Annotated in this window: 48 protein-coding genes and 8 tRNA genes (2 of these 56 running past the window's edge); 22 read left to right on the top strand and 34 right to left on the bottom strand. The window is 38.8% G+C overall.

What is annotated here, in order from left to right:
- From ruvA to E2H97_RS08150, 5 genes are all read right to left on the bottom strand, one after another.
- On the bottom strand, positions 1–565 hold the 5' portion of the coding sequence (gene ruvA / locus E2H97_RS08170) for a Holliday junction branch migration protein RuvA (protein ID WP_133406687.1). Its footprint begins 53 nt before the window's first position; the window shows 565 of its 618 coding nt (coding positions 1–565); it begins with the start codon at positions 563–565; the stop codon falls past the left edge of the window.
- The gene (ruvC, locus tag E2H97_RS08165; RefSeq protein WP_133406686.1) at positions 562–1083 is read right to left on the bottom strand and encodes a crossover junction endodeoxyribonuclease RuvC; all 522 of its coding nucleotides are present in this window, start codon (positions 1081–1083) and stop codon (positions 562–564) included. The genes ruvA and ruvC overlap by 4 nt, the downstream gene beginning before the upstream one ends.
- 246 nt (positions 1084–1329) lie before the next feature.
- Positions 1330–2076 carry a YebC/PmpR family DNA-binding transcriptional regulator gene (locus E2H97_RS08160; protein WP_133406685.1) on the bottom strand — a complete coding sequence of 249 codons (747 nt, stop codon included), beginning with the start codon at positions 2074–2076 and terminating at the stop codon, positions 1330–1332.
- Between the two features lie 74 nt (positions 2077–2150).
- Positions 2151–3932, bottom strand: coding sequence for an aspartate--tRNA ligase (aspS, locus tag E2H97_RS08155; protein WP_133406684.1), 1782 nt, complete (start codon positions 3930–3932; stop codon positions 2151–2153).
- Between the two features lie 125 nt (positions 3933–4057).
- Positions 4058–6844: a transporter substrate-binding domain-containing protein gene (locus E2H97_RS08150; RefSeq protein WP_170308265.1), complete on the bottom strand. Its 2787-nt coding sequence runs from the start codon at positions 6842–6844 to the stop codon at positions 4058–4060.
- A gap of 129 nt (positions 6845–6973) precedes the next feature.
- Between E2H97_RS08150 and cmoA the strand changes: the two genes are divergently transcribed.
- From cmoA to E2H97_RS08135, 3 genes are all read left to right on the top strand, one after another.
- On the top strand, positions 6974–7705 hold the full coding sequence (gene cmoA / locus E2H97_RS08145) for a carboxy-S-adenosyl-L-methionine synthase CmoA (RefSeq protein WP_133406682.1): 732 nt from the start codon (positions 6974–6976) through the stop codon (positions 7703–7705).
- Complete coding sequence (gene cmoB, locus E2H97_RS08140; protein ID WP_133406681.1) at positions 7702–8694, top strand: tRNA 5-methoxyuridine(34)/uridine 5-oxyacetic acid(34) synthase CmoB; 993 nt, start codon at positions 7702–7704, stop codon at positions 8692–8694. Before cmoA ends, cmoB begins: the two co-directional genes overlap by 4 nt.
- Positions 8695–8927: 233 nt before the next feature.
- Positions 8928–10385 carry a hypothetical protein gene (locus E2H97_RS08135; protein WP_133406680.1) on the top strand — a complete coding sequence of 486 codons (1458 nt, stop codon included), beginning with the start codon at positions 8928–8930 and terminating at the stop codon, positions 10383–10385.
- A gap of 44 nt (positions 10386–10429) precedes the next feature.
- On the opposite strand, the gene pgm is transcribed toward E2H97_RS08135, so the two are convergent.
- On the bottom strand, positions 10430–12073 hold the full coding sequence (gene pgm / locus E2H97_RS08130) for a phosphoglucomutase (alpha-D-glucose-1,6-bisphosphate-dependent) (RefSeq protein ID WP_133406679.1): 1644 nt from the start codon (positions 12071–12073) through the stop codon (positions 10430–10432).
- A gap of 11 nt (positions 12074–12084) precedes the next feature.
- The gene (gene seqA, locus E2H97_RS08125) at positions 12085–12624 is read right to left on the bottom strand and encodes a replication initiation negative regulator SeqA (RefSeq protein ID WP_133406678.1); all 540 of its coding nucleotides are present in this window, start codon (positions 12622–12624) and stop codon (positions 12085–12087) included.
- Between the two features lie 228 nt (positions 12625–12852).
- On the opposite strand from seqA, the gene E2H97_RS08120 reads away from it, so the two are divergent.
- From E2H97_RS08120 to efp, 6 genes are all read left to right on the top strand, one after another.
- Positions 12853–13617, top strand: coding sequence for an alpha/beta fold hydrolase (locus tag E2H97_RS08120; protein WP_133406677.1), 765 nt, complete (start codon positions 12853–12855; stop codon positions 13615–13617).
- A 101-nt stretch (positions 13618–13718) separates the two neighbouring features.
- Positions 13719–13940, top strand: coding sequence for a DUF2788 domain-containing protein (locus E2H97_RS08115; RefSeq protein WP_121839812.1), 222 nt, complete (start codon positions 13719–13721; stop codon positions 13938–13940).
- A 1-nt stretch (position 13941) separates the two neighbouring features.
- On the top strand, positions 13942–14220 hold the full coding sequence (gene ybfE, locus E2H97_RS08110; protein WP_133406676.1) for a LexA regulated protein: 279 nt from the start codon (positions 13942–13944) through the stop codon (positions 14218–14220).
- A gap of 54 nt (positions 14221–14274) precedes the next feature.
- A complete protein-coding gene (fldA, locus tag E2H97_RS08105) occupies positions 14275–14799 on the top strand; it encodes a flavodoxin FldA (RefSeq protein WP_133406675.1) in 525 nt (174 codons plus the stop codon).
- A 67-nt stretch (positions 14800–14866) separates the two neighbouring features.
- A complete protein-coding gene (gene earP / locus E2H97_RS08100; RefSeq protein ID WP_133406674.1) occupies positions 14867–16018 on the top strand; it encodes an elongation factor P maturation arginine rhamnosyltransferase EarP in 1152 nt (383 codons plus the stop codon).
- 69 nt (positions 16019–16087) lie between these two features.
- A complete protein-coding gene (gene efp, locus E2H97_RS08095; RefSeq protein ID WP_121839791.1) occupies positions 16088–16648 on the top strand; it encodes an elongation factor P in 561 nt (186 codons plus the stop codon).
- A 69-nt stretch (positions 16649–16717) separates the two neighbouring features.
- Here the strand turns inward: efp and E2H97_RS08090 are convergent, their stop codons facing one another.
- The 3 genes from E2H97_RS08090 to E2H97_RS08080 all read right to left on the bottom strand — a co-directional run bounded on the left by E2H97_RS08090 (position 16718) and on the right by E2H97_RS08080 (position 18293).
- The gene (locus E2H97_RS08090; RefSeq protein ID WP_133406673.1) at positions 16718–17158 is read right to left on the bottom strand and encodes a CopD family protein; all 441 of its coding nucleotides are present in this window, start codon (positions 17156–17158) and stop codon (positions 16718–16720) included.
- Between the two features lie 122 nt (positions 17159–17280).
- Positions 17281–17757 carry a hypothetical protein gene (locus E2H97_RS08085; protein ID WP_133406672.1) on the bottom strand — a complete coding sequence of 159 codons (477 nt, stop codon included), beginning with the start codon at positions 17755–17757 and terminating at the stop codon, positions 17281–17283.
- A gap of 83 nt (positions 17758–17840) precedes the next feature.
- Entirely contained in the window at positions 17841–18293 is a 453-nt protein-coding gene (locus tag E2H97_RS08080) for a YaiI/YqxD family protein (protein WP_133406671.1), read from the bottom strand.
- A 54-nt stretch (positions 18294–18347) separates the two neighbouring features.
- Between E2H97_RS08080 and E2H97_RS08075 the strand changes: the two genes are divergently transcribed.
- Positions 18348–19013, top strand: a complete 666-nt coding sequence (locus tag E2H97_RS08075) for a M15 family metallopeptidase (RefSeq protein WP_133406670.1) — start codon at positions 18348–18350, stop codon at positions 19011–19013.
- Positions 19014–19042: 29 nt separating this feature from the next.
- On the opposite strand, the gene pdxH is transcribed toward E2H97_RS08075, so the two are convergent.
- The 4 genes from pdxH to speA are packed head-to-tail and all read right to left on the bottom strand — an operon-like array spanning position 19043 to position 23485.
- On the bottom strand, positions 19043–19678 hold the full coding sequence (gene pdxH / locus E2H97_RS08070) for a pyridoxamine 5'-phosphate oxidase (RefSeq protein WP_133408596.1): 636 nt from the start codon (positions 19676–19678) through the stop codon (positions 19043–19045).
- A gap of 11 nt (positions 19679–19689) precedes the next feature.
- A complete protein-coding gene (gene speB / locus E2H97_RS08065; protein WP_133406669.1) occupies positions 19690–20622 on the bottom strand; it encodes an agmatinase in 933 nt (310 codons plus the stop codon).
- Positions 20623–20640: 18 nt separating this feature from the next.
- Positions 20641–21567, bottom strand: a complete 927-nt coding sequence (locus E2H97_RS08060; protein ID WP_133406668.1) for an adenosylmethionine decarboxylase — start codon at positions 21565–21567, stop codon at positions 20641–20643.
- A 4-nt stretch (positions 21568–21571) separates the two neighbouring features.
- Positions 21572–23485 (bottom strand): biosynthetic arginine decarboxylase, encoded by a 1914-nt coding sequence (speA, locus tag E2H97_RS08055; RefSeq protein ID WP_133406667.1) that lies wholly within the window; start codon positions 23483–23485, stop codon positions 21572–21574.
- Between the two features lie 246 nt (positions 23486–23731).
- Here speA and E2H97_RS08050 point away from each other — a divergent pair, with 246 nt between their 5' ends.
- A complete protein-coding gene (locus E2H97_RS08050; protein ID WP_133408595.1) occupies positions 23732–24562 on the top strand; it encodes a CvfB family protein in 831 nt (276 codons plus the stop codon).
- Positions 24563–24726: 164 nt separating this feature from the next.
- The gene (locus E2H97_RS08045; RefSeq protein WP_133406666.1) at positions 24727–25893 is read left to right on the top strand and encodes a DUF2608 domain-containing protein; all 1167 of its coding nucleotides are present in this window, start codon (positions 24727–24729) and stop codon (positions 25891–25893) included.
- Here the strand turns inward: E2H97_RS08045 and E2H97_RS08040 are convergent.
- From E2H97_RS08040 to uvrY, 6 genes are all read right to left on the bottom strand, one after another.
- Positions 25872–25958: transfer RNA gene (locus E2H97_RS08040), tRNA-Leu, on the bottom strand. The genes E2H97_RS08045 and E2H97_RS08040 overlap by 22 nt on opposite strands.
- Positions 25959–25992: 34 nt before the next feature.
- Positions 25993–26066: transfer RNA gene (locus tag E2H97_RS08035), tRNA-Cys, on the bottom strand.
- A gap of 15 nt (positions 26067–26081) precedes the next feature.
- Positions 26082–26157 (bottom strand) — tRNA-Gly (locus E2H97_RS08030).
- Between the two features lie 133 nt (positions 26158–26290).
- A complete protein-coding gene (gene pgsA / locus E2H97_RS08025) occupies positions 26291–26848 on the bottom strand; it encodes a CDP-diacylglycerol--glycerol-3-phosphate 3-phosphatidyltransferase (RefSeq protein ID WP_133406665.1) in 558 nt (185 codons plus the stop codon).
- A gap of 139 nt (positions 26849–26987) precedes the next feature.
- On the bottom strand, positions 26988–28823 hold the full coding sequence (gene uvrC, locus E2H97_RS08020) for an excinuclease ABC subunit UvrC (RefSeq protein ID WP_133406664.1): 1836 nt from the start codon (positions 28821–28823) through the stop codon (positions 26988–26990).
- Between the two features lie 12 nt (positions 28824–28835).
- Positions 28836–29480 carry a UvrY/SirA/GacA family response regulator transcription factor gene (gene uvrY, locus E2H97_RS08015; RefSeq protein WP_133406663.1) on the bottom strand — a complete coding sequence of 215 codons (645 nt, stop codon included), beginning with the start codon at positions 29478–29480 and terminating at the stop codon, positions 28836–28838.
- 224 nt (positions 29481–29704) lie between these two features.
- Here uvrY and E2H97_RS08010 point away from each other — a divergent pair, with 224 nt between their 5' ends.
- The 3 genes from E2H97_RS08010 to E2H97_RS08000 all read left to right on the top strand — a co-directional run bounded on the left by E2H97_RS08010 (position 29705) and on the right by E2H97_RS08000 (position 32240).
- Positions 29705–30559 carry a PfkB family carbohydrate kinase gene (locus tag E2H97_RS08010; RefSeq protein ID WP_133406662.1) on the top strand — a complete coding sequence of 285 codons (855 nt, stop codon included), beginning with the start codon at positions 29705–29707 and terminating at the stop codon, positions 30557–30559.
- Positions 30543–31076 (top strand): GNAT family N-acetyltransferase, encoded by a 534-nt coding sequence (locus E2H97_RS08005; RefSeq protein ID WP_133406661.1) that lies wholly within the window; start codon positions 30543–30545, stop codon positions 31074–31076. Before E2H97_RS08010 ends, E2H97_RS08005 begins: the two co-directional genes overlap by 17 nt.
- 324 nt (positions 31077–31400) lie before the next feature.
- Positions 31401–32240, top strand: a complete 840-nt coding sequence (locus E2H97_RS08000) for a hypothetical protein (protein ID WP_133406660.1) — start codon at positions 31401–31403, stop codon at positions 32238–32240.
- 55 nt (positions 32241–32295) lie between these two features.
- Here the strand turns inward: E2H97_RS08000 and E2H97_RS07995 are convergent.
- Positions 32296–32385 (bottom strand) — tRNA-Ser (locus E2H97_RS07995).
- Positions 32386–32551: 166 nt separating this feature from the next.
- Between E2H97_RS07995 and E2H97_RS07990 the strand changes: the two genes are divergently transcribed.
- Both E2H97_RS07990 and fabA read left to right on the top strand, forming a co-directional pair.
- Positions 32552–34276 (top strand): S16 family serine protease, encoded by a 1725-nt coding sequence (locus tag E2H97_RS07990; RefSeq protein ID WP_133406659.1) that lies wholly within the window; start codon positions 32552–32554, stop codon positions 34274–34276.
- A 93-nt stretch (positions 34277–34369) separates the two neighbouring features.
- Complete coding sequence (fabA, locus tag E2H97_RS07985; RefSeq protein WP_133406658.1) at positions 34370–34885, top strand: bifunctional 3-hydroxydecanoyl-ACP dehydratase/trans-2-decenoyl-ACP isomerase; 516 nt, start codon at positions 34370–34372, stop codon at positions 34883–34885.
- A 52-nt stretch (positions 34886–34937) separates the two neighbouring features.
- Here the strand turns inward: fabA and rmf are convergent, their stop codons facing one another.
- Positions 34938–35114: a ribosome modulation factor gene (gene rmf, locus E2H97_RS07980; protein WP_133406657.1), complete on the bottom strand. Its 177-nt coding sequence runs from the start codon at positions 35112–35114 to the stop codon at positions 34938–34940.
- A 390-nt stretch (positions 35115–35504) separates the two neighbouring features.
- Here rmf and E2H97_RS07975 point away from each other — a divergent pair, with 390 nt between their 5' ends.
- A complete protein-coding gene (locus E2H97_RS07975) occupies positions 35505–36986 on the top strand; it encodes a hypothetical protein (protein ID WP_133406656.1) in 1482 nt (493 codons plus the stop codon).
- A gap of 435 nt (positions 36987–37421) precedes the next feature.
- On the opposite strand, the gene E2H97_RS07970 is transcribed toward E2H97_RS07975, so the two are convergent.
- Genes E2H97_RS07970 through rlmKL form a run of 4 tightly spaced genes read right to left on the bottom strand, consistent with a single transcriptional unit; the run spans position 37422 to position 43594 of the window.
- Positions 37422–39296 carry a DUF3466 family protein gene (locus tag E2H97_RS07970; protein ID WP_133406655.1) on the bottom strand — a complete coding sequence of 625 codons (1875 nt, stop codon included), beginning with the start codon at positions 39294–39296 and terminating at the stop codon, positions 37422–37424.
- A gap of 27 nt (positions 39297–39323) precedes the next feature.
- On the bottom strand, positions 39324–41237 hold the full coding sequence (locus E2H97_RS07965) for an ABC transporter ATP-binding protein (RefSeq protein WP_133406654.1): 1914 nt from the start codon (positions 41235–41237) through the stop codon (positions 39324–39326).
- Between the two features lies 1 nt (position 41238).
- Entirely contained in the window at positions 41239–41478 is a 240-nt protein-coding gene (locus E2H97_RS07960; RefSeq protein ID WP_170308263.1) for a glutaredoxin family protein, read from the bottom strand.
- Positions 41471–43594 carry a bifunctional 23S rRNA (guanine(2069)-N(7))-methyltransferase RlmK/23S rRNA (guanine(2445)-N(2))-methyltransferase RlmL gene (gene rlmKL / locus E2H97_RS07955; protein WP_133406653.1) on the bottom strand — a complete coding sequence of 708 codons (2124 nt, stop codon included), beginning with the start codon at positions 43592–43594 and terminating at the stop codon, positions 41471–41473. The genes E2H97_RS07960 and rlmKL overlap by 8 nt, the downstream gene beginning before the upstream one ends.
- A gap of 221 nt (positions 43595–43815) precedes the next feature.
- Between rlmKL and E2H97_RS07950 the strand changes: the two genes are divergently transcribed.
- From E2H97_RS07950 to E2H97_RS07935, 4 genes are all read left to right on the top strand, one after another.
- A tRNA-Met gene (locus E2H97_RS07950) sits at positions 43816–43892 on the top strand.
- 40 nt (positions 43893–43932) lie between these two features.
- Positions 43933–44009, top strand: a tRNA-Met gene (locus E2H97_RS07945).
- Positions 44010–44046: 37 nt separating this feature from the next.
- A tRNA-Met gene (locus tag E2H97_RS07940) sits at positions 44047–44123 on the top strand.
- Between the two features lie 39 nt (positions 44124–44162).
- Positions 44163–44239: transfer RNA gene (locus tag E2H97_RS07935), tRNA-Met, on the top strand.
- Positions 44240–44257: 18 nt separating this feature from the next.
- Here E2H97_RS07935 and E2H97_RS07930 read toward each other — a convergent pair.
- The 8 genes from E2H97_RS07930 to pepN all read right to left on the bottom strand — a co-directional run.
- The gene (locus E2H97_RS07930) at positions 44258–45013 is read right to left on the bottom strand and encodes a hypothetical protein (RefSeq protein ID WP_133406652.1); all 756 of its coding nucleotides are present in this window, start codon (positions 45011–45013) and stop codon (positions 44258–44260) included.
- A 288-nt stretch (positions 45014–45301) separates the two neighbouring features.
- Positions 45302–46804, bottom strand: coding sequence for a peptide MFS transporter (locus E2H97_RS07925; RefSeq protein ID WP_133406651.1), 1503 nt, complete (start codon positions 46802–46804; stop codon positions 45302–45304).
- Between the two features lie 292 nt (positions 46805–47096).
- Positions 47097–47636 carry a cell division protein ZapC gene (locus tag E2H97_RS07920; RefSeq protein WP_133406650.1) on the bottom strand — a complete coding sequence of 180 codons (540 nt, stop codon included), beginning with the start codon at positions 47634–47636 and terminating at the stop codon, positions 47097–47099.
- A gap of 161 nt (positions 47637–47797) precedes the next feature.
- Positions 47798–48820: a quinone-dependent dihydroorotate dehydrogenase gene (pyrD, locus tag E2H97_RS07915; RefSeq protein ID WP_133406649.1), complete on the bottom strand. Its 1023-nt coding sequence runs from the start codon at positions 48818–48820 to the stop codon at positions 47798–47800.
- A 60-nt stretch (positions 48821–48880) separates the two neighbouring features.
- On the bottom strand, positions 48881–53713 hold the full coding sequence (locus E2H97_RS07910; protein ID WP_133406648.1) for an NAD-glutamate dehydrogenase: 4833 nt from the start codon (positions 53711–53713) through the stop codon (positions 48881–48883).
- A 432-nt stretch (positions 53714–54145) separates the two neighbouring features.
- Positions 54146–54361 carry a DUF2835 family protein gene (locus tag E2H97_RS07905; RefSeq protein ID WP_133406647.1) on the bottom strand — a complete coding sequence of 72 codons (216 nt, stop codon included), beginning with the start codon at positions 54359–54361 and terminating at the stop codon, positions 54146–54148.
- Between the two features lie 10 nt (positions 54362–54371).
- Positions 54372–56876 (bottom strand): bifunctional aspartate kinase/homoserine dehydrogenase I, encoded by a 2505-nt coding sequence (thrA, locus tag E2H97_RS07900; RefSeq protein WP_218938241.1) that lies wholly within the window; start codon positions 56874–56876, stop codon positions 54372–54374.
- 92 nt (positions 56877–56968) lie between these two features.
- A protein-coding gene (gene pepN, locus E2H97_RS07895; RefSeq protein ID WP_133406646.1) for an aminopeptidase N crosses the window boundary here: on the bottom strand, positions 56969–57671 show its end. 1850 nt of this gene lie beyond the right edge of the window; the window shows 703 of its 2553 coding nt (coding positions 1851–2553); its start codon lies beyond the right edge, outside the window; the stop codon is at positions 56969–56971.

Raw genomic sequence — 57671 nt, 5'->3', positions numbered from 1 at the left:
CTTGGAATACAGTAGAAACGGCTTTACTCGCTTGAGTAGGTTTGTAACCCAAGGCAACCAATGCGGCAATCGCATCTTTTTCAGCATCGTTCTCTTCTGGCTTAGGTGTATAATCAGATTTCAGAACGAATTCACGCTCACCACCAGCAGAAGCTTCCATAAGACTCTTAAGCTTATCTCGCATTTCTACTAACAAACGCTCTGCGGTTTTCTTACCCACACCCGGAAGTTTTACTAAAGTCGCAATATCATCACGCTCAACACAAGCAACAAATTCGGCAGCAGACATACCTGACAGAATGGTTAATGCCAGTTTAGGTCCAACACCATTGGTTTTGATCAGTAATCGAAATAATGCACGTTCTTGCTTGGTAGTAAAACCGTAAAGTAGCTGTGCATCTTCACGAACGACAAAGTGAGTATATAAACTGACAGTTTGTTCCAGCTCTGGTAATTCGTAAAAACAAGTTAGTGGCACTTGAAGCTCGTATCCGACACCTTTTACATCAATTAAAATTTCTGGTGCTTGTTTTTCGATTAATACTCCGGCAATTCTACCTATCATTTATATCTTCCGTATGTTCTTGATTTTGCTTGACCAGCCATAGCGACCAAACTTTGCATTGTATGATAATGGCATAAAGCTACGCCAAGTGCATCTGCCGCATCGGCTTGTGGCGCCGCCGGTAATTGTAATAAATGCTGGACCATATGCTGAACTTGCTCTTTTTTAGCCCGCCCAGTTCCTACAACAGCACTTTTAATTTGAGTTGCTGAATATTCAGCAACTGACAAGTCTGCTGCTGTAGCAGCTACTATCGCGGCACCTCTTGCTTGACCAAGCTTTAGCGCAGAGTCGGCATTTTTCGCCATAAACACGCGCTCAATGGCAAACTCATCAGGTTTGTACTGACGAATGATCTCTTGCAAACCATCAAAGATTTGCTTGAGTCTCATAGATAAATCATCACCACTGGTACGAATACAACCGCTGGCAATGTATTGATGCTGCCTACCTTGGATCTGGATAACACCGTATCCAGTAATTCGGGAGCCGGGATCGACTCCTAATATAATTGGCATATCCCGCCTTAATTTTCACTATCCAACAATGATGAAAACCTTTTATAGCTCCCAAAAATATAACTCTACATTTATCTCGGGTGTGAATTTAAAAAATATTCAATGAATACCGATGGTGCAATAGAGTGATAAGGAAACTGTCCGTGACAGGACGTCACGGCCGTCAGTACATGGATGTAAGCTCCTGTTGACGTTCACTCTATTGCTCCTTTTTGATACAGTAATATTTCACACACGGAGAAGTTTTTAATGTAGCTGTTCCATTATCTCATCTGAGATTTCAGCATTGTGATACACTTCCTGCACATCATCGTGCTCTTCAAGCATATCAATCAACCGTATAAATTTCGCTGCTGTGTCTGCATCTAACTCTGATTTAGTAGACGCTGTTAAAGCTACTTCATCATGATCAGGCTCAAAACCTGCGGTTTTAACTTCTTCAACAATGCGATAAAACTCTGAAGGCTCGGTGATAACATCAATAGAACCATCTTCATGAGTAACAACGTCATCAGCGCCAGCTTCTAATGCAGCTTCCATCAACGCATCTTCATTCACTTCAGAAGTAAACGAAATAATACCTTGCTTGGTAAACAGGTATGAAACTGAACCGTCAGTACCTAAGTTACCGCCAGATTTATTGAACGCATGGCGTACACCAGTAACGGTACGGTTACGATTATCTGTCATGGTTTCAACCATTACCGCTGTACCGCCCGGACCATAACCTTCGTAAATGATGACTTCTAGTTGCTGACCTTCTAGCTCACCTGCTCCGCGTTTAATGGCACGTTCCATGGTGTCACGAGTCATGTTTGCACCAAGCGCTTTATCCATAGCTGAGCGTAGGCGTGGATTTGAATCTGCGTCAGAACCACCCTCACGAGCCGCTACAGTTAGTTCACGAATAAGCTTAGTAAAAATTTTGCCACGTTTGGCGTCTTGGGCGGCTTTTCTGTGTCGAATATTGGCCCATTTACTGTGTCCAGCCATGTTGCCTCCTTCTCTTTAGATAAAAACCGAGGCATATAGCCTCGGTAAAATTTGTTTTGATCAGCGCTTAACGATTACGCTTCTTCAGTTGTTTCTTCTTTAGCAACAACCGTTACACCTAAGTCTTTCAATTGCTCTGGGTTAGCAAAACTAGGTGCATTAGTTAATGGACATGCCGCAGTAGTAGTTTTCGGGAATGCCATTACGTCACGAATTGATTGTGCACCTGTCATCAACATAATGATACGGTCTAATCCAAATGCTAAACCTGCATGAGGTGGTGTACCATAACGAAGTGCTTCAAGTAGGAAGCCAAACTTCTCTTCCGCTTCTTCATCAGAAATACCAAGAATACGGAACACTGCCGCTTGCATCTTAGCATCGTGGATACGAACTGAACCACCACCTAGCTCACAACCATTTAAAACCATATCGTAGGCATCTGATACTTGGTTAGCAGGATCTGCCTCAAGTTGTTCAGGAGTAATACCACGAGGAGCGGTAAACGGATGGTGAACCGCATGTAGGCTACCGTTGTGTTTCTCAAACATTGGGAAATCAACAACCCAAAGTGGACGCCACTCGCCTTCTAATAAATCAAAGTCTTCACCTGCTTTTAAACGAAGTGCACCCATTGATTCAGCAACAACATTAGCTTTGTCGGCACCAAATAGAATGATGTCACCAGTAACCGCCTTAGTGCGATCAATGATTTGCTTAACGATATCTTCGTTTAGGAACTTCAATACTGGAGACTGAATACCTTCCATGCCAGCATCAAGATCATTGATCTTCATCCAAGCTAGACCTTTCGCACCGTAAATGCCAACGTATTTGGTGTATTCATCAATGTTCTTACGAGAAAGTTTGGCACCTTGAGGAATGCGAAGTGCCGTTACACGACCTTCTTCGTCATTTGCAGGTCCTTTAAATACTGCAAACTCTACATCTTTAACGATGTCTGCAACATCAACAAGCTCAAGTGGGTTACGTAAATCTGGCTTGTCTGAACCGTAACGAGTCATCGCTTCGTCATAGCTCATGCGTGGGAACTCACCCAAGTCTACGTTTAGTAAATCGTTGAAAAGTTTACGAACCATATCTTCGGTCTTTTGCATGACTTGCTCAGACGTCATAAATGATGTTTCGATATCAATTTGAGTAAATTCAGGCTGACGATCAGCACGTAAATCTTCATCACGGAAACATTTTACGATTTGATAATAACGGTCGAAACCAGACATCATCAACAGCTGCTTAAAGATTTGAGGAGACTGCGGCAGTGCAAAGAATTGACCTTTGTATGTACGGCTAGGTACTAGGTAATCACGTGCACCTTCTGGCGTCGCTTTAGTCAAAATTGGCGTTTCAATGTCTAAGAAACCATTGTCATCTAGAAAACGACGAACAGCACTGGTTACTTTAGAACGGAAAATCAAACGGTCAGTCATTTCAGGACGACGTAAGTCTAGGTAACGATACTTTAAGCGTGCTTCTTCACTGTTGTTTTGGTGATTATCCATGCTTAGTGGCAATGGTGCAGCACGGTTAATGATAGTCAGCTCTTTACCTAGAACCTCAATTTCACCAGTTTTCATGTCGCTGTTGATTTGACTATCTGGGCGAGCACGAACAAGACCTTTAACTTGCACACAAAACTCAGCACGAAGAGAGCTTGCAACTTCAAATACTTCTGGCAAATCAGGGTCGTAAACTACTTGGATTAAACCTTCACGGTCACGCAAGTCTAAAAACACAACGCCACCAAGATCGCGACTACGGTTAACCCAACCAACTAAGGTTACTTCTTCCCCAACGTGAGCTTTGTTCACGTCTCCACAATAATGACTGCGCATTGAGTTTTTATCCTTTATTAGACAAGTATTTTTGAATACGAAATAGCAAGTATTATATTGAATAAAACGAAACAACCAAAGCAATTATCACTTTGGTTGTTTAAGAATTCAGCTAAAGAGATTGTTTAACTTGTCATGTAGCTACTTTCGTTGCTTTCCTTCGCTAATGTCATCAATCGATCTGCCTGTTTTAATAACTCTATAGGGTTGTCAGAATCATTAGGATAAAAAGCAATACCGATATTAACTGTGAGAGGTATATCAGGCACCTGTGCTTCAATGACTCTTCCTGATGCCGCCAATATATTTTCTGCAACCTGACAAACCGCCTCGAATTCTTGAGCACGATTTAAAATTATTACAAATTCATCACTGCTAAAACGAGCCAAAGTGTCAGAGCGTCGAATTGTTCCAGATAAGGCATTGGCGATACCCACTAGCAAACTATCTCCAGCACTATAGCCTAACGCTTCGTTTACCATTCTGAAATTACCAATGCCAATAAACATAACGGCAAAACGTGTTTGTTCGCGGCTATTGGATAAAACCGCATTTGTAAGACGATCATCAAGTAATCGTCTATTCACTAGTCCTGTCAGATTATCGTGGTTATTTAAGAAGTGGATTTTTTTCTCAACCTTTTCTCTTCGATTGACTTCGAGCTGAATTCGCTTGTTTGCGAGCCAGTACATCAAAAAAGTCAGTGATAATATAACCGTAATGATAGAGAGAATAATCACCCAACGACGATACACATAAGCATGCGAAACATTGGCGTCTGGCACCCAGCGTTTATATATTGCGTTTTTTGTAGATTGATCCATCTGTGCAATAACCAAATCGATTAATGGCACTAGTGGCTCGAAATCATCAGAAACACCAAAATGACTTCTTTGTACTTCTAACCCAGGAATTAATGAGACTTTGAGATCGTAATATTCTTTATCATTTATCAACGAGGAGAGACTGATCAACTTATCTATAAAATAATCTGCCTTATCTTCTTCAACAAGTTGTACTCCCTTTTCACTATCGGCAACGATAGTGAATTTTAAATCTGGCCGATTTTGAATCAACCTAGAAGATAAAGCATAACCTTCGACAATAGCAACTTTTGAATTTTGCAATTGGTCTAGATTCAATAGGCCCGAATGTTCAGATTTTGTGGTAATAGCCCATGGAGAAGGCCAGTAATCTTTTGTAAAGTGAAGACCAGATTCGTCTTTTCTGGAGGCCATACTTCCAACAAAATCTATCTCTTTTGCTTGCAAAGCCTTATACAGTGATACCCAATCATCGTAAGCAACAGCTTCTATAGGTATATTGAGTTGCTTATTGATCAACGAAACAATATCGGCATTAATGCCTTGGAATTGCCCTTCTTCATCAATAAATTCCATAGGCGCCCATTTTTTCAAATAACCAAACTTCAAGCTATTTATCGTTGCTAAGTACTGCTTTTGCTTCAAGGAAATATTGAGAACCTCACCATCAGAAATATAAAAATGATCGTCAGGGTTCAATATCCACTTTTTCTCAATACTTGCTAACTTTTTGTAACTCAAAAGATTAAAGCCGCGACTTATTTTATTGGTTAAACCTACATTATTTTTTTGAACTAGAACGTAGACAGGGCTTACAAACTCAACACTGGGTTCTTGAACGAAATTGGCCCAATGCTTATTTTTCAACAAGTAGTTTTGAGCCCATGCAGTTGGAGCTATAAAGCCTACAATTTTCTTTTGCTCAGCCGCTTTTAAAGCCGCATCAATGTTTTGATATTTAACAATCTTACTATTCGGAAGCTTTCGTTTTAAAGCTTCCGAATACTTGATTTCCCCAATAACTCCAATCCTTGTATTTTTTAAGTTATCCAACGAAGGTAATTTTTTTTGAAACATAAATAATCTATGTTTCATTTCGTATAGACGCCATGCAACAGTTAATTCATCTTGACTAATATCATGTAACGCAACATCTATAATTCCACTTTTTAGCGCCGACATGGCTTCTGCCGTATCCATAAATTCAAATTTCACAGGCGACTTAACTTTGTTAGACCATTCACGCCACATATCAACGTACATCCCATATGGCAAATTATCATCACCGATTGTTGATAAAGGATTATAATTTGCGGGCAATGCGACTGTGATTTGTGCTCTATGATTGTTTTCACCTAACCATTTATTATGAATATCTTGTTTTACTTCCGAGTTGAGTAACTTAAAGCCTTCATTGATTTGCATTAATAAATCGGTCTTACCTTTTCTAACTGCGGCATAAATAGGTACACTTTCTAACTTCAAGCGCTTATCTGAAGGGAAAAGCCGATTAAACTCCTCTTGTTTGGACACATCCTGCAAATCAATACGGTTAGCCGCGAAAACCAGCACACTGCCATTTAATGCTGCATTTATCAGTTTAGAATAATTTGGAAAACGCTTATAACTGTAGTTAGTACTGTATTTGTTGAACACAGGCGGAATTAGAGAGCCATTGACAATGCCTACTGAATAAGGCTTTACTTTTTCAAGATCTGATTCAGTATTAATTTTTTCATGTTTATAAAGAAAAGTATCCAAGCTGCCAATCTGGAGTGAATATTGAAATAAGTGTTGATGTTTGTTTATTTTTGCAAGGCCTGCATGGACATCAATATCTCCATATTTGACTCCGTTTATGGCACCTTTTAGGCTTGTTGCAACGAAATGAACAGGTCGATTGACCTGATTTGACCAAGCTTTCCATAAATCAACAAAATAGCCCGCGGCTTCACCTTGCTCATCGACAAAGAAATAAGGGTAAGCATCATCGCTAATTGCAATTGAAATCGGCTTTTCAGTTGTATGAACATTAAACGCGCATAAGCTACACAGCAATATAAAACATATTCTTAGTTGATTTTTCAAGACCAATCCTTATCTTGTTATCTATATGTTTGCTTATTGTTATCATTTTTATTAGACAAAATTTTTCTTCAAATTACTAGTCTGATTTCTGTAAAATACTCTGTTATCTCCAAATCTTAATGTTCCCTGATGAATTACGATGAAGACAAAATCTATGCAAAACCTTCGAAGCGCATAGAAGAATTTCGATTTGACAATAAAGTTGCTGGCGTATTTGATGATATGATCCGCCGCTCAGTCCCAGGCTACAGCCAAATTATATCCACGATTGGAGATCTGGCTGCAAAGTATGTAACACCAAACTCTAATATTTATGATCTTGGATGTTCATTGGGTACTGCTACTATTAGTATTAGACGCAACATCCAAGAGAAGGATTGTAAAATCATCTCGGTTGACAACAGTCCGTCTATGATTGAACGCTGCAACGAAAATGTCAGTGCTTATAAGAGTCACACTTCTGTAGAATTAATTTGTGCGGATATTAGAGATATCCAAATATCCAATGCTTCAATGGTGGTTCTCAACTTCACCTTGCAGTTTTTGTCTCCTGAGGACAGGCTTGCCCTGTTAAAGAAAATATATGATGGGCTTAACTCAGGTGGCATATTAGTATTATCAGAAAAGCTGTACTTTGAGGATGACGTTATTCAACACTTTATTGATGGCGAACATTTGGACTTTAAACGTGCCAATGGCTACAGTGAATTAGAAATTAGTCAAAAGCGCACAGCGTTAGAAAACGTTATGAGAACCGACACTTTGGAAGCTCATAAATCTCGTATTCAAGCATCTGGCTTTCAACACTTCAATATCTGGTTTCAGTGTTTTAATTTTGCATCTATGGTGGCAATTAAGTGATCAACTTTAGTTCTTTTTATCAGCAGATATCAGACTCTAACTTGCAACATTGGTTAGAAACTATTCCCTCTTTACTTGGTCAATGGCAGCGCTCTCATAAGCACGGCAATCTGCCAAAGTGGGAAAAAATCCTAAATAAGCTGAATTACCCAGCACCAGATCACCTCGATTTACAAAACAGTGTCACTATTGGCTCAGGTAACCAGTTATCTAATGGAGAAAAAGAGAAATTAGAAAACCTGCTGCAACTACTTCACCCTTGGCGCAAAGGTCCATTTCATATTCATGGCATTCATATTGATACCGAATGGCGCAGTGATTGGAAGTGGGATCGCGTTAACCCACATATTACGTCCCTAAAAAATCGAACCGTATTAGATGTTGGCTGTGGTAGCGGTTATCACATGTGGCGTATGCTTGGTTCAGGGGCAAAACGTGTCGTTGGCATTGACCCGTCAACATTGTTTTTATGTCAATTTGAAGCGGTTAAACGACTGACAGATCCTGATTTACCTATTCACCTTCTGCCGCTTGGAATTCAAGAGCTACCTCCACTCGACGCATTTGATACCGTATTTTCCATGGGCGTTCTATATCATCGTCGCTCTCCTATTGATCATTTACTACAGTTGCGTGATCAATTAAGAACAGGCGGTGAATTAGTGTTAGAAACCTTAGTGGTTGATGGCGATGAAAACACCGTTTTAGTTCCCGATGATCGCTATGGAAAAATGAATAACGTATGGTTTTTGCCATCAGTCAAAGCCTTAATTAAATGGCTAGAGAAATGTGACTTTATTGACGTAAGGTGCGTCGATGAAGATGTGACATCGCTTGCAGAACAAAGACGGACTCCATGGATGAGAAATGAATCCTTAGTTGAATATCTCGACCCTAATGACATTACGAAAACTGTTGAGGGATATCCTGCGCCTAAACGAGCAACTATTATTGCTACAAAGAATGAACCCAATCACGACTTGGTTTAAGCGAGCATTCAAGGGTGAATAGATATCTTATCCCAATAGTTCTAATATGGTTTGCTGTGGCTGCACCTACCCCAGCAAACACTGTTAAAGCAAAAAAAATAAAACATAAAATCAACCCTGTAGCCATTGCTTCCTTTAAGATGCTTAATAGGCAATGCCAGAATTTAAAATTAAGACCACTTATCCACGATAACAGAGTGAGCTATTCTGCCGAATCATTCAGTCAACAAAGCTTGAAAATAAATAACTTAAATGACGCCATAATGAATTTTATGACGTTGCCTGAAAGTCAGCTATTTACTGATGAAATCCTTAACTGTCAAATTAAACTAAGTGACGCTTGGCGTTCATTACTTTACCGGCCTGAAGTTGAGACGTTAATTACTCAGTTAACGAACAATCAAAATGCCAAATATCAGCAACTCGGATTAAGGTTGAGCCAATCCCGAAGTGCACAAGCATCTGTTAATCAAACTGCACAGTTGCGTATTGTAGAAGCTGAAATTCAGCATTGGTCTGAAAAAAAATCCGCGGTTACGCCCTCTAGGTCATGTCTTTTAGTAAAGTCTTCACAAATAACCGATACTTCAAGCTTACATTCCTATTTATTAAATCAATCGATAGCATCATGCCGCAAACGGGTTTGGGAACAATTTTATTCTCGCCCATTAGGATTAATTAAACGTTGGGCACAGCTTAAAAATGCCATTGCTCAGCAAGCGGGATATCGAAACGTTGCTGAACAGCAGCTACATAACAATATTTTAAGCAAGTCTGAAGATATTGCAGAATATCTCGACAGTAAAACAAAAACGAGAAATATTGCTCCATGGAATATCGGGCAAAAATTAAAGAACGCTCATAAAACCAAATTTACCAAAATTAAGTCACAAGAATTGTTAAGTAATGCTTTTGATAAATTAACTAAGTTAGGAATATCACAACAAAAAATTACTCCTAACCTTTATCGCTTGTGGTATCACAAACGACTTCTCGGTCATTTATATCTACAAACGACACAAGCTAAGATTCAAAGCCAAATCATTAGATACCCTATTATTGGGCAACAATTCGCAGATGTTCGCCTTGAAACTCCAGCCATGATCACAAGCCACAGACGAGCTACAAGGTTAATTCGACATATAGCGCGTTCAATAACAGTAATGGCTGATTCTCCACAATTTTATTTAACCAGCAAGGCTATGGACTTTTCTGATAGCAGTAGCTTATCTTCTATTTGGTTACAAAAATGGTTGAAACAACAACTGGAATTAGAAGCTGCTACCTTTGGAACAAGAGAGCAGATAGCGAGTAATTATCAACAACAAATCGAAATCAATCGAGCCAAACTGGCACTAACAATCTTCAATAATAATTTGAACATTTCTTTAATAGTAATATCATCAGAGTATCAAAACACATCAAATGTTTTTACCAACTATATTTACTCAACACCTAATTTTTTTATAGAAAACATTGGATTATATAAAGAATTATTTCAAAAAGATTTGGCGAACTTGATCATTGAAAAATCTGAAATTTCGTCAAGAAAAACATTTGAAGTACTTGTGGTTAATGAATCACGGCGAACAATTCAGCAACGATTGAAGATGATACTTGGGCACTCTTTTAAATTAAATGAAATTATAACAACTAAAAAATCCGCTCTAAAGAAGAAAAGGTCGGAATAAAAAAGGAGCTTACACAGAGCTCCTTTTTTAGTGTTAAAAACCAACTAAAGTGCTGCTAACGCATCAGCAATTAACTCTTGAGCTTCTTCCAACACTTGCTGTAAATGCTGCTCAGAAACAAAACTTTCAGCATAGAGCTTAAATAAAGGTTCTGTACCTGATGGTCGGGCAGCAAACCAAGCGTCTTTAGTCGTTACTTTGATACCACCGATAGCCGCATTATTGCCCGGAGCATGGGATAAAATAGCCGTGATCTCCGCGCCAGCCAAATGAGTTGCTTTGAAGGAATCAGAAGACAATTGAGCAAACTTTGCTTTTTTCTTGGCATTAATAGGACTATCAACACGTTGGTAAAAACTGTTACCAAATTCTTGCTCTAGCTCTTGGTATCGTTGTGCTGGAGTTTTACCTGTTACAGCATAAATTTCTGCTGCTAACAAAGCTAAAATAAAGCCATCTTTATCAGTACACCAAGTAGAACCATCTTTTCTTAAAAAGGCTGCACCTGCACTTTCTTCTCCACCAAACGCTAATTTTGCTTGGGCTAAACCATCAACAAACCACTTAAAACCAACAGGAACTTCAACCAGTTTTCTGTCGTGCTCAGCACAAATTTTGTCAATGATTGCACTTGATACTAGCGTTTTACCGATACCTAGATCTTTACTCCATTCAGGTCTATGAGTAACTAGATAATCAATAGCAACCGCCAAATAATGATTTGGGTTCATCAAACCAGTATTCGGACAAACAATACCATGACGATCGTAGTCAGGATCATTCCCCAAACAAATATCGAAATTATTTTGATGCGCCAATAACCCTTGCATTGCATAAGGTGATGAACAATCCATACGGATTTTTCCATCATTATCCAAAGTCATGAAACCAAAGCTTGGATTAATCACGTCATTAACCAGCGTTATATCAATTCCGAATTCTTCAGCAATCGGTTTCCAGTAATGAATCCCTGAACCACCAAGAGGATCGACGCCAATACGAACTTTTGACTCTTTAATAGCTGTAAAGTTAATGACTGAAGCTAAATCCTTAACGTAAGGTGTGATTAAATCTCGCCAGTCAACCAAATCTAACTTAGATGCGATTCCATAATTGAGTGTTTTCACACCATCAAGTTGGTTAAGTAAATAACCATTGGCTCGGTTTTGAATCCAAGACGTTATTTCACCTTCAGCAGGTCCCCCATGCGGCGGGTTGTATTTGATCCCACCATCTTGAGGAGGATTATGAGATGGGGTGATAATCAAGCCATCATGTAATTGCTCAGACTTTGTATTAGCGGTTATGATGGCATGTGATACAACTGGAGTGGGTGTATAACCTTCATCTAACTGAGCAATAACTTGGATATCATTTGCAACCAGAACTTCAACTGCAGACATAAAAGCAGCATGAGACAAAGCATGAGTGTCCATTCCAAGAAACAACGGTCCATTAATATTCTGTTGTTTTCGGTAATCAACTACCGCCTGTACGATTGCCCAAATATGATTTTGGTTGAAACTGGATTTTAACGAACTGCCCCTATGACCTGAGGTACCAAAACTGACCTGCTGTTCTGGATTTGTTGCGTCAGGGATCAATCGATAATATTGACTCATCAATTTAGGGATATTAATTAAATCTTGTTGTTGAGCCTTCTGACCAGCTCTTTCATGTAACGCCACAACTTTCTCCGTTAAATATACTGAACAAGTTCTTGCGCAGCTTCAGCTTCACATCCCAATCGAACCAATACCTCGGCAAAAATAGCTTGTTTTTTTGCGGTATTGTTATTTGTCGTGACCCAGTAAGAGCTTTGCCCTATTTGCTTAGGGTTTGCCGACTTGCTCGCTTTAAGTAGCTCTTCTTTTGAAGTAGCAAAATACAAGCGACCACGACCTTGAACCTGTAAAACTTCAATAAACTTTTCTGGTAATGCTGTATGTAATTGTGCCAAAACGTAAATAAAGCGACCAACTGCTCCTTTTTGGCTCGCTAGATCATCTGCATTAAATAAAGAGGCAAATTCGATATCAGTGCTTGATACATTATCTTCAGTTGTATCAAGTTTCTGCTCTAAACTCGGCTCATCAATTTGCTGAGGTTTTGGAGACTCAACAGACTCTACTTCCATGCCAATAAGGCGACGAAGAATATCAGATGCACTCTCACCAATACGTTCAGTTTTTCCAGCAATGAAACGATAGAGTTCCTCATCTACCTCAATATATTTCATACGTTCATATTCCTTTGCAGTTTATGAGTTTGGATCTTCGATCCCAATAGATCAAAGATACCGATTTTTGTATGGCTAGTCACCCGTTTGGAATTGATATTTGATGAAAAAAAGAGCTAGATAAAACCACAAACGTTTAACTGGTTAAAAATCAAACTCTGATAAACTTCTACAAAGGGTTAAAATTTAGGACAATGGATAAAATTACATTTACATCAACAACACATTATGAACTATATCGTTTCCGGACAAGGCCCGAGCATAATTTTGATTCATGGTCTTTTTGGTAATTTAGATAACTTAAAAAACTTGGCTTCACACCTAGAATCTAACTACCAAGTGATCAGAGTTGACCTACCTAATCATGGCTTAAGTTCGCACATTGATGACTTATCCTTTGATATCATTAGTCAACAATTATTGACAGTATTCGATAAGTTAAATATTGAACAAGCCCATCTGGTTGGTCATTCATTAGGTGGGAAAGCAGCTTTAGCCTTTAGCCTTAATTTCCCACAGAAATCCCTAAGTGTAGCTGCAGCCGATATCGCCCCAGCCAGCTATCCAAGACGTCATGATACCGTGTTTAATGCCTTGACGAGCTTACCACTGAATCAAGGTAGTGACCGTCGTGCTGCACTTCAACACCTTTTAGACTCTGGTATTGAAAACTCTACAGCACAATTTTTGTTGAAAAACCTTCAACGAACAGACGAAGGCTTTAAATGGAAAATGAACCTGAATGGCCTTATTAATAGCTATGACTCCTTAATTGATTGGCCATATCAAGGTAAGCAATATGCTGGTCCATGTTTATTTATACGTGGCGGTGACTCTGATTATGTGACTCAAGCACACCGCCAACAAATCATCAGCCAGTTTCCAAACGTTCAAGCAAAAACCATAAATGGAACCGGACATTGGCTTCATGCAGAAAAGCCAACAATATTTAATCGCATCGTGAAAGAATTTATTGACACTCAAAAGCTCTAAAAATCTGAATATCCATTTTAACAATCGCGGGCAATATGGTATATTCCGCCCCCATTAAAACCGGATAAATTATCTGTGATAAAACAGTAAAGCGAGAGAGAATGTTGACGCAGTATATTGAGCAGCTTGAAGCTGTAGGGCTTAATTTTTTCTTCGCTGCGATTTTTTTCTTCATCGGCATGGCTATCCATGACGTTTTAAAGCAAGGTCAAGTGCCAAAATTTGGCCGCTACATGGTTTGGTTAGTTTTATTTATGGGCTGTGCTGGATTTATTGCAAAAGGTATAATCCAATTCTACTGGGAATCCTCTGGGATTGGGTAACATGGCAAAAGAACAATCTGATAGAACAACGATTGACCTTTTTGCAACTGAAAAACGCCGTGGTAGACCAAGAAGCAATCCACTGACGAGATCGCAGCAATTAAAGGTTAATAAGAGGAATCAAGTCCTCAGAGATAAGGCCAAAGGCCTAAAGCGTATCGAGTTAAAAGTACCTCAAGATTTATTTGATGCACTCAACCAACTCGCAGAAGAAAATAACATCAGTCGGAGTCAACTCATTGAGACAATGCTAACCGCACAACTCAGTGATTTGAATTGATTCATCGAAAGTTAGTTAAACACTGATTAAGTTCAAGAAACACAAGGAAAAACAATGGCAACTGTAGGTCTATTTTTCGGCAGTGATACAGGTAACACTGAAGCCGTAGCCAAAATGATCCAAAAGAAACTTGGTAAGCAGATGGTTGGCGTAAAAGATATCGCCAAAAGTACCAAAGAAGAAATTGCTGAGTTTGATCTACTCCTTTTTGGTATTCCTACTTGGTACTATGGTGAAGCACAATGTGATTGGGATGACTTTTTCCCGGAACTTGAGCAAATCGACTTTACTGATAAATTAGTCGCTATTTTTGGTTGTGGTGACCAAGAAGATTACGCTGAATATTTCCTAGATGCTATGGGCATGGTTGGAGATATCGTTTCTGAACGTGGTGGTATCATTGTCGGTCACTGGCCTACAGAAGGTTATGATTTTGAAGAGTCGAAAGGCTTGGCTGATGAAAACCACTTTATTGGCCTTGGTATTGATGAAGATCGTCAACCTGAATTGACCGAAGAACGCGTCGACAAGTGGGTTAAGCAAATCTACGAAGAAATGTGCATGGCTGAATTCGCTTAATTTAGCAATATAAGAAATTGATTTAAAGCGGTGCTATTAGCGCCGCTTTTTTATTTTTAGTGGACTTATGACACAAAAATCAAAACACTGGGATATCTTTTGTTGCGTCGTTGATAACTATGGAGATATAGGTGTAACTTGGCGCTTAGCAAAACAATTAACCCAAGAATATGATCTTAAAATTAAGTTGTGGGTTGATGACTTAAATAGTTTTCAACATATATTACCTGCTCTCAACCCTAACCTTAATCAACAAACAATCAATGCCATTACCATTATAAAATGGGATAATATCAACCCTAATAGCTGGCAAGCTGGTGAAGCGTTGATTGAAGCTTTTGCCTGTGAAATTCCAGAATCCATAATCGAGCAACTTGCAGAAGATAAAACTAATGCTCCTGTATGGTTAAACCTTGAATATTTAAGTGCTGAATCATGGATAGAAGACTGTCATGGCCTACAGTCTCTGCATCACTCTGGTGTAAAAAAGTATTTCTACTTCCCAGGTTTTACGTCTAAAAGCGGTGGTTTGATCTGTGAACACAATCAGCTGACTATAGCAAAACACCATGATTTGGAACGTAGTGAGTATCTAAAACAATTTGGCATAGAGCTTAAAGAAACAAATACTAAAGTGATTAGCGTATTCAGTTATGAATCTTCCGCTTTAAAAGCTTTATGTAAATATTGGCAAACGCTTGACAGTGAAACTCACTTATTGGTTCCTTTAGGTCGAAGCTTGAATAGCCTGCTGCCCGCTTTTCAAGGTCAAGTTGAAAATGTGAATATTGGTGATTGTTTTACTGTAGGAAAGCTGCAGATACACATATTGCCAATGACGGACCAAGAAGGGTACGACAAATTACTTTCCAGTTGTGATTTTAATATTGTCCGAGGTGAAGACTCGTTCTTAAGAGCACAATGGGCGCAAAAGCCATTCTTGTGGCATATCTATCCTCAAGATGAACATGCTCACATCGATAAGCTAGAAGCGTTTAATAGCCGTTATTTAGACTCTTTACCTAATAGTGTTGTAAATGCTTATCAGAACCTAAGCCTTGCATTCAATCAAGACCAAGAACAACACATTGTAACTTACTGGCAGCAATTGCAAGAATACGAACAAGCGCTTTTATCACATAGCCTAAACTGGCCTAACAAGGCTCTTAATGGCTCAGATTTAGCATCTCGACTGGTGGAGTTTGTTAAAAAACGCTAGAATCCAGCAACTGAAAAGAAATAAAGGTATCAGCCAATTTTTGATACCTGCAATACAGGAACAGAAATAATGAAAACTGCTCAGGAAATTCGTACTGGCAACGTGATCATGCTTGACGGCAACCCAATGGTAGTTCTAAAAACTGACTACCACAAATCAGGTCGTAGTGCTGCAGTCGTAAAAATGAAATTAAAAAGCCTACTTCAAGGTACTTCAACTGAAACTGCGGTAAAAGCTGAAGATAAAATTGAAGACATCATTCTTGATCGCCTAGATTGTACATATTCTTATTTTGCTGATCCTATGTATGTATTCATGGATGAAGAATTCAACCAGTACGACGTAGAAGCAGAAAACCTAGGCGATGCAGCAAAATACATCGTTGACGGCATGGAAGAAGTTTGCCAAGTAACCTTCTACGAAGGTAAAGCAATCGCAGTTGAACTTCCAAACACGATTGTTCGTGAAGTTATCTATACTGAACCAGCTGCACGTGGCGATACTTCTGGTAAGGTAATGAAGCCTGCAACCATTACTGGTGGCGGCGTTATCACAGTAGCTGAGTTTGTTAAAACCGGCGACATGATTGAAATTGACTCACGTACTGATGAGTTTAAAAAGCGCGTTTAATATTAAATGCATTCAAGAAACCCGCTAATATAGCGGGTTTTTTTATTATCTGAACCTCAAGCTATTCCATTAATAAAGCCAACCTGTTCTGAACGCTAACCCTACAAAAACAAACAGTAATGAAATCAGAGTCACTGGAATGATATGCAAGGCTAAACTGCTTAAATTGTCTTTTGAGAGTTTAGGGATAATGCGCAGTCTAGCGTCAATGGCGAGTAGAAATGTTGCCGCCAATAAGATGATTTTATAGCTAATCACTTTTGAAACTGGATTTGAAAAATCAAACCAAAGCGAAAAATCAGGTAGGTAACTATAAGCCATATACATGCCCGTTCCTATCTGCAATAGCAAAGCTGGAATCCCGATTTTCTCAAATTTATTTTCAAAGTTTCTAATTGCATCAACATCTTTGTGTTTTAAAGCATTTGGGAGAACGGCAATTGAAAGAATGAGGTGACCTCCGACCCAAATTGTCGCACCGATAAAATGTAATAGTAACAATGTGCCCATACTGGTTTCCGCTAACTTTTTTCTTAAGATATAACGAGTAGGAAAAAGAGTAATTGACTTTTTTCAAGTCTTAATGACAAAAGTCAATTTTTAGGAGAGCAAAGTAAACGCATGAGTGTTTTTTAGTCATTATTTATGAAGACTTCCCCCATTACAGGCTTCCCAGTTGATTGAGCTTCAAGCCAAACCTTTGAAATATCCCCAAGCTCGCCTTTTACGACATAAACCTCTTGAGGATCAGGAATAAATGTAATTTTGCCACTCACATAGTAATTTTTAGTGAAAATCGACTGGATCAACGCACCGTTAACCCTTTCTCCAACCAAGGTAAAAGTCGTCATTTTATCAGGCACGTTAATATCAATATGCTTAACATTCAAAAAGAAGCCATTGTCATTTTCTGCAGTAGCTTGCTTCGAGCTATACACCTTTTGGCCGTCGATTTCTGATAGATAAAATAGATCGGCTGAAGTAGATTTCTTGTTTCCAACACTGCTTTTAATAACAGCTATTTTACCTGCATAATTTTCTGGCATAGGCTCATGGTAAGTGGCGCAGCCACCTAACAATAACAGCATGATTAATAAACTTATTCTCATGATGGCCTCCTGCCATACCTATGTTACAATAATTATTAGGCCCTATGTTGTCTATTTGTTAATAAAAAATCAAGAATCCTGAACTAAAGTTTTGCTAACCAACGGTCAAACTCTTGAGCAAATTTATGCTTATCTGCTTGATTGAAACCTGCAGGCCCCCCGGTCTGAACTCCAGAACCACGAAGTTCGTCCATAAAATTGCGCATTGATAGGGCTTGTCCTATATTCCCTGTGCTATAAACCAGACCTCTTGGAGTGATAACCAAACCACCTTTCTTAATGGCATCAGCTGCCAACGGAATATCAGCAGTGATCACTAAATCTCCTTTAACCAATTGCTCTACGATATAGTTATCAGCTTCATCAAACCCAGATGACACTCGAATGCTTTGAAAAAAAGGAGAAGGTGGTACACGCAATAATTGATTTGCTACAAAAATAGCTTTGACTTGTCGTTTATCTGCTGCTCGGTAAATCATTTCTTTTACCGGAACAGGACAGGCATCTGCATCAATCCAAATGGTTGGTTTTGTCATTTATTATAAAAATACGCTAAAGTAGTCATAAATTCAGTCTATGTTAATCGAGCAATGAAAACGTTTCTACTCACGATATTACTTTTTCTGCCCGTTACCGTATTTGCCAAATTACCCGCTGGTTTTTCGTACTGTACTGATGTAATACCAAACCTCACCGTCGATCTCCATTATATTTCAAACAACAACTTTACAGGTAAACCAGTAGATGGTTATATTAAACCCGTTTGTATTTTATCCACCAGCGCACTTAACCAACTGGCTAAAGTTCAAAAACAATTAAAACCTTTTGATTTAGGACTAAAAGTCTATGACGCCTACCGCCCGCAGCGAGCCGTCGATAACTTTGTTCGCTGGCAAAAAACACCCGACCATCCAGAAATAAAAAAACACTATTATCCCAACCTCAATAAAGCAGACTTGTTCAAACTTGATTTTATCGCCACTAAATCAGGGCATACTAGAGGCAGTACTGTAGATCTTACAATTATTGATCTACACACAAAACAAGAGTTAGATATGGGAGGACATTTCGATTATTTTGGCGAGCGTTCAAAACCTTTTTATCAAGGTATTAGCATGCAACAAAAAGCTAATCGAGCCTTGTTAAGGCATATGATGATTGAGCAAGGGTTCATGCCCAATAAAAACGAGTGGTGGCATTTTAATTTGAGTAATGAGCCTTTTCCGAATACTTATTGGGATTTTCCGGTTAAGTAAAGCACCAAAAAATTCAGTGCTTTTACTATTTAAGGCGCTAAGCGATCAATTTCCCACTTACTCTCTACTTTTGAGTACAAGAATCGGTCATGCAGGCGTTTTTCACCACCTTGCCAAAATTCAATACTTTCAGGCTTGATTCGATATCCACCCCAAAATTTAGGTAAAGGCACTTCACCTTTTGAAAACTTTGCTTTCATCTCGTTAAACTTTATTTCTAACGCTTGGCGAGCTGATAACTTACTTGACTGCGCTGAAACCCATGCTGCAATTTGGCTGTCTTTCGGGCGTGTTAAAAAGTACTTCATTACTTCTGCCGTTGAAAGTAGTTCTGCATTTCCAGTGATTGCAACTTGACGCTCCAACGGATGCCAAGGAAATAACAAGCTAACTTTTGTATTTTCCTTTATATGCTGAGCTTTACGGCTTTCTAGGTTTGTAAAAAACACAAAGCCCTGCTCATCAAAGCGTTTAAGGAGCACGATACGCTGGAAAGGCTGGCCGTTTTCATCAACGGTTGCGACAACCATAGCCGTTGGGTCGGTAATACCTGACTCTTTGGCTTGTTGCATCCAAGTTTCAAATAACGCCATCGGTTGCTCAGGCAAATCAGCTCTACGTAAACCGCCTTTGGTATATTCCCTTCTTAAATCACTTAAATCCATAGACATTGAGCTTACTCCTTAATTAAGCCTTGACCCTGCGCCCATACATGGATCATATCCAAGCCTAATGTTGCACCAGCGAGTGCTGTTATTTCTGCTGAGTCATAAGCTGGAGCGACTTCAACGACATCCATACCCACAATATCTAAGCCTTCTAAACCACGAACAATTTTTAAAGCTTTGTCACTGGTTAACCCACCACAAACGGGTGTGCCTGTACCTGGAGCAAACGCAGGATCTAAACAATCAATATCAAATGTCAGGTAGACAGGTAGATCACCTACTCTTTCTTTAATTTGAGCAACGATATCTGTGGCAGTTAAGTCATTTGCTGTTGCAGCATCAATGACTTTAAATTTGTGGTTTTTCTTACTGTATTCAGTACGAATACCAATCTGAACAGAATGTTCAGGGTCAATAATACCTTCGTTAGGCGCGTGATAGAACATAGTGCCGTGGTCATACTTACTGCCTTCACTATACGTATCGGTATGAGCATCAAAATGGATCAATGCCATTTTCCCGTGCTTTTTAAAATGTGCTCGTAACAATGGCAGAGTGACAAAATGATCACCACCAAAGCTCAATAAGCCTTTACCAGAGTTAACAATTTGAGTCGCAAAATCTTCAACACGTTGAGTAAAGTCAGCCGCATCGCCACAGTCATAAACTAAATCACCCGCATCAACGATAGAGATATGTTTACTTAAATTAAAATTCCACGGCCAGCGTTTTGCTTCCCAAGCTAAATTTGTTGAAGCGCTACGTATCGCTCCAGGTCCCATTCTTCCACCCGAACGACCTGTTACAGCCATATCAAAAGGTAGACCTAAGACAACAAGATCGGCATCGCTTTCAATGGGTTTAAAATTTAACGGCTGACGCAAATAACCGAAAGCATTGGAATAAAGAGAATAGTCGGGTTTATCTGCTAAAGTGGTCATACACACTCCAAAAGTTGTTCATAGTTCAACAGCTGTTAACTGCTGATGCCAAGGCTGTTGGTATTGTTTAAAAATAATATTATTGCCCTGACCTATCTGTAAATCACATTGACCAATGCATAAGGTATCTTCAAAACTTGATACAATTTCATTAGCATTGGTTTGTATCACATCCCAGCAACCCGGCTTAAAAATATCTAATAAACCGATTAAAAGCCGAGGTTGCTGCTCAGCTAAGTTGATATTTGTTTCGAAACTCAAATACGAACCAGATTCTTGCGGGGTAATATGAAAAGTAAAATACTTATCCCCTGCGATTCCATTTACTGAGTAACCGAAAGGTTTGAATAAATGCTCACCTATCATAAAATCAGAGAACCAAGCATCTAACTTTAATAGACGATTAATTGCCTCTTTGGTTTGATTAGGGCTTCGCAAATAGTTAGCGACTTCACCCGAAAGATGATACATAAGTAACTCTGTCACCGCTGAGACTTTGATCTCGTTTGATTTTTGATAATGAAATACATAATGATGATGCGAATCTAAATGACCGACTCGGTAAGCCTTCCCATTAAGCACTGTTTTTAACTTTTCAGCATCATCAGTAAAACGAGAGACCTGTAAATGAGCATGATATTCTTTATGACGCTGATATTTAACCGATTGAATATCATCAAGGTTAACCGCATCAAGAAAGCCAATAATTGAATTGACTAAAGTTGAGTTACCACAGGTCAACATCAGAAAGCGGTCATGCCAAACAAACAGGCTAGACTCACTTAATATGTAAGCGTCACACTGTTCATTATGTATACTTGAGAGAATTTCAGCATTTGAAAGGCTCACCAACTTCTCCCAAAAACCTTTATCAAAGCTTCTGAGCGAGTCGGAATTTGAGGTCATAACAACCTCAACCTTTTTTTCTGAGCCTTCAAAAAACATTACGCTACCTAAAGTCCTCAAGGTATGTATATCCTTCAAGACCTACTTGTAGCTCTTCAAGAATGCTTTCCCTTTCATGTTCATCAATGTGCTTGTTCACCAAATCTTCATAGGTTTGCATAAATCCAAGCGCATCAAGATTTACATAAGCAAGAACATCAGCAACTGTATCACCTGTTAATACAGACTCGATCAAAGGTTTGCCTTCATCGTCCATTTTGACAACCGCAGAATGGCTATCGCCAAACAAATTGTGCATGTCACCTAAAATTTCCTGATAAGCCCCAACTAAGAAGAAACCAATCAAATATGGGCTATCAGCCGACCATGCTGGCACAGGCAACGTCGTTTCAACTCCTTGACCATCTACATATTGATCAACAATACCATCTGAGTCACAAGTGATATCCAACATTACTGCACGACGCTGTGCAGGTTTATCTAACCCTGATAACGGTAATACAGGGAACACTTGGTCGATGCCCCAAGCGTCTGGCAATGATTGGAATAATGAGAAGTTTACAAAAAACTTATCAGCTAACTTTTCATTTAACTCATCAATAATTGGACGATGATAGCGATACTTACTGTCTAACAAGCCCTTGATTTCATGACAAACACGCAAGTTAGCCTGTTCAGCCCAAGCGCGATCTGCAAGACTAAGCTGACCTAAAGCAAATAACGTATGCGCTTCTGCTAAGTCACTTTGAGTATCGTTATAAATTTCGATTAACGCTCGGCTATTGGTACGACCGCTGATTTCATTCCATGATAGCCACATATTATGCAGCAGTTGAGGCGCATCATCTGCGGGAGGTTCTATCTCTTCAGCCTGATACGCTTCAGTACCTATTACATCGGTTAATAAGACAGCGTGGTGAGCCGTTAAATGACGTCCAGATTCGGAAATTATCCGTGGCATCGGCTGTTGATATTCACGGCAGATATCCGTAAGCACATGTACGATATTGTTGGCGTATTCTGTCAACCCATAGTTCATTGAGTTATTGCTTTGGCTACGAGTACCATCGTAATCAACGGCTAAACCACCACCAACATCAAAACAATCAATTGAAGCACCGAGTAATCTCAATTCACAATAAAAACGAGCCGCCTCACTGACACCTTGGCGAATATCTCGAATGTTGGCAATTTGAGAGCCTAAATGAAAATGTAAAAGCTGCAATGATTCTAAACAATTGGCTTGTTTTAGCTCATCGACAACACGCAACACTTGAGCAGCAGATAACCCAAATTTAGATTTTTCACCACCACTGGCTTCCCACTTACCTTTACCTTGGAAAGCTAAACGTGCGCGAATACCTAAACGAGGCGTGACACCAAGGCGTTCAGCTTCCTCAAGCACCATTTTAAGCTCAGACATTTTTTCAAGAACGATATAAACCTTATGTCCTAGCTTTTCGCCAATTAACGCTAAACGAATGTATTCGTTATCTTTGTAGCCATTACATACAATCACAGAACTGGCTTTTTGAGCCATAGCCAATACAGCCATCAATTCAGGCTTACTTCCCGCCTCTAACCCAAGCTGCGGTACTTCTTTTTGCTGTTGGCTAGCCAAGATTTCTTCTACAACTGTTTTCTGCTGATTTACTTTAATTGGATAAACAAGCAAGTAATCATTTTCATATTCATACTTTTGGATCGCTTGGTTAAACGCATTACACAAACTGTGAACACGATGATGCAGAATTTGCGGAAAACGAACTAACAAAGGTAAAGAAACCCCTGCTTTAACCATATCTTTTGCTAATTGATTTAAGCCAATCGTATGTTCTGGTCGTGTTGGATCAGGAGAAACAGTCACTTCTCCCTCATCTGACACACCGTAAAAACCTTGACTCCAATACGCTACGTTGTAACTATCACGAGCACTATCAATCGACCAATTCTTCATTTTTTCAATGCCTAGCAAAGTCTAGATAATCATTCAATTATCGGTATAAAATCATTTAAAATCGCGCAATTAAACCCTGCTTATTAGGCTAATGCAAGCAAGATTTAACACCTCAATGTTTAAATGACTAAACATTATAATCATCGCCATAATATCAGCGATTTATCAAAGCTAAAAACTCCAAGCAACAACCACCCAATTCGAGGTATAATCCCAGTTAATTTAAAGTTAGATTCAGAGTATTACATGGCACAGCTAGGAAAACATTCCACCCTAGAAATCGTTAAAATCGTTGATTTTGGTGTATACCTCGACGCTCAAGATTTTGGACAAGTTCTTTTACCGAAAAAATATCAACCAAATGATTGTGAAGTTGGTGATAAAGTTAAGGTGTTTTTGTACCTTGATTCAAAGGATATGCTTATTGCAACCACACAACGACCTAGGGCTTCAGTGGGTGAGTTTGCCTACTTAAAAGCCATTGCCACCAGCCGTGTAGGTGCATTTTTAGACTGGGGACTTGATAAAGACCTATTACTACCATTTGCAGAGCAAAAACATCAGGTCGAAGAAGGTCGATCTTATTTGGTCTACGTCCACATTAACCATGCTGACGAGCGCATTGTTGCTAGCACTAAAATCGATCGTTATTTAGATAAGACACCAGCTCATTATAAAAACGGTGAAGAAGTAAAATTGATCGTTGGTGGTAGAACCGATTTAGGTTATAAAGCGATTATCAATAACCAACATTGGGGATTGTTGCATAACAGCGATGTTTTCCAATCGCTAAAAATCGGTCAAAAAGTTAAGGGCTTTATTAAGCAAATCCGCCGAGATGGCAAAATTGATCTTGTGCTGCAACAAGGCAATAAACAAGAGATGGATAAGTTCTCAACGACATTACTTTTCAAATTAAAACAAGCTGATGGCTTTCTACCCTTCAATGACAAAACAGATGCTGCTGTGATCTATGACCATTTTGGTGTCAGTAAAAAGGTCTTTAAAAAGAGCCTTGGTGGTTTGTTCAAACAAAAACTGATCACTATTGAAAGTGATGGCATTCATTTACTCTAATATCGTTAAAACTCTTCTAAGCAAGGGAGATCTATACTGATCTTCCTTTCTCTAATTCTCAGCAAAATTTCATTTTCTTATCAGCATTAAGCTAAATTAATTATCAATTGATTACGATAGCTTTTAATATCCTTGTCGTATGAAACTAACCAGTAATTTCTGAATTGAGTATACCTACAACACCACAACAACCTTTTCGATTTGAATTTCAAAATGACGGAGCAGAATATCAACTATCTGCCAAGCCAGATGAAACAACTACGAGTCTTTGGCGACACCAACACTTCACACCGACACCTCAAACCATAATTCAATTAATGTGGATAAAAAGGAACAGTACATATTATTCAGTACATGAGACCCAGTGTTATTTTGTGATCAATTTTCTCAAAGGGAAGTTGGATATTTTACCTTTCACAGGCCTATTTTCTGCGTTTTTAGCCTATGAACCCCAAGGTTTTAAGCTAACTCAACTTACTACATCTCATGCTGAATTTTTTTTAGGACCTTGCACACATGAAGTAAGAAAAGGAATTGTACAATGGACAGTAGATCACCTTAATAGTGAAGACGAATTGCCACCAGAAGATCAAGCTTACCAACAAGAAGATATTAGCGAAATATTACTCACAAATAGGCTTCCATTCTCTCTGGCACAGAACTTACTCACATACACTGATTATTCAATTCTGTCTTTACATGAGGTCATAACACCTTCACGGTTAAGGTTTGATACCAACAAACCGACCTGTTTTGCTTTTGATCTTGATGAAGTATTGGTGTTTACAAGCACAGTAGATGGTGAATCAGTATCTACACCAGTGGAAGCTAATTTAGGCAATACATTTTTGGAGATATCCAATATCTTTAAGCATTGCTTTTTCATATTAATCACACATTCGTATATCGGATGCATACCGCAAAAGCTTGTATCACTCCATGATGCAAAGCTAGATTACAGAGTGTTCCATAAAGTCATAGCACCAAATGATCAGATACCCACTCCAGAAATCCCAGATAAAGGAATACAACTTAAAGAGGCTATCCAAGAAATCTGCCCAAGCTGTGATCAAATCGTTTTTGTTGACGATCAAAGTCACAACTTAAAAAGTGTAAAAGAAAGCTTTAAAGAGAGAGCACTAACACTACAGTACGTTTCTGCTATTCCTCATAGGATAAAATTCTTTGTCGATAAAGATTTTTATGGAGACAGGCAAGAATTTATGGATTCAATTGAATATCTTTGGGAAACAGTGAGTCATTTTCAATATTTGAATACTATTTCTGAACGAATTAGCATTTTAGAAAATGGTACCCGAGGCCAGACTTGAACTGGCACGCTGTTACCAGCGAGGGATTTTAAATCCCTTGTGTCTACCGATTCCACCACTCGGGCATCTTGAGTGCAACTGACAATGCCAGTTAAATTGTGGAGGCGCGACCCGGAGTCGAACCGAGATCGACGGATTTGCAATCCGCAGCATAGCCATTCTGCCATCGCGCCGATAATTAAGAATTTTGGAGCGACATATCGGGTTCGAACCGATGACCTATACCTTGGCAAGGTATCGCTCTACCAACTGAGCTAATGTCGCATTTCTTAATTAGTCTTGGTTAGCGGTAGCTCCCCTTGACTTCGGATTGGCATTCTACGGATTTGCTTGAATGTGTCAACAACTGTTTATCCAAATGCCAACCGTTTGAACATTTTGTATTCTATTTACTGATTTATTGGTTTTCTTCTGCGGTTAAATCCTTCCATGCGGCACCAATATAAACAAACATCGACCATAAAGTGAGAATTGCAGCAATATAAAGAAGCACATAGGCTAAAGACACCATAAAGTTACTTTGCTGCCAAATAAGCCCTATGATGGCAACCATCTGCACAGCAGTTTTATATTTACCTATCCACCCAACTGCAACTGAGCCACGCTTTCCAATCTCAGCCATCCATTCTCTTAGTGCTGAAATAACAATTTCTCTTCCAATCATGATAATCGCAGGAACCGTTAACCATACACTAGAATATTCTTGAACCAATAACACTAAAGCTAAAACAACCATGAGCTTATCGGCCACTGGATCGAGAAAAGCACCAAATCGAGTCGATTGCTTTAATTTTCTCGCAGCATAGCCATCAAAAAAATCCGTTACCGCTGCTAACCAAAAAGCAAATGCAGCAGCAAAATTAGCCCAAGAGTATGGGAGATAAAACATAACAATAAAAACTGGGACCAAGAGTAGACGAAATAAGGTCAAGGCTATAGGAAGATTAAACGGCATCTTTTTTTCACTTTAAATTTTGGGTTCTCATTAAGAGTCCCAGTTAAAAGGCTTGCGTAATAGTGTTCATGGCTGAGCCAATGGCGATTCAATTATGCATCTCACTGCTTTTTCTAAGGTTAATCTTGCCTGATTTTTACTACCCCCGCAACGAATCATATATAGTTTGCGCCATTTCTGAACTAATTCCAGGTACTTTCGCGAGTTGAGTAACACTGGCACTTTTCACTTCTTGTAAACCTCCCAAGAATTGCAATAAAGCTTTACGTCGTTTAGGACCAATACCTGGAATTTCTTCCAAGGTTGAAGTATTACGTGTTTTTTGGCGCTTATTTCGATGACCTGTTATCGCAAACCGATGCGATTCATCTCGAATGTGTTGAATTAAATGTAAAGCTGGCGAATCTGATTTGAGATTAAATTCAACTTCAGTTTCACCTAAAATTAGCGTTTCTAAACCGGGTTTCCTTCCTTCGCCTTTTGCGACTCCAACAAGAATAGGAGGTTCGTCTAAGTTAATACACTTTTCATCAACCACTTCTTGGGCAATACGTAACTGCCCTAATCCACCGTCGATAAATAGAATGTCAGGTACTTTGCCTGAATGAGTGATTTTATCAAAACGACGACCTATGGCTTGTTTCATTGCCGCATAATCATCACCACCTGTGATCCCTGAAATATTATAGCGACGGTAATCAGCTTTATGAGGTCCTTCACGATTAAACACAACACAAGATGCGACTGTGCTTTCACCCATGGTATGACTGATATCAAAACATTCCATTCTTTGGATGGGTTTGCTCAGTTCAAGTACTTCTTGCAGTAATACGAAACGCTGTTCGACAGTATTCTTATGAGCTAAACGAGTCATAACCGAATTTGAAGCATTGGTCTGTGCTAAGCGTAAAAAACTGGCTCGCTCGCCTCGAACATTAGATTTAAATAGAACCTTTTTACCTAAAGATTCTGCTAATGCTTGTTCGATTTCATTTAAGCCATCAAACTTTTCTTCGATCAAAATTTCTGATGGCAGCGTTCTTTGAATATCAGAATTCAAGTAAAACTGACCAACAAATGACGCTAAGACTTCTGAAAGCTCGGTATGAGTAGGGACTTTTGGATAATAGCTTCTACTGCCAAAAATTTTGCCATCACGAATAAATAAAATATGAAAGCAAGCAATGCCTGATTGATAGCTGACACCAACGACATCCATATTACCACTGGACTTAGACACCTCTTGCTGCTCACTGACTTTGCTTAATGCTGCAATTTGGTCTCTATACTGAGCCGCTTTTTCGTATTCAAAATCCTCTGCAGCCTTTTCCATATTATTTACTAGCGCTTTCATCACTTGCTGATCTTTTCCCTTTAGGAATAGCTCAACAAGCTTTACTTGCTGCTGATAGTCTTCGTCTCTGACCTTACCCACACATGGGGCATTACAACGTTTAAGCTGATATTGTAAGCAAGGTCGAGAGCGAGCCTTGTAATAAATATCGGTGCACTGTCGAATTGGAAAGATTTTTTGTAAAAGGTGCAGGCTTTCTCTTACTGCGCCACCATTAGGGTATGGACCAAAATACTGCCCTTTTTCACGCCTTGCACCTCTGTGATATGCCAGTCTTGGATGTTTGTGACCACTCAGAAAAATGTAAGGATAAGATTTATCATCTCGAAGCAATACATTGTATTTAGGCATGTATTGCTTAATATAATCATTTTCTAAAATCAGGGCATCAGTTTCACTATGGGTCACCGTGACATCAATATTAGCAATACTATTAACTAAAGCCTGAGTTTTTACATTAGATAAATTTTTACGAAAATAGGAAGATAGTCGTTTCTTTAGATCTTTTGCTTTGCCGACATAAACAACGGTTGCCGACGAATCGTACATACGATAAACGCCAGCTTGATTAGACACAGTTTTAAGAAAACTTTTTGAATCAAATGTATCATTGGTAGGCAAAGCATAAATCCATTAAAACTGAGTGGTATCTAACATTTTATACCGAATCGCAAGACGTGTAAGCTCAACATCTCCATTAATATCCAGCTTAGAAAATAAACGGTAACGGTAGCTATTTACCGTCTTAGGGCTTAAATTCAGCCTTTCAGAAATATCATTAACCTTTTCACCATTTGTGATCATCATCATGATTTGTAGCTCACGTTCTGATAACGATGAAAATGGGTTTTCATCATGATTAGTCACTTGGTTAAGCGCCATTTTTTGCGCAATTTCAGGTGATAAATAACGCTGACCATGAGCAACTTGTCGAATAGCATTAATCATCTCAGGTGGTGAAGCGTTCTTTGTAAGGTAACCTGAAGCTCCTGCCTGCATAACTTTGGTAGGAAATGGATCTTCTGTTTGAATCGTTAGCACAATAATACGTGCATGAGGTTGATAGCGAGCAATTTTCTTGGTGGCTTCTAAGCCCCCCATACCCGGCATATTCATATCCATCAGGATAATATCGGCTTCATTACTTCTTGCCCATTGAACAGCTGTTTCACCATCTGGCGCCTCTCCAACAACCTTAAAAGACTTCTCATCTTCTAAGATCCTACGAATGCCCGTGCGCACAATTTCATGATCATCGACCAAATATACCCTTATCAACGTCTATCACCTTTTTAAGTATTATGGGGCGATTCCAATTTAGCGTATAAGCTAATATATTCAAAGTAAAATTTGGCCTGAAACCCTCTAGAATTGGCTAATATATTGGCACTTGAAAACTCAACTTCTAATTTATGGAAAAAATACTAATTTACAGCTTTAACTAACGCTATCAAAAATGTCATTATCCATCTATAGGACTTTATTCTTAACTGACAGCATCCATGGCTAAAATATTTCTCATTGCCAATTTAAACTGTGACCGTGTGTTACATTTAGACAAACCTATTCACCTAGGTGGTCGATTTCTTTATCAAGATCATGGGCAACGACTTGGTGGTGGTGGTTCAAACACTGGGATCAGCCTTGCTTATGCTGGCCATAAAGTCAGCTTAATGAGTGAAGTCGGCAAAGACCATTTAGGAGACTGGTTGATAAATCAAGCTTCAGAGCATGATATTGACTGTACTTACATATCCAGACACAAACATCAAACAAACGAATTGATTTTGATGGTTACTCCTGATGGAGAACGGACCATAGTCCGCCCTCACCGCCCTACTTTTGAACTTCGCTTACCTGTTGAATGGCCGCAATGGGATGCACTTTATATTAATACCTCCGCTCAAGGCGCAAGCAGTTGGTGCAAAAGCGCACTCAATCACTGCTTAGTAGTCGCTCAATTAGGTAAAGATGAACGTAGCCGTCCTTGTCACGTACTTATCGCATCTGCAACCGATATGTTAGGGCGGAGTCATTTGGCCTGCTGGGAATATGGCAAGCAGATTGCTGGTGACAGTTTAAAATATTTTGTAGTCACTAATGGTGAACACGGCGCAACTGTTTATTTTGAAAAAGGTGAACAAAGGGTGCCAGCGTTCAAAACCAAAGTGATTGATGCCACTGGCGCTGGCGATGCCTATGCCGCAGGTTTAATTCATGGTTTAACCACAAATTTATCAATCATAGACTCAATGAAAGAAGCGGCACACTGGGCTGCTTGTGCAGTAGCCAGTGAAACCTCTATACCTGGACAACAATTAAAGGATTATTTAAAAAACAATGATAAAAATAGATGACACAATCAGATTACGTTTTGAATTAATGAGTGAAAAGGACGCCGACTTATTATGGGAACTCGATCAAGATCCAGAGGTAATGCGTCATTTAACCAATGGTGTGATATCTAGCCGAGAAAAAATTGATCATTTTGTAATACCAAAAATTAAGGCATTCACAGAACCTGAGCATGGCTGGGGAATGTGGAAAGTAACCTTAAAAGAAAGCGACGAATATTGTGGCTGGATTTTAATTCGCCCAATGGAATTCTTTGAAGATGCCCGTGAAGACAGAAATTTAGAGATCGGTTGGCGATTGAAACAATGTTACTGGGGGAAAGGTATTGCGACAGAAGCAGCAAACCAAATAAAAGAAACATTAAATAGACAGAATAAAGTTGATAGATTCAGTGCTATTGCCAGTGTTGAAAATCATGCATCCATCAAAATAATGAAAAAGCTTGGTTTGAAGTACGATAAAACCATTCACTACTCTGATGATTTTTTTGCTGGTGAAGTCGTGTATTACCACAATTAAAACTACGATAAGTATAAGGCAGCTCATTGAGTCACTTTTAAATAATGCTCGAGAAACAATGAATTGAAAGCTACCCTTCGAAACGTAGCTGAAGTAAGAGAATTCTATCTGGAAGTAATATAACTGGAAAATTGAACTTTAAATCAAACAAGATCTCAACCAATTGAAAGACCAAGGAATTTGATTAAAAAGGCTTAAAAGCAATCTTTCTGATCCAAACTAAGTTCTTTAATTTGTCTTATTATATATAAAAAAAAGATCTTTGAGCTTGATATAGTTTCATAGTAGATACTTAGCTTCATGGTTGAAAAATAGAGATATCGCATGAAAACAATTAAATTATTGTTTTTTCTTACTTATATTTTTTCAAGTGTTACGCAAGCGTCTTTAGTTAATGACGTGAATATAGTTCCAAATAAAAATGGGACAACAACCTGTGTTTATCCGGGTAACATCTATTATTTAAACTCGCAAAATGATGCTGATGAATTTGCCATCAAATATTCACAATGCAGTACTTTTAATGGCACTATTTTTGTTCAACAAAATGTACATAACTTGCCCAACCTACCTAATTTAAAAACCATTGATGGCTCCCTTTATGTTCTTAATCAGTATGATCTAAAAAATTTTAAAGGCTTAGCAGCGCTTGAACATATCACCAAAGATTTTTATGTGGTGGGAAATTCTGGAATCGTGAATTTTTCGGGACTCTCAAATTTAACTAATGTTTCAGGCGAATTTGAGATGTTAGATAATTACAACCTTGTTGATTTTCAAGGACTCGATAATCTTAAGCAAGTAGGTACTCTTACAATTATAAGAAACGACAATCTGGATAATATAAAAGAACTTAACAAACTAAAGAGCGTAACTACTGCGCTAACCTTATATCATAATGCATCTCTGAACACGATAAAGGGTTTAAACAACCTTTCACGAGTAGGTCAAATTCACATTCAAAACAATAGTAAACTTCTTAATATTACAGCACTTAGTAATGCTAAATACACAAAAAATGATCGGCATGAAACAATACTTCAAAATAACCCTAACCTGAAGGAATGCTCTGGTTTATGTTATTTAAAGAAAAATGCATTTAACTTCGTTGTCGAAAATAATGCAGATGCATGTCAAGATTACTTTTCAAACTGTGTGAAATGAAAATTCTTCTCTAAGAAAGCAAAAAGCCGCTCAATTGAGCGGCTTTTCCAAATGATGGCGGAGGAGCAGGGATTTGAACCCTGGAACGGGATAAACCGTTGCCGGTTTTCAAGACCGGTGCATTCGACCACTCTGCCACCCCTCCGAACGCGGTGAATAATAGTGATAACTAACTCTTGTGTAAACCTAAAAATGATAATTTCAACTCAAGTGGTGACTAAAGCATCACAATTGCTAGAAATTAAACACTCGTCTCTCAAAATATGAATTTATGTTACTATCTTTGTAATTTTTGATAGCTGCACATTAGTATGAAGCCAAATAAACTGACAACCAATCAACTTGCTCCAAACTTCCCCATCGATATTGATAAATTACCCAACGCCCTATCTCAACACTTATTGTTAGGACAAGAAAGGCTTACATCTACCTTTCAAATGAGTAATAGATTAAACAACCAGCATTTGTTTATTGCAGACTTTATTGGTGTTGAACGTGAAATGCTATTTGACGGCTTGCATCAGACGATCAATATTCCACAAGATAAGTTCTTAGCTGCCAGCAAAACTGAGAGTAATGAAATAGAACTGCAGTGGTATCCTGCTCCAGCAAAAGAGAAAGTGGGTGTCATTGCACATAAAAATAAAAGCCATTGCTACCTAAGCGGCATTATCAAGCGTTCAGATTTAATTGGTTCCACCAAAATTCAAAATGGCACAGCCAACTATCAACCAGGTGCGCTAGCTCAATACCACACGGTATATCTTTGTATCGAGTCAATTCTTGAACGCGAAGGTCTTTGGAAGCTGTTACTGGATATTATTAACGATGGCTTTTACCGTGTAAGTGACTCGCTAGAACAGGTACCTTTAGCTACTAAAATTGTTCTCGTAGGCTCAGTGAGCTATTACACTTATTTAAAAAATAACGATCATCGCTTTTTCAAATTATTCCCGCTTTTAGCCGAATTAAGCCATGAGATAGACATCACCAAACACTCAGAACATGACTACCTAATATGGTTAAAGCAACTCAATCAAAGCTCTAAGCCAATAACCAAAAGTGGTTATCAAGCTTTACTCAGCTACTCTTCTTCTTTAGTTGAGCATCAACAGCGTTTATCGCTATCAATGACAGAAATGAAACACTTGTTAGCTCAATCATCTGTAGTTAAAGCAAAATCAGAAATCAATAAAGAAAGTGTAGAAAGGGCTATAGAGCTGAAAAAAGAGCGTCACAATCTATCTGAAGTTTATTCCGCACAAAATTTTGATGACAAATTTATCACCCTTCCGACCAAAGGAGAGATGATAGGTCAGGTAAATGGCCTTACTGTTATTGATACAGGTGATTATAGTTATGGTGAGCCAGCAAGAATCACATGTACCGCCCATTACGGTGACGGTGAAGTCGCTGATATAGAAAGAAAATCTGAGCTAGGCGGTAATATTCATGCAAAAGGGATGATGATCTTATCCTCTTGTCTATATCGTATATTTGGCCGTGATGCTCCACTTCACCTTAATGCCAATATTGTTTTCGAACAGTCATACCAAGAAATTGATGGTGATAGTGCTTCTGTAGCTGAATATTGTTGCTTGCTATCGGCAGTAAGTGAGCAACCCATAAATCAGAGCATTGCTGTAACGGGTGCATTGGATCAATTTGGTAACGTCCAAGCCATTGGTGGAGTGAATGAAAAAATCAGTGGATTTTTCAACCTTTGCGAGCGACGAGGTTTAACCGGTGAGCAAGGAGTGATAATTCCTAGCTCAAACGTTTTACAATTAAACCTTCCTTCTAGAATCATTCAAGCAGTTTCGGATAAGCGCTTTCATATCTACAGTGTTAACCATGTTGACGAAGTGATTGAACTACTTATGCAAACACCTGTAGGTGAAGCCGATAAGAACAATCGCTTTCCTTCTGAAACTCTTTACGGAAAAGTACAAGTTAGATTGGATGAATTAGCTGGTGAATTTGAGGAAGAAAGAACCTTACTCCAAAGGGTCATGGGTAGCCTTGGTTTGATTTAGAGCAATATTTTGTCTAAACACAGCTGATCGGAGTTGTTTAGCGTACACGTGTTCGCTAACCTTGCAGCACATTCAGCAAAAATAGTAACAACAATGACTAAGCCAAGCAGTTTCACAAAAGAAGAATTAGTAGCCTGTGGCCATGGTGATCTATTTGGAGCAAACTCTCCAAGATTACCTGTAAAAAATATGCTTATGATTGATCGAATCACCAAAATCAACAGTGATGGCGGTGAATTTGGCAAAGGAGAAATCGTGGCAGAATTGGATATCAATCCAGATCTTTGGTTCTTTGATTGTCACTTTGTTACTGATCCTGTAATGCCAGGCTGCTTAGGACTAGACGCCATGTGGCAACTTGTTGGCTTCTTTTTGGGTTACGAAGGTGCAGAAGGCAAAGGGCGTGCTCTTGGTGTTGGTGAAGTTAAATTTACAGGCCAAGTACTTCCTGAAGCTAAGAAAGTAACCTACAAGCTTAACATAAAGCGTAAAATTAACCGTAAACTGGTTATGGGTATTGCAGACGCTACATTAGAAGTCGATGGTCGTGAAATTTATACTGCAACGGACTTAAAAGTGGGTATTTTCCAAGATACATCAACTTTCTAACTCTGAGAGTTTGATAAAAAAGCCCTCGAAAACGAGGGCTTAATTTTGACTGCTACTTAATCGGTAAGCAAGTAAATCGCTCGTCTACCCCTTCTCGCCAACCACCTAACCACTGAGTTCGAGATTCTAAGCTCATATAAGGGCATTGCTCTTTTGACTTACCACCTATTCCAGCTTGATATCCTTTAGAAAATGCTCGATCAAGTTTATCTCGTTTCCTTCTCTTCATAATATTCGTCCTCACAGCTGTATTGTTGGAGTAAAAAACTCTCTAAATACAGTCAAGTAAATACGTTTTATACCAAGTAGCGCTTGTATATGTTGTTATTCTGCACCGCCATGATAGGAGAAAGAAAGGTGAGAAAGACTGACAGTGCTACTTTAGAAATAATGGGTTTAAAATCTAAAATCAAGTATTTTTTGATTAAATTTTACACAACACTTTATTTTACGCACGTGGAACGTCTCTAAAATGAAGTAAATAAACTCAAATTTTATTCATAAAATAGAACAAAAAGTAATATTGGATAACATATCTCATGCAACCTTATGATAGTATGCATTTAATGCATCGAACAAAGGTGTCGTTGCTGATATCAAATTATTATATGGGTGAAAAATGAGTTTATCGAAAATAAACAATAATAAATTTTTTTCAAAATCAGTACTCATAACAGGCTGTATTTTGGGATTATCTGCATGTGGCTCCGATTCTGGTTCTGGTTCCGGATCAAAACCAGCTACAGATAAAGGCTATGTTAAATTTTATAATGCTTCTGAAACTGCTCCTGAAGTGTTTCTAACTATCGATGAGAATCCAAATTCTAGTAAGGACGATCATTTCGAAAGAACATACTCTGGCGTTGAATATAGTAAAGCAGGTATTAACCATGACATCCCTGTTCGTAAGCATACTTACGAACTAGCATGGCAAGATGGAACCAGCACAAAGCGTGATGACTTAAAGCTTTTTAACAAGGGCGAAGTTAAAGCTGAAAAAGGCAAAATTAAATTACTAGTATTGACCAACACCATCGATGCTCCACAAGTTGAAAAATACACCATCGATGTGATCAACACTGATCAAGACAAGAAAGACAAAGTTTTTGATATTCGAGCATTAAACCTGTACTCGAATTCAAATAATTATGAGCTGCACGTTTCTAAAGGTAACGAAACCTTTAAAGAAGCAACCAAAGTTGCCACTGTTGCTTACAAAGGTCTATCTGATAGTAAAAAACTAAAATACGATGATTACGTATTTTACATTACTGAAGCTGGTAAAACTGACGTAGTTTATCAATCAGAAAAAGTTACTCATAAGCATACTAGTCAGTATGTAATGGTGATCAGAAAGAACACCGGTTCAGGTTCATCACCAGTAACTCTGGATCGTGTAGCTGGCTCATCAACTGTTGAATATGTTGATCACGATGCTGAAGCTAAGTACAAAGTTTATAACGGTATTCAAAAAATTGATTTGCTACCTGATTACAACTCTAGCGTAGATTTTTTCCTTGGAAGTGTTGATGACACGCCTGATGTAGCCAACCTTATGCTAGGTAAACGCAGTGAAAGTATAAAACACGCTAAAGGTGACTACGGTGTTGATATAACTAACGCTGGAACTAAAAAAACTATTCTTAAAAACCATCTTCTATCTTTAGAGAAAAACAGTAATAAAACTATTTTCCTATACGTCGATGAAATTAATGGTGAAAATGATAAGAAAGATCACAAAGTTAACACCCTGATCGTTAAAAATGATCGTTCTCTTAGCTTGTATGACCAAAAACTTGCTCTACTAAACCTTGTAGACAGTGATGACTTTTCACAAGCTCGATTCTATTTTGTTAGAAGTGATGAAACCATCGATACAGCAAAGTTGAATAAAACAGTTCGCTTTGGTGAAAATGAATCTATCAACCTAATCAACAACAGCTACAAGGTTTATGCTATTGCATCTCAAAACAGTAGCCGTCTTGTTCTTGCTTCTTTCGATTTAACTATTAACAAAGACTCTAAAGAGCAGTTCTTAGTTCTTGAAAAAGATGCTGATTCATCTACTGGATATATCATTAGAGTATTAAAGCGCTCTTAATATATTAAGATGTACCTCGCCCGCGTTGCGGGGTACATCATTTCAAGTAAATATCATACCGAATCCAATCATCTCCCCTCAGTTAATTCCTATTTATCTTTAATTGTAAACGCCATATATCATAGCTTTTACTACAAGATGAATAATTTCGGCCATAAGGCATACTAACAGCACGCCTCTCAATTTTTTAAGCACAATATAAAACGTTCTGTTGAAGTATTAAAATATTTGATTTCCCTTCTAACTGTGTGATCTATACCACCAGCTACCAAACACAATAGTACATGCCCAAGTAATTCATCTAAGACATAAAAATCATAATGACATTGGTTAGCTTATGCTTAAATTTGGATTAGACACAAAAAAGCCCGATTTAATTAATCGGGCTTTTTGAATAACTTTGGTTTTTAAAGCAAAACCAAAAAATCCCAGTATTTACTTCATCTTACGTCTACGTAAAAACGCTAAAGGTAATGCAAACACCCAGAACAGCATACCAGCACCTTTACGAACATAAGGTTTTTCACCCGGTACATCAGAAAAATTACATGCTTGAGCACCAGAACCAGCTGGTTTTAATACAACCATACGAGGAATTAAAGCTGTTACTGGTTGGCCATCTGCATTTAATTCAAATAATGGTTTTTTACTGTCTGGATCAACAACTGGCTTACCGTCTTTATCTATTTGATATCGAGGTTTAGTGATCAATGCTGTACCAACAATCGTACCATCATCGTTAATACTATTAGCTTCAACTACTTGGATGTTAGTTGAATATTTAAGCTCTTTACCTGAACCGTCCACAACATCAACTTGGTGGCGTTTCCAAGTATCACCTTCAGGCTCGTAACCTTTAGATTGACAAGTGAGCAAATCATTTAAGTTATGGAATTTTTTGTCGTCATTTGAATCCATTTCAAATAAGAAGCCAGCGCGAGGACGAACTTGGGTATTCGAAAAATCGGTTTCAATACTACCAACGACTTGGTTTTTGTTATTGATGCTTCTAGGTACACTGGTTAGGCTTGATAAGCTATTTTTAAAATCATTGGGTACGACAACTTTATCGCCCGCTTCTTGAGTGTTGTAATAGAAAAATTTACTACGAACTCGACCTTCAATGAAAGCACTATAAGAGCCTACTAAAATACCTGCATTGTTAATGGCATAAGCGATTGAGCTTCTATCATCTTTATCATTAACGTTTGGAACATGATGATATTGATATTTGCCATCAGTATCTTTCTTCCAATAAGCAGCATCGTAACGTTGGACCTTCTTGTCGCCATTACGATATACATCCGAACGACCAACGATTACACCGTCATTGTTTACACCGATTGCTTGTGATGCATAAATCGCTTTAGAATTGTCATCTGGAGTAAGACCTAGAGGCAAATCGATTGACGTAACTGTATTATCGTCTTTTAATTGCCAAGCATGTGCACGGATTTGATAGCTAGGTAGAGGTCTGTTTGCAAACTGTAAGTCTTGAATACAGACTTGCACGGGCTCTTTAGCGTCCGACTTTAAACAATTATCTAAATTTCCAGTACTTGAATCTGCAATGTCAGTACTGGCATAACCAACGACTAAATTGTTATCACTAATAGCGGTAGCCATTGATAAACCGCCGACTTCAGCCTTTTTGTTATCTTTGTCTGTATAGGTATGATATGGAGGAACAAGCGGTATTTCTACATCACCGTTTTTGACTACTCCGCGAGCTTCATAGTCGCGATAAAACCAAAAGTCTTGGTCTTTATTATTATCATTTCTATCGCCTGTAAAAGGTAATGTTTTTTGGGCTCCAGTAATACTACCTACTTGAATACCATTTTCATTGATAGCAAACAGTTGGCTATCTATTGAATTGGTAACATCTGGTGTACCAGGTGCTTTATTACCATTGAACGATTCGAAAACTGGCACCCAATCTTTATTATCAGGTGTGTTATCTGAAGATGAAAAAGCGAAGTTATTACCTTCTATTGGCTTATCAGTCGTATTTACAATTCTTACTGAAGACGAGATACCATCGGCACTATCAATGATGTCGTTCTCAACATCCTCAGGCTTAAGCACTTTGCGCCCTAACGCAATACCAACTAATTGATCTTTGTTATTGATTGCTTGTGCATAACCATTTCGGGTGTTGACAAGTGTACCGTGCCCCTCACCAACAAAATCATATTCTTGTGTATCTAGGTTTATTATTTCATAAACTGGTGCAGCAACTGCGTTTCCTAACGCACCCAACACGCCTACTGCAACAGCAGATAATGCGATTTTACGGCTTAACTTCATTTAATTTTCCTGTTTCACCCAGTTACTTTATAGCGACTCTAATTCTTCCCAACGCTCAAAGTAGACTTCTAATTGTTGTTCTTTATCCGCAAGCTGTGCCAGCTTTTCATTTACTGTATTTTGCGGTTGGCTATAAAAATCGGCTTGATTGACCAATTCTTGTAATTGTTCTATTTCCTGCTCAAGTTGCTCCATTTTAGCGGGAAGTTCTTTCAACTCAAGTTGTAGCTTGTAACTTAGCTTTTTAGCTGTTTTTTTTGTAGCTTCAACGGGGTTTGCTTTTGTTTCAACCTTGGGTTGGACAACGGTTTTGTCTTCAGGTTCCTCACGGAAAAATTTCGCTCCTTGAGAAATAGCATCATTGTAACCACCAACGTATTCGGACCAGTGCCCATTACCAGCGAACCACCAACTTGAGGTGACAGTATTGTCAATGAATTCCCTATCATGGCTAACGATAAGCAAAGTACCAGTAAAATCAGCCAGTAACGACTCTAGCAACTCTAAGGTCTCAATATCAAGGTCATTCGTCGGTTCGTCAAGAACAATTAAGTTTGCTGGACGTAACAATAACCTTGCAAGCAACAGACGGTTTTTTTCACCACCAGATAGTGCTTTCACTGGTGTACGAGCCCTAGCTGGTGAAAATAGAAAGTCTTGAAGATAACTTAAAATATGACGATCTTTGCCATTAATGGTAATGTTTGACTTACCATCACCTACGTTTTCTTCAACCGTTTTTTCAGGATCTAACGCTTCTCGGTACTGATCAAAGTAAGCGACTTCTAATTTAGTACCACAACGTACATCACCCGATTGTGGTTGTATTTGCTCAAGCAATAACTTGATAAGCGTAGATTTACCACAGCCGTTTGGACCGATTAACGCTATGCGGTCACCACGCATCACACGAGTCGAAAAGTTTTTAACCAGATTTTTATCAGGCAGATTGTAGTTAACGTCCTTTACTTCAAACACTAACTTACCTGAGCGTTCAGCATCAGAAACGCCCATCGACACATTGCCTTGACGGTTAATTCTAGCCTTACGTTCTTGTCTTAAAGCTTTCAAGGCACGCACACGACCTTCGTTACGGGTACGACGAGCTTTAATGCCTTGTCGGATCCACGCTTCTTCTTCAGCAAGTTTTTTATCAAATTGAGCATTTTTCTCTTCTTCGACTCGCAGCCATTCTTGCTTACCTTCAAGATACTTGTGATAAGTTCCTGGCCATGACGTTACTACACCACGGTCTAAATCAACAATACGAGTTGCCATACGTTGAATAAAACCCCGGTCATGCGAGATAAAAGCAATAGCGCCTTTAAAGCCAATTAAAAATTGCTCTAGCCATTCGATGGTATCAATATCAAGGTGGTTAGTTGGCTCATCCAATAGTAATAAGTCTGGATCACATGCCAATGCTCTCGCTAATGCAACTTTACGCTGCCAGCCACCCGATAATTCAGCAAGAGGTCTATCTGGATCTAAATCCAACATTTGGCACATTTGATTTATACGTGCATCTAACTGCCAACCATTGTTGTGCTCTAACTTTTCTTGCAAAACTTGCATGCGTTTTAGTAGGCGATCCATTTCATCGCCTTCAGCAGTTCCAAGTTTAATTGAAAGTTCATGGTGTTCTTCTAGCATGTCACCAATTTCGGCTAAACCTGCTGCAATGTAAGCATAAATTTTACCTTCAGCAGATTTTGGCGGATCTTGTTGTAGACGGCTTACTTTGACATCAGTAGCAATATTAAATTCACCATCATCCAGCAATACATCGCCAGCTAATACTTTTAACAAGCTAGATTTACCAGCACCGTTACGACCAACGATACAAACTCGCTCACCTTCTTCAATGGTGAAATCGGCATTTTTTAAAAGGGGAATATAGCCATAAGCCAATGAACCATTATTGATACGAACCAGACTCAATTTATGCTCCTATAAATTCTTCAATATCTTGTGGCTCAAACGGCCAACCTAACTCTTGCTGATTTTGGTTATTCAACAGCACAGGAATACGAATACCATATTGTTCAGCGAGTGTTTCATCATCACAAATATCGACCATTTGAAATGGTAGCTTGAGCGATTCTAATTGAGCTTCGGCTAATTCACACAAATGACAACCATCTGTGTGAAATAGAGTTAATAATATGCTTTGCTTATCCACGAGTTAGCATCCAAACATTATGAATATGAGGATTACGTTTGTAATCTTGTGGTAGCAATTTAGCATCTAGGTTTTGAACCTTAATGCCCATTTTCTCAAATGTCGCAATATCCATTTTGAACTTACGCTTGTTGTTGGAGAAAATGATCTGCCCTTCTGGACTTAACATCTTAAATAGCTTACTCAACATATCAACATGATCACGTTGTACGTCAAATGAATCTTCCATACGCTTTGAATTAGAGAATGTAGGAGGATCGATAAAGATAAGATCGTACTCACCTTTTCCTTGCTCTATCCACTGTAAGCAATCCGCTTGTTCAAAATAATATTGCTTGCCAAATAATGAATTCAATGCAAAGTTATCTTTCGCCCAGTTCAAGTAAGTATTCGACATATCAACGGTGGTTACTGACTGTGCGCCGCCTAACGCAGCGTGCACAGATGCAGAGCCGGTATAGGCAAACAAGTTAAGTACTCGTTTATCTTTAGATTGTTCACCAACGAATTTACGAGTTAAGCGGTGATCAAGGAATAACCCAGTATCTAAATAACCAGACAAGTTAAGCTTGAACTGAGCGCCATATTCAAGGGTCGTTAACTCAACCTTTTCTTTTTGCAGTTTATTGTATTGATTAGTGCCCTTCTGACGCTCACGGGTTTTTACGACAATTTTGTCTGGGTGAACATCAACAATATGCGGTAATACTAATAAAATGTCGCTAATACGACGCTTAGTCACTGACTCAGGGATAGAAGAAGGCGCAGCGTATTCTTGCACCACAATGTAATCCACATAGCGATCAACAGCAACATTGTATTCGGGGATATCTGCATCATATAAACGATAGCTATCAATCCCCTCTTTCTTCGCCCACTTAGTTAACTGTTTGATGTTTTTCTTTAAGCGGTTACTGAAATCAGGAGCAACAGTACTCAAATCGGCTGCATGTGTTTCAACTTCGCGACGAGTGCTGTTGGCATATAGGCAATAAATATTGAAACCACATTCAATTGCACCGTTATACATTTTAAGTTGCTTATCAGCTTTAAGCTTAAGCGCAGAAAGCAATTCAATCTCACTACACAGCATGGCAACTTTCCAGCCACCAAAGTTTTGCTTTAGATGAGCACCAATTTGGTAATAAAGTTGTAGAAGATTCGTTTTAGTCCCCAAACGCTCACCATAAGGAGGGTTGGTAACTAAGGTTCCGGTTTCAACTGGAGGTATCGCCTCAAGCGCATCAGCTTGGGTAAATTCGATTAAACCACTAACACCTGCACTCTTGGCATTTCGCTTAGCAATACTTAATACTCTTGCGTCAGTGTCAGAACCAAAGAACTTAAATGAGCAGCGATTGATACCTCGAGAAGCTCTGGCTTCTGCTTCTTTTAAAATCCCTTCCCACATATCCTCTTTATGGCGACGCCAATGCTTAAAGCCGAAATGAAAACGATTGAGTGCTGGTGCAACATCTGCGGCGATCATTGCCGCTTCAATAAGAATTGTGCCACTTCCACAAAATGGATCCATGAGGTCAGTAGGTTCATTTGACCAACCACTTCTAGCAAGCATATTAGCAGCTAGGTTTTCCTTTAATGGTGCAGCACCAGTATTATCACGATAACCACGTTGATGTAGTGCTGGACCAGAAAAATTAATACCAATAGTTAAATTTCCACGGCGGAAATGGGCATCGATACGGAAATCAGCGTGACTACGTGCTACATCAGGGCGCACTTCACCATCATCACGGAATCGGTCTACTACCGCATCTTTGATCTTTAAAGCACCAAACTGAGTATTTTTGATAAAGCCGCCGGTACCGTGAAAATCGATACTAAAGGTACTGCTATTAGAGAAGTGGCTCGGCCAATCAATACAATAAGCAGAGTTATAAAGTTCTTCAGGATTGTTACATGGCACTTTTTGCAGAATGAGTACGATTCGGCTTGCTAATCGACTCCATAACGTAATGCGGTAGCCAAGTTCTAGATCAGCAGAGAAATACACCCCTGCAACACTTTCTTTAACGTCGGTAGCGCCTAGCTGAGTTAACTCTTGAGCTAAGCTATATTCAAAGCCACGAGGGGCCGCTGCAAAAAATTCAAACATGTGGTACTTCAACACCATAAAATAATGCCGAACATTATACCTACTGTATTTCTTAAAACATAAAGAGTTAGCAATAAAATATCGAATAAATGGTAAATCTATGTAATTTGCAGAAAAGAAAGCCAGATCGCCCCATTTTTAAGCAGACGGTTCATATTTTTGAAATATCCCTTGCAACGGAACAGCCACATCGTTATAGTCCACCCCGCTTTAAAGACGGACGCGGGATGGAGCAGCTTGGTAGCTCGTCGGGCTCATAACCCGAAGGTCGTCGGTTCAAATCCGGCTCCCGCAACCAACTCGGTAACGAGTAAGTCTTAAAAGCAAAAATAATCAGTCGCGGGATGGAGCAGCTTGGTAGCTCGTCGGGCTCATAACCCGAAGGTCGTCGGTTCAAATCCGGCTCCCGCAACCAATTATCTAAATTGAAAAGCTGATTATAAAAATACAGTCGCGGGGTGGAGCAGCTTGGTAGCTCGTCGGGCTCATAACCCGAAGGTCGTCGGTTCAAATCCGGCCCCCGCAACCAAATTTTCATTCGAAGAAAACTGTATTTCAAACATCCGGACGCGGGATGGAGCAGCATGGTAGCTCGTCGGGCTCATAACCCGAAGGTCGTCGGTTCAAATCCGGCTCCCGCAACCAATCTAAATATTGTATAACTCAATCTTCTATCTTTTTATCATCTAGTTTTATTGAGTCTAAGTTCGTCAATTTATCCATAACCTCCTGTGTCTTATCATTTTCAACATAGTGATCTTTCCCCTGCATATTGGCAATAAGTTGCTTTGCAATATCGTTATACCCTCTGCTCAACCGTGATTTTATTTCAACGATTTGAGCTTTTGAAATTGTATCTTGTATATTAATGGCTTTATTTATTTTGAAAGAGCCATAATTACCCTCCCAAATTATATCGCCATTTGCCGACTCCAAAATAGCTTTAAGTTGAGGCATAAACAATAAGCCATTTTTATTTTCAAATATTAGACACCAAGGTTCTAGAATCAAACCACCCTTATCAATTCTGGAATTTATTGAAATATTGGATTCATTTAAATCTTGAGATTTTATTAATACTTCATAAAAAGCTTGAGCTAAATCGAAATGTTTTTGTAGCTCACTTTCAAGGGGTTCAGACAAATGCTTCTCATTTGCTAAATCTGATGCAAGCACTCCTACAGGCCCCAAGAATGCCGCAGCACCGTTAAAGGATTGCGACAAATTACCAACAATAAAGCCTGTATCTTTAATTCTGCGCTGTCCTAATGCTAAACTAAAACCACTCCAGTCGATAGATAAGACATTCAATTCCAGCTCTTTATTTGTATTTATTGGTAGAGCACCACCTTTAGGTATTGATTTACAACCTATAGACATTGAAAGAAATAGCATTAAAATTAACAACTTAACGTACATAATTGACCATCCATGAGCTTATGTTTTGATAGGTATAAAAAGCGAGCCATTATCGATAAATACAAAGTTATCTAAATAGGCTTTAAGTTGCCTGATTGCTCAAATGAAGTCAAAAAAACAGACATTGCAGCTATATTACTCCTGTAAAATTTTTAGATAATGCATAATAACAATTACAGCTATAATCCGGAGTATCGGCAACTGCCACAGTTGTTGTAAAATAATGCGCATAAGCCCTTAACCTAAAATAGCCACATTATGTGGCTATTTATAAGCTAATATCTTTGATCAATTATGAGCTTGATGTTCCTGAGTTAACTTATTCATCTTAGGTAATAATGCCAATGAAATCAGGGTACAAACTACAGCCGCAATACCAAGCTTGGTAAACAAATCTGTATAAATAGGTAATGATTGCAAAGGATCGGTAAGGTTTTTCGGAACACTAGCAAAGTTAGCTACAATACCGCCGAGATATTGTGAACTGCCTGATGCAACAAAGTATGCTCCCATCATAAATCCGGCCATTCTGGCAGGAGCATAACGTGCAATCATAGCTAGACCTAATCCAGAAACTAAAAGCTCCCCTAGTGAATATGCTCCATAGCCCCAAATCATAATCCAAGAAGATGTTTTACCATTTACAGCATATTCACCTGCAAATCCGAAAATAAAGAACCCTAACGCGACAACGACAAAACCAAGCATGAACTTTACTGCAATTGGGAAGTTGATGTTCTTTTTATGAACCCAATTATAGAGCCAAGCAAGTAGTGGGCTCAGTAGCATAATCCAAATAGGATTTAACGCCATAAACTGTGCAGGCTGCCAGGTCCAGAGTTTGTGTCCAAATAAATAGAAATTAGCATCGACATTACGTAATGCAAATAAAGCTAGCGAAGTTGACATCTGTTGATAAAACACGAAGAAAAACACCGTTTGCACAGTGAGTATCAACGCAACAATTAATCCTGCTTTTTCTTTGTGATCACTATTCGCAATTAGATAAATAAAAATGCCTAAAATCACTAAAATTGCACCATAGACAAACAAGCGGGCTAATGATTCATAATTTAGGATATAAGCAGAGATAACGACAGTGACTGCTGACATTAGAAGAACAACAAATAAATTAGTGAGATTTAGAGGCTTTTTATCAGGCTCTGAACCATAAAGTTTCAAGGTATGTTGCATTACAAAGTATTGCGCTAAACCAATAAGCAGACCTACACATGAAACACTAAAAGCACCATGCCAGCCAATATCTGTCCCATATTTCTTGGATAAAACTTCTTTGATAACGGGCGAAAGTAACATTGAAACTGTCGAACCGACATTCACTGCCATGTAATAAATCGTAAATGCACTGTCTATCTTGGCATCATCACCGTGATAAATCATACGGACAATGTTCCCAGCGTTTGGCTTGAATAAGCCATTACCAACAACAATAACCCCTAGAGAATAGAAAAGAAACCAAGTGTCTGAAGTAGGAATGGTCATTAACCCATAACCAATGCTGAGAATAATGGCACCCAAGGTCATGGTTCGTTTCGTACCGAGAATTCTGTCACCAACCCAGCCACCAATTGCAGGAGATACATAAATTAGCGCAGCAGCAGCACTCCATACCAAAGTGGCTCTTTTATCTTCAAAGCCTAAACGCTGAACCATGAAATAGACAATTAATGCCTGCATACCGTAAAAACCAAAGCGCTCCCACACTTCGATTAAACAAATAGTTGCAAACGAACGAGTTTGGCTAACGGGTTGTTGACTTTTCTCTGACATTGGCACAGTACCTCAGAAACTTAACCATATACGGTCGATTTTTGTATTCCTATTGCTAACGAGAATGTATATGTTTTTAATACATTTAAGAGCAATAGCGAAGACTCCCCTAATCTGATACTACATTATGCTGAAGGGTAACTAGGTTAATTTGAGTCAATCAAAGACAAGCATCATACAGACATCAAATATTATATCTGGTTGATAAGTTAGGATTTTTTTACAATGTATTTATGAAAGAAAATTAATGAAAGGAAATACAGCAACCATAGAATTTTACAATTTATACAAACTACGCTGCTGCAGTTTGTCTGTTTGTCTGTAATGGAAACAAGCGCTCATTCATGACTTTAATAACATCAAACTGTTTAAGTGTTTTATTTTCTGAAATAACAGCTTCTTCAGAAAGCAACATAATACAAGAAGACTGTATGCCCGCTTCAACTGCTAATACCAATAATTTTTCATTATTGAATTCAGAAACTAAAGTAAAGACCTTGCCATTTTCACTGAACACGCAAGTAGTGCTCGGTTTGAAAAACCAAGATTTTGGCATTTGAGATTGCAACATAAAATGTGCTGCCGTTGCATTTAATGCAATCTGTACAAGACCAGCCTCTGATGCTTTTAACACTTTCTGCAATCTATCAAGAAGATCAATATAAAACCTTGCATGAGCAACATCAAACTCAAGATCCATCAAAGCATCTGGAATTAATTGCTTTTTAGAATAAGGAGTTAAAAACTCATAATCATCTCCAAGAGAAATTCCTAATACTCCATGTGCATCATTATATTTCCATTGCCAGTCCCTTTTTGGCATCAATAACATAATAATTACCTAATGGTTAATATTCGACATCATATTAGTCTAATATTTGTTCACTTTCAAAGCTTTATTTAATAAAAGATAAAGTAATAATTAGATCCAAAAACGCGATCAATTAGATCTAAATTGATCGCACTTTTAATTAGATCGGAAATAAGATCTTATTAATATTTAGATCTATATTTTTCTAATATATCGGCAATTAATTCTGGGCCTTGATATATAAAGGCAGAATAAATTTGAACAAGACTTGCACCAGCATTTATTTTAGCCATTGCATCATGCCCCGATGAAATTCCACCAACCCCAATAATTGGTATAGCTCCATTCAATGCAGTAGACAGCTTAGCGACAACAAGCGTCGAGTCATCAGTTAAAGGTTTACCACTTAAACCACCAGCTTCATTGCCATGCTGCAATCCCTCTACTCCTTTACGAGATAAAGTTGTATTTGTTGCAATCACAGCATCGAATTTATTATTGATCAAAGATTGGGCAATCTGATTAATTTCTTGATCGTTTAGATCTGGTGCAATTTTTAAAGCTAGCGGAACATACTTAATATATTTGCTTTCAAGTTCAGACTGCTTTTCTTTTAATGATAATAATAAATCATCAAGTAATTCACCAAACTGTAATGATCTTAAATCAGGTGTATTAGGTGATGAAATATTCACCGTAATATATGACGCATATGGATAAACTTTTTCCATACAAATCAGATAATCGTCCTTACCATTTTCTACTGGTGTATCTTTATTCTTGCCAATATTTACACCGACAATAATATTAGATTTCTTAGCCATTAAATTTTTAACTAAATAATCAACACCATGATTATTAAAACCCATTCGATTGATAATAGCTTCAGCATCTTCTAAGCGAAATAGTCTAGGCTTATCGTTACCTGGTTGTGGTCTTGGAGTTACCGTACCCACCTCGACAAAACCAAATCCCATAGCAGCAAAAGCATCAATGGCTTCACCATTTTTATCTAAACCTGCAGCTAGGCCAACAGGATTTGGAAAAGTAAGCCCCATTACCTCTACAGGAGTGGATTTCACATTTTGACGATAGAAACAACTAAACGGGCTGTTTGCCGTCTTTTTTAATGAACTCAACGCTAAGTCATGCGCTTTTTCAGCATCCATGTTGAACATGAATTTTTTAGCTAAATTGTAAATCATAGGGTTTCCTCAGCCAAAAAAAGCCCCGGCGGTCGCCAGGGCTATTATTATTTTTACTTTTTATTTGTTGCCTTCGTTATGAAGAACCAGAAGGTTTAATTCTCTTAATGCAACTGAGAACTTAGCAAACTCATGGCCTTGTGAGCTCTTGAAGTCTGCGAGCATGTGGTTCCAACGCTCTAGCAAGTTCTGATGCCCATCAATCCATGTCGTAATGATATCATCGGCTTCACATCCCTGCTCACAACTTGACAATACAGAAGACGTTAATGAACGTTGCTGCCAATCAAGTTCTTCTCGGTATGCTGCACGAGCGAGAGCTTGCCAGTGGTTCGTTACTGGTTGGTTTGTGATTTGCACCAAGAACCAGTGTAACTCTAGTCGAGCACCTAACTTGAAGTAGGTTTCACAAATTAGACCAATAGATTTGTCACTATTATCAGCAATTTGAGCAATATCTAAGCCAGAGAATACAGTACTTAAGTAAGCAATATTCTTCGCAACGTCGCTTGGTACATTCTCAGCAATGAGTGCATCAACATCAGCAGATAATTCTCTAACCTCACTATCAATCATGTAGTTATTGATGTTAGAGCGTAAATCGTCAACTACAGGTTTAAAGAATTCAACCGTTTGTTGGATGCTGTGGCTGCGATTACGGTGACGTAGGAACCAACGACACGCTCGACGTAGATTACGACGTAGTTGATGTAGCATCTCACCTTGTACAATAGCTGGAACAACGAAGTTCAATTCGTCAATCTGGTCGATGACTTCGTTCAGAGCAAAGACTTCGCTAGCAATGGTGTAACAAATGCCAATTTCAGCAACCGAAGCACCTGTTTCATCTTGCATACGTTGAACAAAGTTCAAGCCCATGTTGTTCACAAGCTCGTTTGCAAGTGAGGTTGCGATGATTTCACCACGTAGAGGGTGAGCAGTCATCTTATCGCTATATTGCTCTTGTAATTTCTTAGGGAAGTAATCAACAAGTAGCTTGCTCAGTAATTCATCTTCTGTAATTTCTGGAGTAACAAATTGCTCTTTAAGAACCATCTTAGCGTAAGCAACAAGTACCGAAAGTTCTGGACGAGTCAGTGCTTTACCTGCAGCTAGGCGTTCAGAAAGCTCATCTTCAGTTGGTAAGAACTCTAACGCTCTGTCTAACTTACCTTCTTTTTCTAGGTAATGGATGAAGCGAATTTGCTCTTTAAGCTGCTCAACACCACGAACTTGAGTTACTGTGATAGAACGAGTTTGATCTTGACAGTCTTGAAGTACGATTTCACTTACTTCTTCAGTCATTTCTTCAAGAACACGGTTACGTTGTTTAACCGTTAACTCACCATCGGCAACCAAAGAGTTAAGCAAGATCTTAATGTTTACTTCGTTATCCGAGCAATCAACACCACCAACGTTATCAACGAAGTCAGTGTTCATACGACCGCCATTAGCCGTGTATTCGATACGACCAAGTTGAGTACAACCTAAGTTACCACCTTCACCAATCACTTTAGCGCGGACTTCGTTACCGTTAACACGAATCGCATCGTTAGCACGATCACCCACTTCAGCATGTGTTTCACTGGTTGCTTTAACGTATGTACCAATACCACCGTTCCAGATCAGATCAACAGGCATCTTAAGCAGTGACTTAAGTAGCTCATTAGGCGTCATGCTGCTCTTTGTGGTATCTAACATCTGCTGCATTTCGGCAGACAGTGGAATAGATTTTGCGTGACGAGAGAAAATACCACCGCCTTTCGAAATCAGCTCAGCGTTGTAATCTTCCCAAGTAGAACGAGGTAACTTGAATAGACGGTCACGCTCAACATAGCTAGTCTCTGAATCCGGATTTGGATCGATGAAGATATGCATGTGGTTAAACGCGGCTTGCAGACGAATGTGGCGTGAAAGCAACATACCGTTACCGAATACGTCACCCGCCATGTCACCTACTGCAACACAAGTGAAGTCTGTAGTTTGGCAATCGACACCAAATTCACGGAAGTGACGTTTAACAGATTCCCACGCACCACGTGCAGTGATACCCATCTTCTTATGGTCGTAACCGTTAGAACCACCAGAGGCAAACGCATCACCCAGCCAGAAGTTATATTCTTCTGAGATAGAGTTAGCGATATCTGAGAACGTCGCAGTACCTTTATCCGCTGCAACAACCAAGTAAGGATCGTCTTCATCATGACGAACGACATCAATTGGAGGAACAATGTCGCCGTTAATAATGTTATCAGTGATATCTAGTAGACCGCGGATGAACATGCGGTAACATTCTTGCCCTTCTGCAAAGAACGCATCACGCTCAGTTGGAAGTTGCTTACATACGAAGCCACCTTTTGCACCAACTGGAACAATAACGGTGTTTTTAACTTGCTGTGCTTTAACTAGGCCTAAAACTTCGGTACGGAAGTCCTCACGACGATCTGACCAACGTAAACCACCACGAGCAACCTTACCACCACGTAAGTGAACACCTTCGATACGCGTTGAGTATACGAAGATTTCATAGTGAGGAAGTGGCTTAGGCATCTCTGGGATCAAGTTTGGTTCAAACTTGAACGAGATATAGTCTTTTGGCTGACCGTCTTTTTCTTGATAGAAGTTAGTACGTAATGTCGCGTTGATTAAATCTAAGTAGCGACGAATGATACGGTCGTCATCCAAGCTTGATACTTCGTCTAGACGTAAGTTGATTTGCTCAACGAACTTATCAAGAGTACGAGTTTTCAGTTTAGGATTGAACTTACGGATGAACATTTTCACCAGTAGTTCTGCGATAAACGGATAACGAGTAAAGGTTTCTTCAATATAAGATTGAGAGAAAGTGGCATCAATTTGACGCATGTACTTAGCGTACGCACGAATAACTGAAACTTCACGACCATTTAGGCTAGAAGAAAGCACTAGGCGGTTAAAGCCATCGTCTTCTAATTTCTTCTTCCATACTTGAGCAAGGGCGTCTTGGAAACGATCTTGGCTGTCAGCTAGGTTTTCAGTCGCAGCACCTTGAACGGTCATTAAGAAGTCAAGGATCCAATATGTCGCGCCATCAGTGGTTTTCACTTCATATGGGCGTTCGTTAATCACACGAAGACCGAAGTTTTCAAGCATTGGCAGCACGTCAGAAAGATGGATAGGCTCATCTTTGTGGAACAGCTTTAGACGTACTTTGTTGTCATTCAACGCCGCTTCTTGTGGTTGATAGAATAACATTCCAAGCTGGTGATCTTCTGATAGCGCTTCAAGTTGCTGTAAATCAACAACTGCAGAGCTTGGAAGTACATCTTCTTTATAGCTTGGTTGGAAAGCGTTCAGGTAACGCTTGTTTAAAGCATTACCCTGCTCTTCACCTAAAGAGCCATTAAGTGCCGCTTGTAGTTTATCTTCCCATGAGCGAGCGGCTTCGATAAGGTTTCTTTCAATTGCTGCCACGTTGACATCCATATTGTTGTTTTCAACTTTAACGATGTAATGCGTTCTTGCTAAAGTTGATTCAGAGAAGTAGGTAGTAAATTGTACTTCTTCTTTACTTTTAAGATGTTGAGCCAAAATACGCTGAGTATCTTGACGCAATTTAGTGTTATATCTGTCTTTAGAAACATAGACCATGCATGACAAGAAGCGCCCAAATCCGTCTTTACGAACGAACAGCTTCAACTTGTCGCGGTCTTGCATCTCAAGTACACCTTGAGCTATGTCCGCTAGTTCTGGCTCACGAGCTTGAATGATCTCGTCACGCGGTAAGTTTTCAAGGATGTTTAAAAGGTTTTTGTAATCGTGTGAACGAGGAACCAAACCTGAGCCTTCAAGTACTCGGGTAACCTTCTCATTCAACATCGGTATTTCACGCGGACTACGGTTATAAAGTGTAGAAGCGTACAAACCGATAAATCTGTCTTCGCCAATTACTTTTCCTGATTCGTCATAGCGCTTAATACCTACGTAATCGATATAAGCAGGACGATGAACACGACTCTTGCTGTTTGTCTTAGTAAGGATCAACAACTTATCGTCTAACGCTTCTTTACGAGCTGTTTCAGAGAATGTTGAAAGCAACAGACCTTTAGGCTTTTCTTGCCCCGGCTTGTTCATCAGACCTAAGCTTGAATCCATTTCAGCATTCAGCTCTAAATCACCTTGTACAGCACTTAGAGTATATCGACGATAACCTAAAAGAGTGAACTGATGATTCTTTAGATAATCCAAGAAACGAATTGCTTCATCTAAGTCTGATTTGCTGCCAGGGTATGGTCTAGTTGGCAGTTCTTTAATGATGCAATCTAACTTGTCAGTCATTGGTTGCCAGTCTTTAACAGCAGCAACAACGTCAATTAGAACTGTCTCGATCTCTTTCTTAAGAGCGATGATTTCTTCTTCGCTTGTCTGGCGGTCAATTTCAATTAAGAATACAGCGATTTTTTCGTTATTTTCTGTATTAGCGTCGATTTGACTAATGTCGCTTACAACTTTTTCGCCGCGTTCAATTGCAAGAGGCGTATGCAGCATCATATGAACAGTGATATCCATACGATTTAACAACATACCTACCGAATCAACCAAAAACGGCATGTCTGGAAGAATAATTTCAATAATTGAATGGGTTGATTGCCAGCCATGCTTTGACTGGTTCGGATTAAATACTCGTAAATGAGTATCTCCAATAGAAGTCTTATTAAGAGCATTCCACAAACTTAGAACGGCACCGTATAAATCACTATCATTACGGGCATGCAAATCATCTTTAGACATGTGGGCATAGAGGTGATTAGCAAAGTGTTCAACTTGTTTCGCTTGTGAATGGGGGACTTTGGAGTGAATCAAACTGATTACATTTTCAAGTAATACTGAAGGCATTGCATCTTTCAAAGCCATTTTGCTGTTTCCTTAGGCGTCTATGGCAGCGCTTTATTATGATTAGGATGCGGAAAAAATCCGAAGTAAATTATATTCTCGACACTTTGAAATACACTAAAAAGCTCGTTCTCGAAGCATCACGAATATCTGATGTCTAATATCTTTACTTAATGGCGAAGTTTATTACTTATTGCGACACTTTTCGAGGAAAATTTGTGATGAAAGCACACTAAAATAACGGTTATTTGTGGACTGGATCACAAGTTATGAGCAAACAAGCACAAAAAAAGATTTTATATGCATTTAGGAAAGAAGGTATGACCAGAACCCCTGCCACAACTGACTAAGACAGTGCTTAAAAGGTAGAATTTTTCGAACCAAATAATTATTAACCTCAAGCTTTTAGGAAAAATTTTGATGAATCAGTCTGAATGGAATCAATAAGCTATTTTACAAGCGTAATAGCTCAATAAAACCACCGTTAGAATCAAGTCTTAATTTAAATCGTCCTTGTATCCCAGATGCAGTGACAAAAGGTCTGAAATAACGTGCATTAATTTGAAGGTGGCGACCTTTATCATCCACCACCTCAATATGTGTTGCCGCTCCTTGATAATATGTTAAATACTGCCTAGCGGTAATTGAAACTGAAAACTGTGCTTCCATGGGTGAAAAATTAGTGTTCCTGATATCTGGACTGTACCAAAGTATTTTTCGCCAATCTTAACAGATCTGAATAAACACCACGAGCCGTGACTTGTGCTCCAGCTCCTGCTCCACAAATCACTAGCGGATTTTCACCATAGGATTCAGTGTAAATTTCAAAAATTGAATCAGAACCACGCAAGCTACCAAGAGAGGTATCACTTGAAACCACATCTAATTTGACTTCTAAGGTTTTATTTTCAACATCTAGCTCACCGACATATCGTAGTACCTCTTGACTACCCGCTAAATTTCGCCGAGCAGAGAAATACTCATTCAATTTTAATTCTGCAGCCAAAAACTCCTCTGCACTTCCTTCTCTTAAAGATTCCGGAATGAGGTTTTCAATTTGAACATCCTCAAGGTTATTGGTTAGGTCAAGTTCTCGAGCTAATATCAACAACTTACGACCAACATCATTACCAGATAAATCTTCACGAGGATCGGGCTCAGTTAATCCTCCATCTATCGCTTGCTGTAAAACCGTATAGAAATCGACATCACTGTTTGAGTAAGTATTGAAAATATAACTTAAAGAACCAGAAAAGATGCCTCGAATACGCTGGATTTTATCTCCTGATGTGTGTAGAAGCTTAATAGTATCAATGAGTGGCAACCCTGCCCCCACATTGGTTTCATATAAAAAATTACCATTATGCTCGACCAATAATGAACGTAAGTTAGAATAGAACTCATAGTTTTGAGTGTTTGCATGCTTGTTAGAAGCGATTAAGTCAAAACCACTTTCAATCAATTTAGGGTACTCATGAACCAAGGTTTCGCTAGCCGTGTTGTCTACCATCACAACATTTTCAAGGTGCTTTTCTTCAACGAATTTGACTACATCATCAAAAGTGCAGTTTTCTAGGCCATCCACACTTAGATCTGTTAACCAGCTTTGACCAATTCCTTCTTCTGATAACAACAAGCGTTGACTATCTGCTATACCAAAAATATTAAGCACAAGACTATTACGCTCTAATAGTCTTTGCTGCGTCTGCAGCAATTGCTCAACCAACGCACTACCAACATTCCCTTTCCCTAACAGTAGAACGTTTAGTTTTTTCGCAACTCCAAAAATATGGCTGTGGATCACATTAGCCGCTTTCTTAACATCTGCCTGCTTCACAACCAAAGATAAATGTTCACCGTTAATCGTATTGGCAAGGATGTAAGGATTAATTTTATTTCGATTAAGAGTGCTGTAAATTTGCTCAATAAAATTTAAGTTCTTACCGATAATAGAAATTACTGCGACGTCTTTATTAGCTTTAATATTCTCAATATCAACGAGCTCTAGTTCTTCTTTAAATTCCCTAAGTAAGGCCCGATTCGCCTTGTCGGCATTATTCAAGTCAACAATAAAGCCTACGCCACGCTCAGATGAAGCCTGAGAAATTATGCGTACACTGATGTTTTCACGGCTTAATGAACTAAAAATTCTCCCATCTATCCCAACCTTACCGAGTAGACCTCTGCCCTCTAAGCTGATCAATGCAACGTCTTCAATTATTGAAACGGCCTTTACTCCATTACCATCGCCAACAGCATCAATTAAAGTGCCTGCATCCTTTGGCTCTAATGAATTTAAAATTCGAATTGGAATTTTTTTCTCAACTAAAGGCAGGATGGTTTTGGCATGAAGTACCTCTGTACCAAAGTTTGCTAGCTCGTTAGCTTCTCGATAGGATAAATTACGTATGATTTTGGCATTGCTTACTAGATCAGGATTAGCTGAATAGATGCCATTTACATTAGTCCAGTTCTGAACTTCATCAGCATCCAGAAAGTTAGCTAATAGTGTGGCCGAATAATTACTGCCATTAATACCTAAGGTAGTTGTTTGCCCTTGAGCATTTGAAGCAATAAATCCCGTTATAACCTCAATCGTATCACTTGCTGGGTCTTTGAAATATTCTTTGGTTTGACGTTTGGAAAGATCAATTAAAACTTGAGTTTCACCATAACTGTCATCAGTTTTAATAAATTGTCTTGCATCTACATATCGAGCTTTCAAATTGTTTTGATTCAAAATATAAGTGACGGTCTTACAACTGATAATTTCACCAAAAGCCAGTAATCTATCTTTTATTTTTAACGAATACTCTCCTAGTAAGGCTACACCAGCCAAAATACGCTGTATTTCGTCAAATTCAGTCGCTAAATCAACTTCACAGTGGGTTAAATATTGGTAATCAATAAACTCTGCAAGTTTGGCTTCATAGGGTTGGCTTTGAGCCGCTAACTCGAGTAAATCATTTAAGTTCTTTGTTGCTTGCCCCCTTGCTGATAGAACCACAAAGATTTTGCCTTTAGACGCAGCAGCTTTAATAATTTCAATCGCAGATTCTAGAGGTTTTCCATTTGCTAAAGACTTCCCACCAAATTTTAAAATCTTCATTTCCACTTCCTGTTGTTCATCATCTAAACGTCGATAAATCAACAATAAACAAAACACACCTAGAAGTCTAGCCATCTATAACTATTTTGTATGATAAAAAGAAGATATAAAAAAAGGCCAAGTAAACTTGACCTTTAAAGTGATAAATGGAGTGAAATCAGGAGTTTTTACGCCAAAGCGCGAGAAACTTTCTCAAACAGATCCTTTGATAAATCAGGTAGAGCCATTAACTCTTGCAAGCAAGCTTTAATATGCTGTTGGCGCCCTTGATCAAATTTCGAGAATTGAATCAATGGTGTAATAATTCGAGCGGCTACTTGAGGGTTAATGGTATTTATCTTCTTCAATATTTCAGTCAAATACTGATAGCCACTTCCATCAGCTTTGTGGAAATGCTCAACATTACCCACAGCAAAACTTCCAATGAGAGAGCGAACACGATTCGGATTGTTAAAACTAAACGCCTTGTGTGTGGTTAAAGCTTTGATTTTATCAATAACCTGTTCTGAATCTTGAATCGCTTGCAAAGTAAACCACTTATCCATGACTAATGGCGTATCTACCCACTTATTCTCAAAGTGAGTCATTAAGCTATCACGATTAGAAAGGTTTAAATCACTAGAAACTTTCAATGCTCCCAGAGAGTCGGTCATATTTGTCGCAGACTGATATTGAGTTTCAACTAATGCTTCGTATTCTTCATTAGCAACACATGCCCAAGCCAAACACTCATTTTTTAATGCTCTGGCGCTCGCATTATCTTTGCCTTTTGAGGCATGATAGCGCGCAACGACTTCATCTTCACACCCTACAGCCAATTCATCTTTTACAAAACGACGAGCTATGATTAATGCATCTAGGTCAACAGTC

It is taken from the genome of Parashewanella tropica, from assembly GCF_004358445.1.
Taxonomy (GTDB): Bacteria; Pseudomonadota; Gammaproteobacteria; order Enterobacterales; family Shewanellaceae; genus Parashewanella; species Parashewanella tropica.
The sequence above is the reverse complement of the archived record's forward strand: the minus strand, read 5'-3'. Positions and strand labels throughout refer to the sequence as shown.

What these genes read in the sequence shown, in the direction of transcription:
- E2H97_RS08010 (WP_133406662.1), top strand. Translation starts at nt 29,705, where the DNA reads ATGGCTAAAATATTTCTCATTGCCAATTTAAACTGTGACCGTGTGTTA.
- E2H97_RS07905 (WP_133406647.1), bottom strand. Translation starts at nt 54,361, where the DNA reads ATGGAAGCACAGTTTTCAGTTTCAATTACCGCTAGGCAGTATTTAACA.
- E2H97_RS07920 (WP_133406650.1), bottom strand. Translation starts at nt 47,636, where the DNA reads ATGTTATTGATGCCAAAAAGGGACTGGCAATGGAAATATAATGATGCA.
- fabA (WP_133406658.1), top strand. Translation starts at nt 34,370, where the DNA reads ATGACTAAGCCAAGCAGTTTCACAAAAGAAGAATTAGTAGCCTGTGGC.
- E2H97_RS08050 (WP_133408595.1), top strand. Translation starts at nt 23,732, where the DNA reads ATGGCACAGCTAGGAAAACATTCCACCCTAGAAATCGTTAAAATCGTT.
- speA (WP_133406667.1), bottom strand. Translation starts at nt 23,485, where the DNA reads ATGAAGAATTGGTCGATTGATAGTGCTCGTGATAGTTACAACGTAGCG.
- pgsA (WP_133406665.1), bottom strand. Translation starts at nt 26,848, where the DNA reads ATGCCGTTTAATCTTCCTATAGCCTTGACCTTATTTCGTCTACTCTTG.
- speB (WP_133406669.1), bottom strand. Translation starts at nt 20,622, where the DNA reads ATGACCACTTTAGCAGATAAACCCGACTATTCTCTTTATTCCAATGCT.
- pdxH (WP_133408596.1), bottom strand. Translation starts at nt 19,678, where the DNA reads ATGGATTTAAGTGATTTAAGAAGGGAATATACCAAAGGCGGTTTACGT.
- E2H97_RS08060 (WP_133406668.1), bottom strand. Translation starts at nt 21,567, where the DNA reads ATGTTTTTTGAAGGCTCAGAAAAAAAGGTTGAGGTTGTTATGACCTCA.
- ruvC (WP_133406686.1), bottom strand. Translation starts at nt 1,083, where the DNA reads ATGCCAATTATATTAGGAGTCGATCCCGGCTCCCGAATTACTGGATAC.
- E2H97_RS08075 (WP_133406670.1), top strand. Translation starts at nt 18,348, where the DNA reads ATGAAAACGTTTCTACTCACGATATTACTTTTTCTGCCCGTTACCGTA.
- E2H97_RS07925 (WP_133406651.1), bottom strand. Translation starts at nt 46,804, where the DNA reads ATGTCAGAGAAAAGTCAACAACCCGTTAGCCAAACTCGTTCGTTTGCA.
- E2H97_RS08000 (WP_133406660.1), top strand. Translation starts at nt 31,401, where the DNA reads ATGAAAACAATTAAATTATTGTTTTTTCTTACTTATATTTTTTCAAGT.
- E2H97_RS08160 (WP_133406685.1), bottom strand. Translation starts at nt 2,076, where the DNA reads ATGGCTGGACACAGTAAATGGGCCAATATTCGACACAGAAAAGCCGCC.
- E2H97_RS08115 (WP_121839812.1), top strand. Translation starts at nt 13,719, where the DNA reads ATGTTGACGCAGTATATTGAGCAGCTTGAAGCTGTAGGGCTTAATTTT.
- E2H97_RS08090 (WP_133406673.1), bottom strand. Translation starts at nt 17,158, where the DNA reads ATGGGCACATTGTTACTATTACATTTTATCGGTGCGACAATTTGGGTC.
- pyrD (WP_133406649.1), bottom strand. Translation starts at nt 48,820, where the DNA reads ATGATTTACAATTTAGCTAAAAAATTCATGTTCAACATGGATGCTGAA.
- ybfE (WP_133406676.1), top strand. Translation starts at nt 13,942, where the DNA reads ATGGCAAAAGAACAATCTGATAGAACAACGATTGACCTTTTTGCAACT.
- E2H97_RS07910 (WP_133406648.1), bottom strand. Translation starts at nt 53,713, where the DNA reads ATGGCTTTGAAAGATGCAATGCCTTCAGTATTACTTGAAAATGTAATC.
- thrA (WP_218938241.1), bottom strand. Translation starts at nt 56,876, where the DNA reads ATGGCTAGACTTCTAGGTGTGTTTTGTTTATTGTTGATTTATCGACGT.
- rlmKL (WP_133406653.1), bottom strand. Translation starts at nt 43,594, where the DNA reads ATGTTTGAATTTTTTGCAGCGGCCCCTCGTGGCTTTGAATATAGCTTA.
- E2H97_RS07930 (WP_133406652.1), bottom strand. Translation starts at nt 45,013, where the DNA reads ATGTACGTTAAGTTGTTAATTTTAATGCTATTTCTTTCAATGTCTATA.
- aspS (WP_133406684.1), bottom strand. Translation starts at nt 3,932, where the DNA reads ATGCGCAGTCATTATTGTGGAGACGTGAACAAAGCTCACGTTGGGGAA.
- E2H97_RS07990 (WP_133406659.1), top strand. Translation starts at nt 32,552, where the DNA reads ATGAAGCCAAATAAACTGACAACCAATCAACTTGCTCCAAACTTCCCC.
- E2H97_RS08085 (WP_133406672.1), bottom strand. Translation starts at nt 17,757, where the DNA reads ATGAGAATAAGTTTATTAATCATGCTGTTATTGTTAGGTGGCTGCGCC.
- seqA (WP_133406678.1), bottom strand. Translation starts at nt 12,624, where the DNA reads ATGAAATATATTGAGGTAGATGAGGAACTCTATCGTTTCATTGCTGGA.
- E2H97_RS08005 (WP_133406661.1), top strand. Translation starts at nt 30,543, where the DNA reads ATGATAAAAATAGATGACACAATCAGATTACGTTTTGAATTAATGAGT.
- E2H97_RS07970 (WP_133406655.1), bottom strand. Translation starts at nt 39,296, where the DNA reads ATGAAGTTAAGCCGTAAAATCGCATTATCTGCTGTTGCAGTAGGCGTG.
- fldA (WP_133406675.1), top strand. Translation starts at nt 14,275, where the DNA reads ATGGCAACTGTAGGTCTATTTTTCGGCAGTGATACAGGTAACACTGAA.
- rmf (WP_133406657.1), bottom strand. Translation starts at nt 35,114, where the DNA reads ATGAAGAGAAGGAAACGAGATAAACTTGATCGAGCATTTTCTAAAGGA.
- efp (WP_121839791.1), top strand. Translation starts at nt 16,088, where the DNA reads ATGAAAACTGCTCAGGAAATTCGTACTGGCAACGTGATCATGCTTGAC.
- E2H97_RS07975 (WP_133406656.1), top strand. Translation starts at nt 35,505, where the DNA reads ATGAGTTTATCGAAAATAAACAATAATAAATTTTTTTCAAAATCAGTA.
- E2H97_RS08080 (WP_133406671.1), bottom strand. Translation starts at nt 18,293, where the DNA reads ATGACAAAACCAACCATTTGGATTGATGCAGATGCCTGTCCTGTTCCG.
- earP (WP_133406674.1), top strand. Translation starts at nt 14,867, where the DNA reads ATGACACAAAAATCAAAACACTGGGATATCTTTTGTTGCGTCGTTGAT.
- E2H97_RS08120 (WP_133406677.1), top strand. Translation starts at nt 12,853, where the DNA reads ATGAACTATATCGTTTCCGGACAAGGCCCGAGCATAATTTTGATTCAT.
- cmoA (WP_133406682.1), top strand. Translation starts at nt 6,974, where the DNA reads ATGAATTACGATGAAGACAAAATCTATGCAAAACCTTCGAAGCGCATA.